At 29.7% G+C, this 57671-nt stretch carries 48 protein-coding genes (1 of these 48 running past the window's edge); 16 read left to right on the forward strand and 32 right to left on the reverse strand.

The annotated features are described in order from the left end of the window. Window positions 1-465: 465 nt before the first annotated feature. Together JEY78_RS11060 and JEY78_RS11065 are read right to left on the reverse strand one after the other, a co-directional pair. Window positions 466-4698: a PAS domain S-box protein gene (locus JEY78_RS11060; RefSeq protein ID WP_291851006.1), complete on the reverse strand. Its 4233-nt coding sequence runs from the start codon at window positions 4696-4698 to the stop codon at window positions 466-468. Between the two features lie 95 nt (window positions 4699-4793). Further along, window positions 4794-5270, reverse strand: coding sequence for a hypothetical protein (locus JEY78_RS11065; protein WP_291851008.1), 477 nt, complete (start codon window positions 5268-5270; stop codon window positions 4794-4796). Between the two features lie 131 nt (window positions 5271-5401). Here JEY78_RS11065 and JEY78_RS11070 point away from each other — a divergent pair, with 131 nt between their 5' ends. The 7 genes from JEY78_RS11070 (at window position 5402) to JEY78_RS11100 (ending at window position 15850) form a co-directional block, all read left to right on the forward strand. Next, window positions 5402-7138, forward strand: coding sequence for an ABC transporter ATP-binding protein (locus JEY78_RS11070; RefSeq protein WP_291851010.1), 1737 nt, complete (start codon window positions 5402-5404; stop codon window positions 7136-7138). Window positions 7139-7285: 147 nt separating this feature from the next. Further along, complete coding sequence (locus JEY78_RS11075; protein ID WP_291851012.1) at window positions 7286-8314, forward strand: hypothetical protein; 1029 nt, start codon at window positions 7286-7288, stop codon at window positions 8312-8314. Between the two features lie 160 nt (window positions 8315-8474). After that, window positions 8475-9764 carry a MopE-related protein gene (locus tag JEY78_RS11080; RefSeq protein ID WP_291851016.1) on the forward strand — a complete coding sequence of 430 codons (1290 nt, stop codon included), beginning with the start codon at window positions 8475-8477 and terminating at the stop codon, window positions 9762-9764. Between the two features lie 247 nt (window positions 9765-10011). Further along, window positions 10012-11388 (forward strand): thrombospondin type 3 repeat-containing protein, encoded by a 1377-nt coding sequence (locus JEY78_RS11085; RefSeq protein WP_291851019.1) that lies wholly within the window; start codon window positions 10012-10014, stop codon window positions 11386-11388. A 206-nt stretch (window positions 11389-11594) separates the two neighbouring features. Continuing rightward, the gene (locus tag JEY78_RS11090) at window positions 11595-12935 is read left to right on the forward strand and encodes a thrombospondin type 3 repeat-containing protein (protein WP_291851021.1); all 1341 of its coding nucleotides are present in this window, start codon (window positions 11595-11597) and stop codon (window positions 12933-12935) included. A gap of 230 nt (window positions 12936-13165) precedes the next feature. After that, window positions 13166-14386, forward strand: coding sequence for a hypothetical protein (locus JEY78_RS11095; protein WP_291851024.1), 1221 nt, complete (start codon window positions 13166-13168; stop codon window positions 14384-14386). Between the two features lie 186 nt (window positions 14387-14572). After that, the gene (locus JEY78_RS11100) at window positions 14573-15850 is read left to right on the forward strand and encodes a hypothetical protein (RefSeq protein WP_291851027.1); all 1278 of its coding nucleotides are present in this window, start codon (window positions 14573-14575) and stop codon (window positions 15848-15850) included. Between the two features lie 64 nt (window positions 15851-15914). Here JEY78_RS11100 and JEY78_RS11105 read toward each other — a convergent pair whose 3' ends face one another. Then, a complete protein-coding gene (locus tag JEY78_RS11105; protein WP_291851030.1) occupies window positions 15915-16658 on the reverse strand; it encodes a hypothetical protein in 744 nt (247 codons plus the stop codon). A 583-nt stretch (window positions 16659-17241) separates the two neighbouring features. Here JEY78_RS11105 and JEY78_RS11110 point away from each other — a divergent pair. Both JEY78_RS11110 and JEY78_RS11115 read left to right on the forward strand, forming a co-directional pair. Next, window positions 17242-17682: a hypothetical protein gene (locus tag JEY78_RS11110; protein ID WP_291851032.1), complete on the forward strand. Its 441-nt coding sequence runs from the start codon at window positions 17242-17244 to the stop codon at window positions 17680-17682. 4 nt (window positions 17683-17686) lie between these two features. After that, a complete protein-coding gene (locus tag JEY78_RS11115) occupies window positions 17687-18058 on the forward strand; it encodes a GerW family sporulation protein (protein ID WP_291851034.1) in 372 nt (123 codons plus the stop codon). 71 nt (window positions 18059-18129) lie between these two features. Here the strand turns inward: JEY78_RS11115 and JEY78_RS11120 are convergent, their stop codons facing one another. The 6 genes from JEY78_RS11120 to raiA all read right to left on the reverse strand — a co-directional run bounded on the left by JEY78_RS11120 (window position 18130) and on the right by raiA (window position 23283). Continuing rightward, window positions 18130-19272: an AGE family epimerase/isomerase gene (locus JEY78_RS11120; protein WP_291851038.1), complete on the reverse strand. Its 1143-nt coding sequence runs from the start codon at window positions 19270-19272 to the stop codon at window positions 18130-18132. Window positions 19273-19362: 90 nt separating this feature from the next. Next, complete coding sequence (locus tag JEY78_RS11125; RefSeq protein ID WP_291851041.1) at window positions 19363-20223, reverse strand: mechanosensitive ion channel domain-containing protein; 861 nt, start codon at window positions 20221-20223, stop codon at window positions 19363-19365. Window positions 20224-20274: 51 nt separating this feature from the next. Beyond that, window positions 20275-21237 carry a calcium/sodium antiporter gene (locus JEY78_RS11130; protein ID WP_291851044.1) on the reverse strand — a complete coding sequence of 321 codons (963 nt, stop codon included), beginning with the start codon at window positions 21235-21237 and terminating at the stop codon, window positions 20275-20277. Between the two features lie 25 nt (window positions 21238-21262). Next, window positions 21263-22576 carry a Na+/H+ antiporter NhaA gene (nhaA, locus tag JEY78_RS11135; RefSeq protein ID WP_291851047.1) on the reverse strand — a complete coding sequence of 438 codons (1314 nt, stop codon included), beginning with the start codon at window positions 22574-22576 and terminating at the stop codon, window positions 21263-21265. A 37-nt stretch (window positions 22577-22613) separates the two neighbouring features. Then, the gene (locus JEY78_RS11140; protein ID WP_291851050.1) at window positions 22614-22910 is read right to left on the reverse strand and encodes a hypothetical protein; all 297 of its coding nucleotides are present in this window, start codon (window positions 22908-22910) and stop codon (window positions 22614-22616) included. A 55-nt stretch (window positions 22911-22965) separates the two neighbouring features. Beyond that, window positions 22966-23283: a ribosome-associated translation inhibitor RaiA gene (gene raiA, locus JEY78_RS11145; RefSeq protein WP_291851053.1), complete on the reverse strand. Its 318-nt coding sequence runs from the start codon at window positions 23281-23283 to the stop codon at window positions 22966-22968. Between the two features lie 130 nt (window positions 23284-23413). Here raiA and JEY78_RS11150 point away from each other — a divergent pair, with 130 nt between their 5' ends. The 4 genes from JEY78_RS11150 to JEY78_RS11165 all read left to right on the forward strand — a co-directional run bounded on the left by JEY78_RS11150 (window position 23414) and on the right by JEY78_RS11165 (window position 25926). Next, entirely contained in the window at window positions 23414-24091 is a 678-nt protein-coding gene (locus JEY78_RS11150) for a TetR/AcrR family transcriptional regulator (RefSeq protein ID WP_291851055.1), read from the forward strand. A gap of 104 nt (window positions 24092-24195) precedes the next feature. Next, window positions 24196-24414 (forward strand): hypothetical protein, encoded by a 219-nt coding sequence (locus JEY78_RS11155; RefSeq protein ID WP_291851058.1) that lies wholly within the window; start codon window positions 24196-24198, stop codon window positions 24412-24414. Continuing rightward, entirely contained in the window at window positions 24414-24719 is a 306-nt protein-coding gene (locus JEY78_RS11160) for a type II toxin-antitoxin system RelE/ParE family toxin (RefSeq protein WP_291851060.1), read from the forward strand. The genes JEY78_RS11155 and JEY78_RS11160 overlap by 1 nt, the downstream gene beginning before the upstream one ends. Before the next feature lie 199 nt (window positions 24720-24918). Beyond that, the gene (locus tag JEY78_RS11165; protein WP_291851065.1) at window positions 24919-25926 is read left to right on the forward strand and encodes a hypothetical protein; all 1008 of its coding nucleotides are present in this window, start codon (window positions 24919-24921) and stop codon (window positions 25924-25926) included. Window positions 25927-26136: 210 nt separating this feature from the next. Here the strand turns inward: JEY78_RS11165 and JEY78_RS11170 are convergent, their stop codons facing one another. The 4 genes from JEY78_RS11170 to JEY78_RS11185 form a co-directional block, all read right to left on the reverse strand. Then, a complete protein-coding gene (locus JEY78_RS11170) occupies window positions 26137-28821 on the reverse strand; it encodes a response regulator (RefSeq protein ID WP_291851068.1) in 2685 nt (894 codons plus the stop codon). 20 nt (window positions 28822-28841) lie between these two features. After that, window positions 28842-29276 carry a response regulator gene (locus JEY78_RS11175; protein WP_291851070.1) on the reverse strand — a complete coding sequence of 145 codons (435 nt, stop codon included), beginning with the start codon at window positions 29274-29276 and terminating at the stop codon, window positions 28842-28844. After that, window positions 29273-34093, reverse strand: coding sequence for a PAS domain S-box protein (locus tag JEY78_RS11180; RefSeq protein WP_291851073.1), 4821 nt, complete (start codon window positions 34091-34093; stop codon window positions 29273-29275). The genes JEY78_RS11175 and JEY78_RS11180 overlap by 4 nt, the downstream gene beginning before the upstream one ends. A 691-nt stretch (window positions 34094-34784) precedes the next feature. Continuing rightward, a complete protein-coding gene (locus JEY78_RS11185; RefSeq protein ID WP_291851076.1) occupies window positions 34785-35024 on the reverse strand; it encodes a hypothetical protein in 240 nt (79 codons plus the stop codon). Between the two features lie 1030 nt (window positions 35025-36054). On the opposite strand from JEY78_RS11185, the gene JEY78_RS11190 reads away from it, so the two are divergent. Both JEY78_RS11190 and JEY78_RS11195 read left to right on the forward strand, forming a co-directional pair. Further along, on the forward strand, window positions 36055-36441 hold the full coding sequence (locus JEY78_RS11190; RefSeq protein WP_291851078.1) for a DUF6567 family protein: 387 nt from the start codon (window positions 36055-36057) through the stop codon (window positions 36439-36441). 63 nt (window positions 36442-36504) lie between these two features. Continuing rightward, window positions 36505-37101, forward strand: a complete 597-nt coding sequence (locus JEY78_RS11195) for a hypothetical protein (RefSeq protein ID WP_291851080.1) — start codon at window positions 36505-36507, stop codon at window positions 37099-37101. Between the two features lie 159 nt (window positions 37102-37260). Here the strand turns inward: JEY78_RS11195 and JEY78_RS11200 are convergent, their stop codons facing one another. From JEY78_RS11200 to JEY78_RS11250, 11 genes are all read right to left on the reverse strand, one after another. Continuing rightward, the gene (locus tag JEY78_RS11200; RefSeq protein WP_291851083.1) at window positions 37261-37932 is read right to left on the reverse strand and encodes a hypothetical protein; all 672 of its coding nucleotides are present in this window, start codon (window positions 37930-37932) and stop codon (window positions 37261-37263) included. 157 nt (window positions 37933-38089) lie between these two features. Continuing rightward, window positions 38090-38905, reverse strand: coding sequence for an energy transducer TonB (locus JEY78_RS11205; RefSeq protein WP_291851085.1), 816 nt, complete (start codon window positions 38903-38905; stop codon window positions 38090-38092). Between the two features lie 154 nt (window positions 38906-39059). Continuing rightward, window positions 39060-39695: a hypothetical protein gene (locus tag JEY78_RS11210; protein WP_291851088.1), complete on the reverse strand. Its 636-nt coding sequence runs from the start codon at window positions 39693-39695 to the stop codon at window positions 39060-39062. After that, a complete protein-coding gene (locus JEY78_RS11215) occupies window positions 39692-40126 on the reverse strand; it encodes a TIR domain-containing protein (protein WP_291851091.1) in 435 nt (144 codons plus the stop codon). Before JEY78_RS11215 ends, JEY78_RS11210 begins: the two co-directional genes overlap by 4 nt. 436 nt (window positions 40127-40562) lie before the next feature. Further along, window positions 40563-41408: an ADP-ribosylglycohydrolase family protein gene (locus JEY78_RS11220; RefSeq protein ID WP_291851094.1), complete on the reverse strand. Its 846-nt coding sequence runs from the start codon at window positions 41406-41408 to the stop codon at window positions 40563-40565. 58 nt (window positions 41409-41466) lie between these two features. Then, entirely contained in the window at window positions 41467-42159 is a 693-nt protein-coding gene (locus tag JEY78_RS11225; RefSeq protein WP_291851100.1) for an endonuclease/exonuclease/phosphatase family protein, read from the reverse strand. Window positions 42160-42317: 158 nt separating this feature from the next. Continuing rightward, window positions 42318-43208, reverse strand: coding sequence for a hypothetical protein (locus JEY78_RS11230; protein WP_291851103.1), 891 nt, complete (start codon window positions 43206-43208; stop codon window positions 42318-42320). A gap of 89 nt (window positions 43209-43297) precedes the next feature. Beyond that, window positions 43298-43609, reverse strand: a complete 312-nt coding sequence (locus JEY78_RS11235) for a hypothetical protein (RefSeq protein ID WP_291851106.1) — start codon at window positions 43607-43609, stop codon at window positions 43298-43300. Between the two features lie 54 nt (window positions 43610-43663). Continuing rightward, on the reverse strand, window positions 43664-44629 hold the full coding sequence (locus JEY78_RS11240) for a DnaB-like helicase C-terminal domain-containing protein (protein ID WP_291851109.1): 966 nt from the start codon (window positions 44627-44629) through the stop codon (window positions 43664-43666). A 53-nt stretch (window positions 44630-44682) separates the two neighbouring features. Continuing rightward, window positions 44683-45366: a hypothetical protein gene (locus tag JEY78_RS11245; protein WP_291851112.1), complete on the reverse strand. Its 684-nt coding sequence runs from the start codon at window positions 45364-45366 to the stop codon at window positions 44683-44685. 60 nt (window positions 45367-45426) lie between these two features. Beyond that, window positions 45427-46335, reverse strand: coding sequence for a WYL domain-containing protein (locus JEY78_RS11250; RefSeq protein WP_291851115.1), 909 nt, complete (start codon window positions 46333-46335; stop codon window positions 45427-45429). A 103-nt stretch (window positions 46336-46438) separates the two neighbouring features. Between JEY78_RS11250 and JEY78_RS11255 the strand changes: the two genes are divergently transcribed. Further along, the gene (locus JEY78_RS11255) at window positions 46439-47020 is read left to right on the forward strand and encodes a hypothetical protein (RefSeq protein WP_291851118.1); all 582 of its coding nucleotides are present in this window, start codon (window positions 46439-46441) and stop codon (window positions 47018-47020) included. Window positions 47021-47043: 23 nt separating this feature from the next. Here the strand turns inward: JEY78_RS11255 and JEY78_RS11260 are convergent, their stop codons facing one another. The 8 genes from JEY78_RS11260 to JEY78_RS11295 form a co-directional block, all read right to left on the reverse strand. Next, window positions 47044-48528, reverse strand: coding sequence for a DUF2779 domain-containing protein (locus JEY78_RS11260; RefSeq protein WP_291851120.1), 1485 nt, complete (start codon window positions 48526-48528; stop codon window positions 47044-47046). Between the two features lie 170 nt (window positions 48529-48698). Beyond that, window positions 48699-49175 (reverse strand): hypothetical protein, encoded by a 477-nt coding sequence (locus JEY78_RS11265; RefSeq protein ID WP_291851123.1) that lies wholly within the window; start codon window positions 49173-49175, stop codon window positions 48699-48701. A gap of 67 nt (window positions 49176-49242) precedes the next feature. Next, on the reverse strand, window positions 49243-49851 hold the full coding sequence (locus JEY78_RS11270) for a hypothetical protein (RefSeq protein ID WP_291851126.1): 609 nt from the start codon (window positions 49849-49851) through the stop codon (window positions 49243-49245). 12 nt (window positions 49852-49863) lie between these two features. After that, complete coding sequence (locus JEY78_RS11275) at window positions 49864-50232, reverse strand: YkvA family protein (protein ID WP_291851129.1); 369 nt, start codon at window positions 50230-50232, stop codon at window positions 49864-49866. A gap of 20 nt (window positions 50233-50252) precedes the next feature. Further along, window positions 50253-50933, reverse strand: a complete 681-nt coding sequence (locus JEY78_RS11280; protein ID WP_291851132.1) for a M48 family metallopeptidase — start codon at window positions 50931-50933, stop codon at window positions 50253-50255. Further along, window positions 50930-54280 (reverse strand): HsdR family type I site-specific deoxyribonuclease, encoded by a 3351-nt coding sequence (locus JEY78_RS11285; RefSeq protein WP_291851135.1) that lies wholly within the window; start codon window positions 54278-54280, stop codon window positions 50930-50932. Before JEY78_RS11285 ends, JEY78_RS11280 begins: the two co-directional genes overlap by 4 nt. Window positions 54281-54286: 6 nt before the next feature. Then, window positions 54287-56458 (reverse strand): DUF262 domain-containing protein, encoded by a 2172-nt coding sequence (locus JEY78_RS11290; RefSeq protein WP_291851137.1) that lies wholly within the window; start codon window positions 56456-56458, stop codon window positions 54287-54289. A 3-nt stretch (window positions 56459-56461) separates the two neighbouring features. After that, window positions 56462-57671, reverse strand: the 3' portion of a protein-coding gene (locus JEY78_RS11295; RefSeq protein WP_291851140.1) for a DUF262 domain-containing protein. The gene runs 521 nt beyond the window's last position; only the last 1210 of its 1731 coding nucleotides appear in the window; its start codon lies beyond the right edge, outside the window; the stop codon is at window positions 56462-56464.

Raw genomic sequence — 57671 nt, forward strand, 5'->3', positions numbered from 1 at the left:
TGGCAATAACGAAGTAATCTGTTACATTGTAGTTCCAACGTAGAGATTGCTTCATTTCACTGCGTTGCATTCGCAATGACGAAACAATACGTCATTACGAGGAGTGTTAATGAAAAAGTAATCTGTTACATTGTAGTTTCAACGTTGAGATTGCTTCATTTCAGTGTGTTGCATTCGCAATGACGAAACTATACGTCATTTCGTGGAATGGCAATAACGAAGTAATCTGTTACATTGTAGTTCCAACGTAGAGATTGCTTCATTTCACTGCGTTGCATTCGCAATAACGAAACAATACGTCATTACGAGGAATGGTAATGACGAAGTAATCTGTTACATTGTAGTTCCAACGTTGAGATTGCTTCATTTCACTGCGTTTCATTCGCAATGACGTTCCTTTGTAAATATGTGCCCTTTTCCTTTCAGAAACAATGACGAAATTATGTGTCAATTTATGATTGTTCTTTAGTTACTTTTAGAAAAAAAATGATCTATTTTTTCAAACAACTCAAATTTATCTATGGGTTTAGAAATATAATTGTTACAACCTGCAGTTAATGCTTTTTCTCTATCACCCGTTTGAACAAATGCGGTTTGAGCTATGATAATAACGTCCTTATTAAACTCACGTATCTGACGCGCAACTTCATAGCCGTTCATCACAGGCATTTGAATATCTAATAAAATAAGATTGATGGCTGGATTAGCTTTAAATACTTCAAGGGCTTCAAGTCCATTTTCTGCAACAAATAATTGATCTGCTTTTTTAAATAGTATTTCTTGTAAATAAATTTGCACTAAACTTTCATCATCAACAATTAAAATATTTAAAGGAGTTGTATGGCTTGTTGCAATAGTATCAGAAGTTTTAGATTCCTCAGTGATGTCCATACTATTTTCTAAAGTATTTGTATAAGGTAAGGAAAAGGTAAATGTTGAGCCTTGTGCTAAAATTGATTTTAAATGAATAGTTCCACCAAGCATTTCTGCATACGATTTAGAAATGGTTAACCCTAAACCAGAACCTTCATATACTTCTTTATCTTCAATATCTGCTTGTACAAATCTGTCAAAAACATAAGGTTGTCGGTTTAAAGGAATTCCAATACCGGTATCAGTTACATAAATATGAAGTATGTTTTTATCAACAAAATATCCCATATCAATACTGCCACTTACTGTAAATTTAATAGCGTTTTTCACCAAATTTTGTATGATAGCATAAATTTTATCGGGGTCAGATGTTATGATTAAATCATTACTTTTAGTATCATGTGTTTTAAAAAGTTCTAATCCTTTCTTAGCGGCTTCAGGAGCAAAAAATGAATAAATTTCATTAACTTGTTTGGTAATATTCACTTCTTTGCTATAAATAGTTACCAATTTTGATTCAATTTTAGAAATATCAATAATATCATTAATGGTAGTTAGCATTCTGCTGCCACTTTTTTCAATAACTTCAATATATTTTTTTTGTTTTTCTATAGAAAGGTTCGGGGTTTTTAACAATTCAGAAAAGCCTAATATACCATTCATAGGTGTTCTAATTTCATGACTCATATTGGCTAAGAAAGCTGACTTTAATCGGTCACTTTCTTCTGCTTTTTCTTTAGCTATGGTAAGTTCACTTAATATTTCTTTTTGTTGGGTAATATCTTCCTTTACGGCAATAAAATGAGTGATTTTATTATGCGCATCTAATACTGGTGAGATAGATGCTTTTTCCCAAAATAATTCGCCATTTTTCTTTTTATTATGAAATTCACCAAACCATTCTTTTCCAGAAAGTAATGTGTTCCATAATTCATTATATTCTTCGGGAGATTTTTCGCCAGATTTAAATATACTAGTTTTTTTTCCAAAAAGTTCGTTAAAACTGTACCCAGTGGTTTCTGATGTTTTTGGATTGGCGTACTCAATTTCACCTTTTAAATTGGTTATTACCACAGAAACAGGACTTTGATATATTGCTTTTGATAGCTTACTAAGTTCTAATTCATTATTTTTAATTTGTGTAATATCTAATAACATACCCACTATTTTATTTTCAAATAGTTTGGCATTCATTAAACAGTGTTTTATTTGCTTGGTTTTGGTATAAAACGCGACTTCAAAATTAGTAACCACCCCATTTTTTTGCAAGGAGGTCAACATTTCAGTTCGTTTTTCAGGATGCACATATAAATCTAAAATATTGATGGTTTCCATTTCACCATCTAGAATATACCCACTTTGGTCTTTAATATATTGGTTGGTAAATAAAATATGGCCATTTAAATCTGTTTGATACACGCCTATTAAAGCATTTTCTAATATGTTTTTATAATTTTCTTCAGATTCTCTTAATTGTTGTTGGTGTAAAACTTCGGCAGTTTTATTAGCCATAGAGCCTATTACTTTTGTTAATTGGCCATTTTTGTTTTTTAATTTAAAAGCGCGATCATGTACATAGGCATAGCCGTTATCTTTTGTTAATAATCGGTAACTGTCCTCCCAAAACTCTTCATCAGATTCAAAAAAATGAAAGATTTTAGTATTTACGCGCTCAAAATCTTCTGGGTGTACTCTTTTTTGTACGTCTTCTCTACTATATCCAAAATCATCATGATTCCAGCCAAAAAACGTGGTAAAGGTTTCACTACGCCAAAATGTTTTTTTAATTAAATCATGTTCCCAAATAACTTCATTGGTTGCTTTGGCAGCAACTCTAAAACGTTCTTCGCTTTGTTTTAAGTCTAGCTCGGCATTTTTAAGTTTGGTAATATTTACTAAATAACCTCTGGTTTTTAGCAGTTTATTGTTGGGACTAAAAACACCCACTAAATTTACTAAACAGTTTATTTTTTCGCCCTTATTGTTAATAAAATCAACTTCTTCGTTTAATACTTTTTTATTGAGTAAAATGGATCTTACTAATGCCATTCTTTTTTTAGGTTCAAAATATAAATCTGTAATTGGTTTATTTTGCAGTTCTTTTATGCTTGTAAAACCAAAGAGTTTGAGAAATGTTCTGTTACAATTTAGAATTTCACCTTTAACTGAAGTGGTGAAATTTGCAGAAATATCATTTTTAAAAATATCTTCCAATTCATTTTTAGCCTCTGTAATTTCTAATTCTCTAAGTTTACTTTCTGTAATATCTTGCACCATTCCAGATAATCCAACAGGTTTATCTTGTTTATTGTACACATGATTTCCAGATATTTTTACCCAACGCGTTACACCATCGGTTCTAACAATACGACAATCAAAAATAAAAGGAGCCCCATGTTCAAAAGCATTTGTATAACATTCTTGTACATAAGCAACATCATCTGTATGAACATGACTCATATAGGTTTCATATGTCCAGTCAGACACTAAGGCGGTGTAACCAAATAATTTATCATGAATCAAGTTTCTAAAAGAAGTTTGGTCTTCAAAATTATAAGTCCAAATACCAATTTCATTAATGTTTAATACAGTATTAAGGCGCTCTTCACTAGTTTTTAAGTTATTTAGAGCCACTTTAAATTCGGAGATATTTTCCACCACTCCATCATATCTAATAATGGCTCCTTCACTGTTTTTTATGGCTTTTGCGCCTTCTTCAACGGTTAAAATGTTGCCGTTTTTGGTAAACCATTGTGCTTCAAAATTTGTAATTTCTCCTTGAGCTTCAATTAAAGCTTTAAACTCCTCCCGTTTTTTTGGATCAACATAGCCATACTTGCTAATATCTCTTTGCATTAAATCTTCAAGGGAATCATATTCCAACATTTTTATTAGGGCAGGATTCGCAGAAATTATTTTTCCTTGGGGGGTTGTTTGGTACAATCCTACGGTACTGTTTTCAAATAAGCTTATATATAAAGATTTGGCATCATTCAATTCCTTTTCTACATTTTTAGAAATGATATGATAACTTATAATGATTAGTATTATTAACAAAAACAATAAAATAGAGTTGGTAAAATTTTCGTTATGGTCAGGTACTAAATGAGATTCAATGGCATTCCCTACAATCACAAAAAAAAGAATCATGGGTAAAAATGAACGAACTAATTTACTTTGAATTGAATTGTTTTCAATATGATTAAATGGCCAAATTTGTAACTTTAGCATATAAAGTTGTAATAAACTTATAACAAATAAGGCGATAGCGGTTGGAAATGCTAAAGAATAAATTTCATTTAAATATAAGGATGAAATATTTTCAATATATACTAATAAAAAAGCACTGCTTATAGTAAATTGAATATAAAAGAACCCTTTTATAAAAAACAGTTGATATTTTTTTATTGGTTTTATTTGATAAATCAAAAAAGAAGCGCTTGATAACAAAAAAAGGATGGTTGCAATGGGTGATATAAGTATATTGTTTTGAACATTTTTAAGACTATTAATCCAGTTAAAAAAAGAATTTTCGAAACTCCAATGCGGTATCCATAAAAAATCAATGCCATTTAAAAGAGCAATTACAAAACTTAATCCGGCTAAACTGTTTGCTACAGTATTTAAAAATTTACTTTTTTTGGTAGAAAAATAAATGCTGTAATAAGTTCCTGAAAGCATTAATAATACACTTGTTAAAACGGCTATTGGGATATAATTAGATGAAATTTGTGTTAAAAATGGAATGGTAAAATACCAGCCAATTAAACTTAAAAATCCGATACCTATAATCAGTAAAGATAATTTTAAGGGTAAATTTTTCATGAAGTGAGGTATATTTTTATTGGGTCAACTAAAATAATCAGTTAATTTATGCTTTTTTAAGTGAAATAAGATGATAAATGTCATTAGTTATAAATTTAAAATGGAAGTGCTGCCAATTGTAGGTTATAATCATATTGCAAATCTTCATGCAACACTAAGAGCTTTTTTTGTATGGCAGTTTTTTCTCTTAGATAGATGTTTTTTAAAACAGTACTATTTTTAATAGAAGGCCTTATTTCAGTTAATTTTAGGCAAAAATAGAGGAGGAGTTCAATTTCCGTTTCCTTCTTTTTAGAATACCGAATATTGGTTTTAAGCATTCTTAATATTTTGCGAACACTTTTTTTAATGTAAAAATAAGAGTTGGTATTAATGGTCTCAAACAAAATATCAGCCTCACTTTTAACAGTTTCAATAAAACCTTCTTCATTAGCAGCTTCAAATAAAACATACGTTAACAGTTCTTTGTTTTCTTTTTTAAATTTTGATAGTTGTAAGCATACATCTATTAACTCACTGTTTGTAAGGTGTTTTAACTCTTGTTTTAATTCTTTTACAGTCACTGCTTTCATTTTTCTAAATTAATTAAAACATGTTGGGAACCATAAAAAAAGTAAGCTCTTTTTTTAAATTTAAGAATTTATGACTGCTGTCTATTTGTCATTTGTATATATTTGGCTTAATTTTCGACTACTAACTAATTATGAGCAAAAATAAAGTATCATTATCCTGGGCTATTAAAGAATTTATTTGGCCAAGAAGAACCATTGTTTTAATAGGCATTGCATTAATAATTGTAAAAAGTTTATCGGGTTTGGTATTGCCATACGCCAGTAAAAATTTGATAGATGAGGTAATTCCTTCCAAAGATATCAGTACATTAACCACGTTATTGCTAATTGTTTGTGCGGCTATTTTGTTACAAGCCGTGACTTCTTTTTTATTAACACGGTTGTTAAGTGTAGAAGCACAGCATTTAATTTCGGTTTTAAGAGCCAATGTGCAAAAAAAGCTATTAACATTGCCTATCAGTTATTTTGATAATACAAAATCTGGCGCACTGGTTTCTAGAGTAATGACAGATGTTGAAGGGGTGCGAAATATTGTAGGAACCGGTTTGGTACAATTAATAGGAGGAAGTTTAACCGCAATAATATCCTTAGTGATTTTAATTAAAATTAATGCAACTATGACCTTTTTTGTGTTGGTTCCGGTAGCCATTTTCGCTATTGTGGCGCTGAAAGCATTTGGGTACATTCGTCCAATTTTTAGAGAACGCGGAAAAATTAATGCAGAAGTAACCGGTAGATTAACAGAAACGCTCAATGGCGTACGCGTTATTAAAGGTTTTAATGCCGAAGCTCAGGAAAATAAAACGTTTGAAGAAGGCGTAGAGCGTTTGTTTTTAAATGTAAAAAAGAGTTTAACGGCAACCGCTTTAATTACCAGTTCATCCACATTTTTATTAGGATTAGCATCTGCTGGAATTATGGGAATTGGTGGTTATTTTATTATGAAAAATACCATGACCTATGGTGAATTTGTATCTTTTACCTTGTTTTTAGGATTTATGATTGCGCCCATTGTGCAAATGAGTAATATTGGAAGTCAGCTTACAGAAGCCATGGCAGGATTAGACAGAACTCAGGAAATTATGAATATGGCTGAAGAAGATAATCCTGAACAACGAACAGTTATTTTAAATGAAATTAAAGGCAATATTGTTTTTAATGATGTTTCTTTTAGTTATCAGGAAAATAAGGAAGTGCTACACAATATTTCTTTTGAAGCACCGGCAGGTAGTGTTACCGCGTTGGTGGGTTCATCAGGTTCAGGAAAATCTACCATTGCAGGTTTGGCAGCTACTTTTTTAAATCCGGTTACTGGGAATGTAACTTTAGATGGTATAGATTTATCAACAGTAAATTTAAGTAGTTTTAGAAGTAGGCTAGGCGTAGTGTTGCAAGACGATTTTTTATATGAAGGAACTATTCGAGAAAATATTTTGTTTCCGCGTCCAAACGCCACCGAAGCACAATTGCAACAAGCTGTAAAAGGCGCATATGTAAATGAATTTACCGATCGATTTGAAGAAGGTTTAGATACTGTAATTGGAGAGCGTGGTGTAAAATTATCAGGCGGACAGCGTCAAAGAATTTCTATTGCACGCGCATTATTGGCAGATCCAAAAATTATTATTTTAGATGAAGCCACCTCTAATTTAGATACTGAAAGTGAATCGTATATTCAAAAAAGTTTAGGATTGTTAATGAAAGACAGAACCACCTTTGTAATTGCACACAGGTTAAGTACCATTCAACAAGCCGATAGAATTTTAGTGATTGAAGATGGAAATATTGTAGAACGCGGTAAACACGATGAATTGATTGCTAAAAAAGGACGTTATTTTGATTTATATACCTATCAGAGTAGGATTTAAAAACATTCTTTTAATAATTAAAGCCCATTTATACCCATAAATGGGCTTTTTGTTGTTTAAAATTTATTTAGCCAACGATTAAAATTATTTATTGTATTCTTGAAATGTATAAAAATTATTAATAACTAACTCAAAAATCAAACTTTTATGAAATCACTAAAAATTATTTTTAGCATTCTAATTATTGCTGTAATTGCATTCAGTTGCGATAAAGAAATAATGGGTGTATCGGAAGCATCAACTTTAAAAAGCGAAGACTTAGCTCGAACGTTAACTCAAGAAGATGCCGATGGAGATGGATGTTCAGATGATCAAGATTCGCACCCAAATTCAAACACCAATCCTACCATTAATTTAGATGGTTGTGATATTAATATTCAAAATTCATTAGTGGACTGCGGTACAACAATGATGGATCAAATTGCAGACGCAATTGAAATGATTGCTTTAGAAAATATGGGGAGTGATGCAAATGTACTTCGTAAAAAATTCACAAGAGAATTATCTAAATTAAGTTATTACTGGTATAAGGCTAGGCTAATAACAAGTAGAGAAAGGTCTGCGTTATCTAATTGCGGTTGGAGTGCAGATTTTGAAAATCTAATGCTTCAAAATATAAGTGTAGATGTATTACGTCATTTAGATTTTTCATTGCAAGAGATATTAAATACTGGTAGACCAATGATTGATTTTATATCTAAAGGAGTGATGGCTGAAGATTTATATGGTAAACAATATCAAGGCGGATTAATTTTTTATGTGAATGAGAGAGAGGCTTCAGGATTATTGGCAGCGCCATATAATCAACAAGGTGCAAAATGGGGATGTATAGGAGTTGATTTACCAGGAGCCTTAGGAACTGAAATTGGGACAGGTGCTCAAAACACCATAGATATTTTAGCTAGTTGTAATGAAACTGGTACAGCCGCATATATTTGCGCCAATTTATCAATTGATGGATATAATGATTGGTTTTTACCGAGTATTGATGAAGTAACTGAAATGCGTAACAATTTACATTTAAATGGTTATGGTAATTTTTCATATGGTTGGTACAGAAGTTCTTCGGAATTTGATAGTGTAAGTGCTTGGTATCAATATATGGATAGTCCTAGTAGATATCATCAAAATTCAAAAAATAGTAATGGAAGTTTAAGAGCTGTGAGAGCATTTTAAATAATTATAACTATATTCTTATAATTATAAAAGCCCATTTAGACACATAAATGGGCTTTTTGTAGTGTTAAATTGATACAATATTGTGTTAAAATAATTTTTTGTATCATTGGTTTCTTGTAAAACTACAAGAACTACTAATAAAAAAAATAACGATTAAATGAAACAATTTAAAAGAATAATGTACCTGCTTTTTTTGGCTGTTGCAACTACTAATTGCCATCAGGAAATAATAGCAACCACTGAAACAGGCATTGTAGAAATTGAAAAAAATGACATAGCAAATAGAAGTGCTGTTTTAGTAAACGATATGGATGGTGATGGCTGTTTAGATGAAAATGATACGCATATAAATTCAAATAGAAGTGCTACTATAAGTATAGATGGTTGCGATATTGGGATACCAAATTCCTTGGTAGATTGTGGAACAACTATGATGGATCAAATAGTGGATGCTATTGAAACTATTGCTATTGAAAATGTAGGAAGTGATGAAAATGTACTTCGTAAAAAATTTACAAGAGAATTATCTAAATTAAGTTATTATTGGGTAAAGAAAAGGTTGATTTCTACTAAGGAGCGATCTAATTTATCAGGATGTGGCTACCGTGCAAATTTTCAACAATTACTGGTGTTATTAGATAGAGATGGAGATGGATTTGTACCAGAAACAAATTTAGGGATTCCAGGTGGTGACTGTGATGATAGCAATCCTCTAATCAATCCAAGTGCTGTAGAAATTTGCAATGGAAAAGATGATGATTGTGATGGGCAAATTGATGAAGGTGTACAAACTACGTATTTTAGAGATGCCGATGGTGATGGTTTTGGAACAGATGAATTTGTAATTGCGTGTGCTATGCCAGTAGGTTTTGCGCAATATAGCGGTGATTGTGATGATACAAAAGAAACAATAAATCCAGATGCTGTAGAAATTTGTAATGGAGAAGATGATGATTGTGATGGGCAAATTGATGAAGGTGTACAAACCACGTATTTTAGAGATGCCGATGGTGATGGTTTTGGAACCGATGAATTTGTACTTGCGTGTGAGATGCCAGCAGGTTATGCAAAATATAGTGGTGATTGTGATGATTCAAATGAGACAATTAATCCAGATGCTGTAGAAATTTGCAATGGAATAGATGATAATTGTGATGGGATTTTAGATGATGAAATTTATTGCGCAGCAGTTTCCTTGAAAAATCAACTGGAACAAGTATCAATTACTATAGAAACATTGGCAGGCCCAGATGGTAAGTTATTTGGTTCTGTAACACCATTAATGGTTAGCAATGCATTATATGAAAGGGGATTTGATATTGATAGGAAACAAATTACTTTTCCTAATGTTATTAAAGAAACGGGTTCCTATTTAGTTTATGTGGATGTATATAGAAATGTGAGAGCTAATGTTAGTATTAATGTAGTTCCAAAAGAGAAATATTAATTAATTTTATAGCACTATTTTTTAAAAGCCCATTTATTGGAATAAATGGGCTTTTTGCTAATTTTATGTTATTTTTCAGAACCATTTTATGTATGAAACAATGTATTTTATGTAACAAAAGTGGCAATTAGTTAAAAAGTAACCATTTTTTTAGTTAAAATACTGTTAAAGCAATAAGTTTACCATAAATAAAATCACAAAGTACTTCACTGGTATTTTGGGTCCCTAACTAAAAAAATATTTAAAAATGAAACATTTAAAAATTATTACATTAGCACTGTTATGTGGTGCTTTTTTTACAAGTTGTGAAAAAGAGACAACAACACAGGATAAATTTGAATTAAAAAATGAATCTATAAATTTAAATTATAACACTTTTATAAGTGAAGTTAAAGTACCAACAAATTTAAATTTTAAAAAATCAAACAACTTAAATGCAAAAGCAGAAGTTGTTCAAAAAAATATTGGAATTATTCAGAATTATTTTGGGTCAAGTTGGGATGATTTTTTTAGTACCAATGGATATAATGTTGTTACAGTTAATCAGTCATATTTCGATGAATTTGGATTGGAAAATTTGGATGTATTATTATATTTCAGAGGGGGAGACAGTTTTGCAAACGCAAACGAAGCTAGTATAGTTGAGTTTGTAAGTAATGGAGGTATATTAATAACAGAATTTTCAACGACAACTAATGTAATGCAGAATTTTAATATTAGTGAACCTGCTACTTTATATGATAGTTTTTATTATTTTGGTTCATCAACTATAAATGTTAATGAAAGCCATCCAATGGCTAATGGACTTGCTAGTTCATTTTATTCTGGTGGACAAATACAATATTTTCAACTTTTTAATGATTTAGATTCTAATTTTCAAATTGTAGCTTCTTTAAATAGTGACTTGACAGGAGACAATATAAATGACCCAGTTGTTGGATCATATTGTTATGGTTCTGGGGTTTGGGTTGCTTTTTTCTCGGATTTTGGAGATTTATATGATTCAAGTTCTTCAGAAGAATTGTTGCTAGCTATAAACATGATTGAATTCCCATTAGATTCTTGCAGTTCTGATAGAGACGAAGACGGCATTTTAAATGCAGATGACAATTGCCCAAGCACAGCCAATGCAGACCAAGCAGATAATGATAATGATGGTTTAGGTGATGTGTGTGATGATGATGATGACAATGATGGTATTATAGATACAGAAGACAATTGTCCGTTTACAGCCAATGCAGACCAAGCAGATTATGATGAAGATGGACAAGGAGACGCTTGTGATGACGATGATGATAATGATGGGGTTGTAGATAGTAGAGACAAACATCCATTCTCAAACTTTACAGCAGATTTTCATATTTATGAAACGTATTTTGGAATAGACAATCAATTAGGGAGAAATGGTTCTACCATGATGGATCAGTTAAATAGCTTAATTGAATCTATTAATGCCGAATACAATGGAGAAAACTACAACGCCTTACATAGAAAATTTACAACAGAATTAGCAAAATTAAGTTATTACTGGTACAAAGACCGTTTAATAACTTCAAGAGAGCGTTCTGCAATTTCAAGCGCAGCGTATAGAGCAGATGTTCCTATGACGTATGGAGATTATTAATTAGCATTCACCAAAATTTAAAAAGAAACCTAGCAAATAGCTAGGTTTTTTTGTTAAGAATACCAACGTATGATTGAGAAAAAGCACTTTTTTAATATGAAAGTAATTATTATTTAAAAAAAGTGAGCCGTGTACGTAGTACTACGTACGTTTTCTAAAAATAATAGCTATACATTGCCCCCACAAAAATTTAACCAAACCAAAACATGAAACATTTAAAAATTACAATGTACATAGCAGTGCTAGCTATGGTATTTACAAGTTGTGAAAAAGACGCACTCATTCAAGAAAATGCATCATTGAATGACCAAGACACAAAAATGATTGACAATAATTCCTATAAATCATTACATGACATGATGATGGCAGGTGTTGATATGGAAAGTTATTATAAAACTTTACCTAAACTAAGTGGTAAAATGACCAAGCCAACCACATCTCATACTTATGAGAATACAGGTGTTGAATACTTTTTTGAAGATGAAGGAGGTTTTAATTTTCCTTGTGATAACTTACCCACTGAAGATTTTAGTAATTTTGAGTTACCCGATGGTTATTTTGGTGATTATGATTATTATTATCATAATTATTGGTTTGATGTAGGACCCCAGTTAGATATGAATACTGATAATGAAGTTTTTTCACCAGGAGATATAGTGCCTGGAATATCTTTTACAAGCTCTTATAATTTAAATATATTGAATGAGGATTATTGGAATGCAGATAAAGCATTATATTCATTCGATGGTATAATTATCAACTTTTCCAATTCCGATGTTACAAACGTTCGTATGAAAATTGCTCAACTTTCTTCATCAAGTTATAGTAATGTGTTTATTGACATATATGGTTTATCTGATAATTTATTAGGAACGTCTATTGTTTATATTCGGCCATATGGTGCAAATTGGGGAATTGAATCTGTAGAGCCTATTAAAAAAATTGTTTTAAGAGCAAATTATCCAATGGTAGACAATGTTTCTTTCGGTTCTTGCAATCCAGACACAGACGAAGATGGTATTTTAAATGCAGATGATAACTGCCCAAGCACAGCCAATGCAGACCAAGCAGATAATGATAATGATGGTTTAGGAGATGTGTGTGATGACGATGATGACAATGATGGTATTAGAGATACAGAAGACAATTGTCCGTTTACAGCCAATGCAGACCAAGCAGATTATGATGAAGATGGACAAGGAGACGCTTGTGATGACGATGATGATAATGATGGGGTTGTAGATAGTAGAGACAAACATCCATTCTCAAACTTTACAGCAGATTTTCATATTTATGAAACGTATTTTGGAATAGACAATCAATTAGGGAGAAATGGTTCTACCATGATGGATCAGTTAAATAGCTTAATTGAATCTATTAATGCCGAATACAATGGAGAAAACTACAACGCCTTACATAGAAAGTTTACAACAGAATTAGCAAAATTAAGTTATTACTGGTATAAAGACCGTTTAATAACTTCAAGAGAGCGTTCTGCAATTTCAAGCGCAGCGTATAGAGCAGATGGTCCTATGAGTTATAGATAAAAAAGGAATAGATTCTATTAAAAATCAAAAGAAACCTAGCAATTTGCTAGGTTTTTTTTGTTAAGAATACCAACGTATGATTGAGAAAAATCACTTTTTTAATATGAAAGTAATTATTATTTAAAAAAGTGAGCCGTGTACGTAGTACTACGTACGTTTTCTAAAAATAATAGCTATACATTGCCCCCATACAATCATTAACCAAATTATTAAGAAAAACCAACATCATTATGAAACATTTAAGAATTATTACATTAGCACTGTTATGCGGTGCTTTTTTTACAAGTTGTGAAAAAGACGTGATAGCACCAGACAATACAGCAGCTATCAGTAAAGAAACTAAAGAAATGGGTTCTAAAATACCATTTCCTTTACAAGAGTTCATGCGCACAGGAAACCTGATGGGAGCTTCTTTTGAAAAAATGCAATTGCATTCTAAAATGGTAGAACAAAATTATTCAAATCGTGCCTATAGCTCAGATATTACTTTTTTTGACTCTAAGGAAGCATTTAATAATAATACCTTGCCTATAGAAGATTTTGAAGATGTTATTACAGATGGTTATTATAGTTGGACTAATCCAGGTTATTTTACAGATGTTAATTACACCAACTCATTTCCAAGTATATTAAATGAAAATAATTTGCATGGTAAATTTAATGAGGGCGATTTTACTCCTGGTATTTCTTTTGAATTAGAGTTAAACCAAGAGCTTCTTTCAAATTCTTATTGGAGAGAAGAATATTCAGATGAAGAATTAGAGGAAATGATGCAGAATTATGGATGGTATATTCAAGATTATAATGTTACAGATTATAATAATCCGGAAAATAATTTTACCTATACAAAACAATTGTTTACAAATTATGATTATACCAGTATAGTCTTAAAATTTAGTGAAAATTCTGTAAATTCTGTTAGTTTTGATGCACCTTATGCATGGAATACTATTTATAAAATATATGATATTGCAGGTAATTTAATTGCAACAGATAACACACAAAATTATTTTTCAGTATATTGGGGAATTACCTCTAAAGTTTCAATAGGTAAAATAATAATAAGTTATTTTGATGTGAGCTATTTTAGATTAGACAATGTTTCTTTTGGAAATAATCCAGATTTTGACAATGATGGCGTAGCAAATGAAGATGATATGTATCCTAATTCTAATCTATCACCTAGTTTTATGCTTTTTCATACTTCTTTTGGTATTGAAAATCAATTAGGGCGTAATGGAGGAACTATGATGGATCAACTAGAGAGTTTATTGGCTGCAATAAACGCACAATACAACGGTAGCAATTACAATACATTGCATAGAAAATTTACAACAGAATTAGCGAAGTTAAGTTATTACTGGTACAAAGACAGATTAATAACATCTAAACAACGTTCAGCAATTTCTGCAGCTGCTTATAGTGCAGATGTTCCTATGTTTGTAGACTAATATTGATATTATTTTTTGTTTTATAAGAGTTTATGGAAAAATTTATAAATATCAATCCTTATAAAAGAATACAATTTCTATAGCAAAAAAATGTGCATCATGTACGTAGTACTACGTACATGATTTAAAAAAAATAGTTTTATATTGCAATTTGAAATTAACTAACTAATTAAAATCAAATAAACTATGAAACAATTTAAGAGTTTTGCATATGTATTATTGGCAACAGTTTTTTTAACAAGCTGTGAACCAGAAACAATTACACCTGAAACTACCGATGCTAGCACTCAGGAAACCAAACAAATTATAGGTCAAAAACCATTAACATTATTTGAAATAACGCAATTGGGGAGCTTAGATGCCTATTTTAGATCTTTTGAAAACACCCAGAATAAAATAGCTTCACAAACGGTTGCAGCGCGTTCTTACAATCCAAATATTCAATTTTTTAATTCGCCAGAAGGATTTAATAACAACGCACTTCCTATGGAAGATTTTGAAAATGCCATTATGGGATTTTCAAATAATAATTATTATGATAGTGGCGAATGGAGTCAATATGTTCAGAATTCTGGTAGTGATTTATTTCCAGGTATTTTAAATGAAGACAACTTGCATGGAATTTTTAATGAAGGAGATTTTGCTTCAGGAATTTCATTTGAATTGATTAAAAATGAGGATGATTTTCAAAATAATTCGTTCAGAGATTATTTAAGAAATCAATATGATTGGACTGAAAGTGAGATTGATGATCGTATGGAAGAGTTAATTTTTGAAAATGGATTTTATATCTATTCAGAAGCAATTCAATATGTTTATTATCCACAATATAATTTTAGTCATAGCAAACCACTTACTAGTAATTATGATTTTACAGATTTAGAGATTAAGTTTAGTGAAAATAATATAAATGCAGTGAGCTTAAATATTCTAAGAGGAGGTTCTTTTACATTTAATATTTATGATCGTTCTGGAAATATAATTGCAACGGATTATACTTATTTAGCCTCCAATAGCAATAGTATGTCTTATTGGGCTGTTAAGTCAGGCGTGGCTATTGGTAAAATAGTAATTATTAGTGATTATTTATATACTCGTGAAAATGTTGACAATGTTGCTTTTGGAAATGAACCAGATTTAGATGGTGATGGTGTAATTAATAGTGAAGATAAGTATCCATTTTCTAATTTTACACCAGAGTTTCGTATTTATCACACAAACTTAGGTATAGCCAATAAATTAGCACGTAACGGCGCAACTATGATGGATGAGTTAGAGAGCTTAATTACCTCTATTAACGCAGAGTATAACGGAGACAATTATAGAGCATTACATAGTAAATTCACCAAAGAATTAGCGAAGTTAAGTTATTACTGGTATAAAGATCGTTTAATAACTTCAAGAGAGCGTTCAGCAATTTCAAGAGCAGCCTACAGCGCAGATGTTCCAATGTTTGTAGACTAATATTGATATTATTTTTTCAATTAAAAAAGCCTTCGCAATTAGCGAAGGCTTTTTTGTTACTTAATTAAAGACCAATTCTCCACACATGGGAAACAATGGATTCTGTAATTTCTGTCCATTCATCCATCGCATCTTGCCAACTTCCTTCTCCATATATTTCTTCATAGGTTTTTTTAATTCCTCCATTATCAATATCTAGTTCAGCCCACGTATTAAAAGGCCATACAATGGCAATTTCTCTTCCATCGTTTGCATTAAACTGATTTTCATAAATTAAAATACTGTCCTCGGCTTTTTTCTCATGCGCTTCTCTAATTTTAAGCATCAGAGCTTTAAATCTATAATAATCTCCACGTTTTAAATCTATCATCCAAATGGTTTCATATTTAGCACTTGCTTTTAGGTTGTTATAGGAAAGTTTTTCATTGTATTTCCAAAATTCACTTCTTCCATATTCAGCAATAGTAGGAGCAACACTTTTAGTCCAATGATCTGCGTGTGCACCATCACCTGGACTGCCATCTAACTCAGAAAATGTATTCGGTCCCATTAACCAAACATACCATCCAGTTTCAGGTCCCGTTAATATATTATCAACACTTGCTTTATAAGGTCCGTCTTTATGATATAAATTATTGTGTTCTTTTACCGCTTTTTCAAAAGCTTTTTCCATCCCAATTTTTGGCATAATGTATTGCAAATTAACCATTGCATACGATTCCTTTTCCTTTTCTTGGGTGTAACCCATAAAACTTGCGATAAAAACTCCTGCAAGTAGTGAATTCAATAAAAGTTTGTTGATTTTCATAATTAAAAAATTTAAGTTAGTAAATAGTAATTTTTAAATAGTTTTTGAAGGTTGATTGTATTTATTTTTTTCTATAAAAATGTAATATTGATGGCTGTGGCTCAAAATTATTTAAGCATTTTATTAAGTTTTATTTGAAAGCATATTAGTTTTTGATTTGATAACAATTGTAATGCTATTAATCAAACTAAATTGAGGTTGAAAATTGAGGTTATTAAATGTTAAAGTAGCATTATTGTTTTTTTGAGTTGTAGGTGAAATTCAAAAAAAACAACAATATGATATTTATCATATTTTGATTAAATGTACTAAAAATAAGTGAGTTACCAAGAAAAAAAAGATTTATTTTTTGTAGCTCTGATTGTAAATATGAAATTAGGATGATTAGACTATTCATTTACTAGTTATTTTGCGGGAACGAGCTATAAAAGTTATACCTAATAAAGATCAGGAGTTCTTTTGATTGAAATCATTGTCAAATTTTTTAAAATATGCGAATTTTAGGTTTCAAAAACTAGCGATGATGATGATTTTGGTTGGTGTACTTATTTTTCTTTTTTTGTTCATTATTTTACTTTTAATAATGCCCATAATTATATGGATTGATACACATAAGAACGAGTATTTCATTCAATTAAAAGGACTTTTAAAAGTAAGTTTAGAACCTGTGAAAAATGAGGTTTTACGAGTAAAAATATCTATTTTATTTTTTAATTTTTATTATTATCCAATACCAAAGAGAATACTTAAAAAGGCCTCACGCCCACATACAACTAAAAAAAAGCAGCGCACTATAATTAAATGGGTATATAGTGTTTTTAGAACTTTTAAAGTGAAAAAGTTGTTTCTTAACATTGATACTTCAGATTGGACATTAAATGCAAAATTATTTCCAATATTTTACTTTTTAAATTTAAGTAAAGGTAATTTTTGGATTAATTATCAAGGTAAAAATCAATTGGTCCTTCATCTTCAAAATAGGCCAATTGATATTCTAAAATCATATATTAATTTTAAAACATAACATGATGGATTTACATTTCGAAGAATTATTAAAACAAGTAACAGACTTCATTAAAAATGAGGCAAAAACAGAAACCGTAGTTGGTGAAATGTTTGAACTAGGAGCATTTAAATGTGTTCCTGTAATTAAAGTTGGCATTGGATTTGGGTCAGGTGGCGGCGAAGGATTTGAAAAGAAAGAAATTAAAGGTGAAGGAATGGGTGCAGGAGTAGGTGTTGGAGTAGAGCCTATTGGATTTTTAGTCACTAAAGGAGAGGAAATTTCATTTATTGAAGCTGGAAAAACACACGGTTTATCTGCTATGTTTGAGCAAGTTCCAGGACTAATTGAAAACATTGCAAAAGCCAGAATGAAAAAAGAAGCTGAACCAGTTTAAGTACTTTAATGGGTGTTTAATGTTAAATGAAGCGCTGGAAATGAAACTTTATTTTCAGTGCTTCTATTTTTTTAATGAGAAAATTTTTCAACCATAAAATAATACCGAACAGTGTGGTACATAGATTTCCAAAAATGCACTATAGGAATTTCAGTTGTTGGCTGTCCTGAGTTTTTAATTTCGGTATACCACTCACCGTTTGGAGCAATAAATTGCGTACTGATATAGGTGCTAAATTCAAGGGCTAAATCTTTATATAAACTATCATGGGTAATATTATAACAGTTTAACAATGCTAACACCATTTCAGCTTGAGGCCACCAAATTTTAACCGTTTCGGTGGGTGTTCCATTTTCTAACACATTAAACAAACCACCATTTTTAGTATCTATTGCTTTTTGAATGACTTGCGACATCATTTTTAGGGCAGTTGCATTACATTGGGAGATCAATGCTTCATTTTTTGTGGTGTTGGCAGCATCACATAAAATCCAGCTGCATTCTGCATTATGTCCAGCCCACACTTCATTTTTTAATGGTTTCCACTGAATGGTAAGCCTATGAATACAATCAAACGTGTCTTTTGTAATAAAATGAGTTAAAATAAGGGTAATAAGTTCTTCAATAATTGGAAGAATACTGCTGTCTTGTTGATATTCATACAATGCAACAAAAGCTTCTAGCGTATGTAAATGAGTGCCAAGTGATTTAGTAGGGGAGTTGCCTAAGTTCCAATGTTCATCAAAACCATCAATAAATCCACTATTTTTTGCATCCCATAAGGTGTTTTTAATAAAATTAGCTTGCTTTTCAATGAGTTTATCTAATGTCTTTGATGGATTTATTTTAGCATAGGCAACAAAGCCATACAAAATAAAAGCCTGTGCCATATTAACATCGTCAGGTGCATTGATAAACTTATGAGCGCTAATTTTAGACCAATAATAACCGCCTTTTGGATTTTTAAATGTCTCTAATTCCTGAAAACTGATGGTAGCTAATTTTAAATAGTCTGTTGTTTTTAAAAGTTCACTGGCGGTGCTTGCTCCATAAAGAATCCTACTCAAATACATGGCGCCAAGCGGTTCCGTTGTTAACGGAACTCCTTGAATGGAAACACCAGAATAAAGGGTGTTGCTTTCAGAATGAATGCAGTTATTCATCCAAAACAACACATTTTTAGTTAGCTCTTGGGTACGTTTTTTTTGAGACATTTTTATGAAAAATTAGGCTGTAAATATACTATATAAAACGCGTAAATGGTATCAAAAAAAGTCTTGATTTAGAGTGTTTATAATTTGATATTATTCTGCTGTTGGCGTACGATTTACACTTGAAATAAAATTAAAGACTTCGCGAATGGTTCTTTTTCTAATTTTTTGTTGCAAATCCATATCAATCTTTTTAAGTGTATATTGAAATTTCAGATCTAAATAATCCATTTTCATTTCAACCACTTTTAATTTATACGATTTAGGATCAATAAATTCTTTGAAGCTTTGCAGTGATATAATGATTTCTTTTTCAAGTTGTTCAATGTTATTGATATTTTTCAATGCAATTTGAAAATCTATAGTCATTAATCGTATATCTTTTTTGGTATAGTTGATGATTTCTCCATAATGAACTTTTGAATTTGGAATAATTACAATGTCATCATCATCATTCAATAGATGTACTTTTAACATGCTTATTTCTACAATTTTACCTTTTTGATTATTAATTTTAACAAAGTCATTTATTTCAAACGTATTTGAAAAACTTAAATAAATTCCACTTAAAAAATCAACAATATATTCCTTAGTTAATAATGCAATGGCTGCAGCAACAATTGTTAATGAGGTTATTAACTCTGTAGGGTTTATTCCAAAAATACTTAAGAGCATAAGCAATATACCTATGCTAATTGTAAAATTGGCAATATTTTCTATTCCAAAATGTACATTATTCTTTTTGTTTTTAGGAATTTTATTTTTTTTAGAATAAAAATATTTAGCGGTATTTGATAAAAAATGAATGGTGATATAAAAAATAATAAATGCCAATACCGATTGTAATTGATTTACTTCAGCAATTAATTTTGAAGTAACCGAATTGAAAAACTTTAAATAAATGACACCCACTAATAAGAGGAGGTTTAAAATAAGAATCCAATTTTTTTTCATTGTTTTAATGTAAGTATATAAAGTGAAATTAATAAGTTAATAATAAATACCTTAGCCGTTTGTTATTAAGTACATAAGGTATGCAACATATACCAAAACGAGTACTATTCCTTGCCATTTTTCAATAATATGTTTTTTCCCAATAAATAGTATTAAAAATAGGAGCGCACTTGAAAAAATGGTCATGGCTACATCTATATCATTTTTTGCACTAAAAGGTAATGGTCTTATCAAAGCACTAAAGCCCAACACCCAAAATATGTTAAAAATATTAGAACCTACAACGTTACCAATGGCAATATCTGTTTGTTTTTTATAGGCGGCCATTGCCGATGTAGCCAACTCAGGCAAAGATGTTCCTATAGCAACTACTGTTAAACCAATTAATGACTGGCTTACATGAAATAATTCCGCTATTTTAACAGCACCATCAACAATCCATTTACCACCAATCATAAGACCTAACAACCCACCAATTATAAAAATGGATGATTTTAAATAGCTTAACTCCTTTATCTCTTCACCCTCTGTAGCTTGGTCTCCAGTAGCTTTTGAGATACCGAATGTATAATATAAAAATACTATAAAAAACGCTAACAGCACTAAACCGTCAATTCTGGTTAATCCAGAAAATATATTATTGTCAATGCGCATATCATTTACTAAAATACCTAGCATCACAGATGCAAGTAACATGAATGGAATTTCTTTCCACACTGTATTATTTTTTGTTGCCAATGGATAAATTATGGCTGAAACCCCCAATATTAATAGAATATTGGCAATATTACTTCCCAGAATATTCCCAATGGCGATTTCAGTATTGCCATTGGCGCTGGCAAAAATATTGATGATAAATTCCGGAGTAGATGTGCCAAAAGCCACAATGGTTAACCCAATCACAATATTTGATATTTTTAACCTTTTGGCAATGGAAGAGGAACCATCAACCAAGAGTCCGGCTCCTTTAATAAGAATAAAGAAACCTATGATAAAAAGCACGTATGTTAGCATTTTCTTTAGAAAGTTTTAATGAATGTTAGTTACTATTATTCAATGTTTTTGCAGGCGTTAACCTTAAAATAGTATAGCCAATTATAGCAGAAATTAAAGAGCCGATTAGAATTCCAATTTTAGCAGCATCTATAAAGGCCGGATTACCATCAAAAGCCAAAGTAGCAATAAAAATAGCCATTGTAAACCCAATTCCAGCTAAAAAGGAAACGCCTATAATTTGTTTGTTACTAATATCTTTAGGAACCTCAATAAGTTTAATTTTTTTAGCCAATAGTACAATTGTTGAAATTCCAATACTATTTCCAAGAACTAAAGCGATCGCTATATTTTTCATTAAAACAGTGTCTAAATTAAGAGAGCTATTTAAAAATACCCCAGCATTTGCCAGTGCAAAAACAGGAATTATAAAATAAGCTACCCAATCGTGTAATTTATGTTCTAAATGTTGAAGCGGAGACTGGTATTTTTGCGTCCAATCTTCTAAATTATCAATTTGTTCTATTTGCTCTTTAGATAAAATAGGCTTTTTTAGTAGTAGGCCTTGTTTTATGTTAGTTGTAATAGCCATTAAATTATCAATAAATTCAGGAGTATCTATTTTTTGTCTGATAGGAACCGAAAAAGCCAATAAAATTCCTGCAAGTGTTGGATGAATTCCTGATTTTAAAAATAATATCCAAATAATAATACTAAAAGCGATGAGTAAAAATTTAGAATAATATCCTTTAAAGGACAGTATATATAATACTCCTAATAAGAGGAGGGCAGAAATTAGCATGGTTACATTTATACTTGCGCTGTAAAATAATGCAATTACAATTACAGCACCTATATCATCAACAATAGCAAAAGCTGTTAAAAATATTTTAAGGCTTAAAGGGACTCTATTTCCTAAAATTTTTAAAACTGCCAACGCAAAAGCAATATCTGTAGCCATTGGAATTCCCCAACCTTTAATTGTTTCTGGGTTTTGATTCAGCATATAAAATAACAAAACAGGAGCTAACATTCCACCCAATGCGCCAAAAAGCGGAAATGCTAGTTTTTTTAAAGAATTTAATTCACCAATTAAAAATTCTCTTTTAATTTCCAATCCAATCAAAAAAAAGAAAATAGCCATTAAACCATCATTCACCCATAAAATTAAAGGTTTATTTAATTCAAAACTTCCTGAAGTAAATCCAATTTTATATTGCCAAAGTGCTCGATAACTTTCACCCCACGGCGAATTTGCCCATAATAGGGCAATTATAGTTGCAGCAAGTAGTAAAATACCGCTAAAACTTTCAATTTTAATGAATTTTTGAACAGGAGTAAGTACTATTTTTTTAATCATTTGATGTTTGGTTTAAATTGATTTGATTTAATGAAAATTAATTAGTTATAAGATTTTTTAGTGTTTTTATTTTAGTATTGGCTATAGAATATATTTTTGAAGTAGATTTATCAACTAAAGAATCTAGTTTTTTAATTTTTTCACCTTCTAAATTAATGATAGAATCTAGCTGCATAACCTTATCAACTTCTTTAGTTATAATGGAATCTAAATACGTAGCTTTAGTGTTTAATTCTTGTAGTTTTTGATCCACTCTGTCATTCATTTGGTTACAAGAAGCTAATAATCCTACACTTAAAATTAAGAAGAAACTTTTATTAAATACATGTTTCATAAGGTTTCATTTTTTATTGGTTTATAAAAATCTAAACAATTCTGTGTGTACGAGGTTATGAACTAAAGCGGAGTGACGCTCTCTTTAATTTTGTTTTTCTTTTTTCTATTTGTCTTTCAAGAGCTTCAGACGTTTTTGAAACTGCTTCTTCAAAGGTGTTACTTTTGTTGGAAGCAATAAAATCATAACCTGGCACCACCAATCGCATTTCGCACACATTATTTTCATTTGTAGAATCGTTTTCTACCCTAAAAGTTATTTCACTGGCAATGATTTCATTGTATAAGCGCGTTAACTTTTTAATTCTTTGATGCACAAGCTTACTAATAGTTGGAGCTAGTACAAGTCCGTTTGATTGAATTTTTATGTTCATATGTCATTATTTTTACACAAAGATAGTATTAATGTTTGAAATAATAGTATTACTATTATAAATAATTGTTAAATATTTTTTAGTACTTTTATAAAAAATTAAAACAGCATATCATTTATAGAACTTCAGAATGAAATTACAGCTACAAATAAAAATGAATGAAGAGCTTTATCTTCGCAATCCAGAGAGCTCAGCGTTAGGTAAGAAAATTATTCAATATAGTGTTGAATTAATTTATAGGAAAGGTTTTGAGGCTTTTACATTTAAGAAATTAGCAGAAGAAATAAATTCTACAGAAGCAAGTATTTATCGTTATTTCGAAAATAAACACCGTTTATTAAGCTATATTGTTGCTTGGTATTGGAGTTGGTTAGAATATCAAATAAGTTTTCAAACCAATAATATAACCGATCCAACTATTAAATTACAGCGCATTATAAAATTATTGGCAGTAGCTGTTGAAGATGATCAAAAAACAAATTATGTAGATGAAAGTTTATTACATCAAATTATAATTTCAGAAGGCTCAAAAGTATATTTAACAAAACACGTAGGCGAAGACAATAAGCATCATTTTTTTAAACCTTATAAAGAGCTTTGTGCGGTAATTGGTGCTATTATTTTAGAATGCAGCCCAACGTATAAATACCCAAAATCATTAGCAACTACTATTATTGAAATGGCGCATTTTCAAAATTATTTTATGGTGCATCTTCCTTTATTAACTGATTTTGGTGAGAATAAAGATGAAAGTGAGATTATTATATTTTTAGAAGATTTAGTTTTTTCTAGTTTGGCTAAAAAGTAGTTTTAGCGTGGTTATTACATGTTGGGCTTCATACAACCGAAAAAAATTTAGTTTCAAAATATAAACCGATTTTTTTGTAACTTTGAATTTAGAAATAACATATTATGAATATTCAAACTTCTAAAATAGAACTAGTAAAAATGATTCTCAACATTGAGAATGACAAATTCATTGAAAAAATCACGGAATTTATTCAAAAAGAAAAAATCGATTTTTGGAATGAATTGAGTTTATCTGAGCAAAAAGAAATTCAAAAAGGAATTAAAGAATTGAATAAAGGAAAAAGAGTTGAATACTCTGACTTTTTGAAAAAGATTTCTTAATGAAAGTATTTTTATCAGAATTAGCTGAAAATAAGCTTTTAAAATTGAGCGATTTTCTACTGGAGAATTGGAATTTAAAAGTTCGCAATGATTTTATTAAAAAACTAACTTCTAAAATTGACCAGATTTCAGAACAACCTGAAAGTTGTCCACAATCTTCAGAGTTTAAAGGACTTTTTAAATGTGTCGTAACAAAACAAACAACTTTCTACTATAGAATAAACTTTGCCAGAAATGAAATTGAGATTATTACAGTTTTTGACACAAGAAAAAATCCAGACAAATTAGAAAAAGACATAAAATAAGTACGAAAGCCCAACAACGCACATAAAAAATTGCTAAATTCAATTCAATAGAATGTTTCTAATACAAAAAAATATTAAATTTAAACATCGAAAAATTGCGTTTTAAAACCCGCAACTTGCCATATTTTAGGACTAGACATGCGGATTAAACCTTTTGCTTAAATCAAAGTCTAATTCTTAAATATTTAAAACAACAGTCATGAGTAAATTTGTTTTATTTTTTCTAATATTAATATCCTTACTTTCTTGTAATTCAGATGATAACAATGTAATCCTTGAAAACACAGACAATAACTCAAATATTAAAAAACCAAAAGGCCTATACTCTAGTTCTTTTGGAAATGAAACTGCTTTGAATAATAATCAAGTTAATGGTTCTTTAATAAGAGTAAAATGGAGTGATATTGAAACAAGTGAAGGGATTTATGACTTTTCAAAAATAGAACAATTTCGTACTGTAATTAAATCAAGAAATTTAAAATGGAGTTTAGGCATAATAGCAGGAAGTAGCAGTCCGGACTGGTTAACTGACTCTTTTGGTGCAGATTATTTTGAAATAATAGGCTTTGATAATGCTGTGAAAAGAATTCCTAAAATTTGGGATTCAAAAGTTAATGATAAACTATCTCTACTTGCTGAAGCACTTGCAAGCACTTATGGTGACGATGACGATTTAGTTTTAATATATGTACCACAAATGACCGCTAACGGAATAGAAGGCCATTTTAATGGTGTAACAACAGAAGAACTTACAAATGCTGGATTAACTCCAGATAATTGGGTTTATTCTGTAAAAGAAACAGCTAAAATATTTGCAAATGCCTTTTCAAAAAAGGCAATAGCAGTTGAAGTACACGATATCATGGGAGAAACATCAATTCCTAACCGAATTATGACAGACTTATGGAATGACCCTTCTTTAAACCATCGTGTTGGTGCAGCCATGTGGTGGATTTCTGGTAAAACTACTTATCAACCCAATTTAGTTAATGCCTTAATTGATTTCCCAGGAGATATATATGCACAAGCCATTGGACGGTCTGACCAAACTGAAAGATTTGAAAATAACGACTACACAACTGTTTTTGAACAAGCACGCGTATTAGGTATTAGATATATTGAACTTTGGGAATATGAATTTGTGAATAATACTTTCACTCAAGATTTTGAAAACTTTAATGATTATACAAATACCTTCTTTGAATAAAAGCGCTACACACGACACCGCTCATAAAAAATTGCTTAATTCCATGAAAAAGAAAGTATATAAAACAAAATATAATTAAATTTAACCAAAGGAAAATTGCGGTTTCAAAACCCGCAACTTTTCATGCTCAAACACGTTTGCCTTAAAATAGCGCTAGGTATTTTGTAATCATCATACAATTGGAAACCCGTTTCAATAGTTAAAAAATAACTAACTAAAATAGTTAAAAATCAACCTAAATAATTCCGATTGTTTAATTGGCTTTGAAAGATACTCATTGCATCCAGCGCTTAAAGCTTTTTCTCTATCTCCAGAAAGGGCATAAGCGGTTTGAGCAATTATAATAATCTCTTTATTAATTTGTCTTATTTCACTAGTCACTTTATAACCGTTCATATCAGGAATTTGAATATCCATAAGAATAAGGTCAATATCCAAGTTTTTATTAAAAAGTTCCAAACCTTCCAACCCATTATTGGCTAAAATTATTTTTTTAGATAATGGATTTAAGATCTCTTTTAAATATAATTGAGTGGCAAAATCATCTTCAACAATTAATATTGTGAGCGCTAATTTCTTGTTTTCAATATTTTCATCAATTAATTCAGTATGTGAGTTTTCTTTCTTAATTTCATGATAAGGTAAAGTGAAATTAAATTTAGAACCAACACCTTCTGTTGATATTAGCCAAATTTTACCGCCGAGCATTTCAACATAGGATTTTGAAATGGCAAGCCCTAAACCGGAACCGCCATACAACTCTTTATCTTCAATATCTGCTTGCACAAAACGATCAAATACAAAGCGCTGGCGCTCCACTGGGATTCCAATTCCAGTGTCACTCACATAAAATTCTAGCTGATTTTCTTTTAAAATACACCCAAATTCTACTTTTCCATTATGGGTGAATTTAATGGCATTTTTAATTAAATTTAAAAGGATAGCATATGTTTTTTCAGAATCAGATTTTATGGTGGCATGTTGCTCCGCTATAAAATTAGATATTGAAAGGCTTATTCCTTTTTTCTCAGCTTCAATTCTTAAAAAATTATATAATTCTTTTAATTGATTATTTATGTTGAATTCTTTGAGGGTTATTGATATTTGTCCCGATTCAATTTTTGAAATACTAATAATATCATTTATAGTATTCAACATTCTAATGCCACTTTTTTCAATAATACTGATATATTTTTGTTGTTTTTCACCGCTCAAATTTGGCGATTTTAACAAGTCAGAAAATCCTAAAATACCATTCATTGGCGTTCTAATTTCATGGCTCAAATTGGCTAAAAAAGCAGATTTAAGACGGTCACTTTCCTGAGCCTTTTCCAAGGCATTCATCAATTTAATTTCATTATTTTTTTTGTCTGTTATATCCTCTTTTATGGCTATAAAATTTGTGATATCTCCATTTTTATCTTTAATAGAAGAAATGGATGCTTGTTCCCAAAATAAACTTCCATCTTTCTTTTTATTTAAAAACTCTCCAAACCAAACTCCTCCATTTTTTATAGTTTTCCAAAGCTGTTGGTACACTTCTTTAGGTTGATTTCCAGAATTAAAAATTCTTGGATTTTTTCCTTTCACTTCATTTAAAGTATACCCAGAAATTTCAATAAAGGTTTTATTTACGTATTCAATATTTCCATCTATATCTGTAATTAATACGGTAGATGGGCTTTGCTCTACGGCTTTTGATATTTTTCGCAATTCTTCAACGGCTAATTTTCTTTCTGTGTCGTCAAAAATATATCCTTTAAGCGTTATTAGGTTGTCTTTTTCATCAAAACCTCCAACCATATTTCCTATTACTTGTACTTTATTTCCGTCTATTCTAATGAGTTCTGCTTCATAAGAAACTAAATTTCGTTCTTTTTTAAGAAGTTCAATAATTTGAGTTCTAGATGCTGGATTGGCATATAATTTACGAGTATCAAATTTTAAAGCTTCCTCTTTAGATGAAAAACCACATATTTTAAGGTAAGCCGGGTTGCAATTTAAAAGTTTCCCATCAATGGTAGAAATAAAATCTCCCGTTAAGTCATCTTCAAAAAAACTTTTGTATTCTTCTTTACTTTTTAATATTTCTTGTTGTTTAATTTTCAATTGTGTTTTTTGATAAACACTTAAAAGAATTGAAGGCAGTCTTACTAAATAATTTTCTCTTTTAACCAAATACTCATCTGCTCCTAATTTTAATGCTTGAACGGCAATTTCTTCATTTCCTTGACCAGTAACAATTACAATTGGAATAGTTAGTTTTCGTTCCTGCCTTATAATTTTAATAACCTCTATAGCATTGATACCTGATAATTGATAATCCAATAATAAAATGTCAAATTTTGCATTTGTTTTAGTTGTTTTAGGCAATAGTTTTAACGCGTCTTGAGCATTGGAAACGGAATTAAGCTTTATATAAGGAGCAAACTTTTTAAAATGTCTGGTTGTAAATTCAATATCAGCCTCGTGCCATTCGGCATATAACACATGGATTGTTTCTGATTCATTTTTATGATACCCATTAAAATTTTTAAGCGTATGATGGATGGCTTCTGGAAGTTTATTTAAATAACCTGCAGATTTAGATAAATAATCATCTGCACCAGTTTTTAAAGCTGTTATTGCAATTTCTTCATCATTACTTCCAGTTAAAATAATAATTGCGATGGATATATTTTTTTTGCGAATTTCGAAAAGTAAATCCATTCCATTGCCATCGGGCAGATGCAAATCCAATAATAGCAAATTATAATCATTCACTTTTTTAAGTGCTTTTTGGGCCTCCGCAATGGTTCTAGCGGTGTGCAAAATGCATGTTGGAAATGCTTTTTGAATAGTTCGCTGTGTTAAATCTACATCAATACTGTTATCTTCTACATACAATATTTTCATATATATACTATTTTTTGGGACTAGCTTAATTTTGAATTGTTTAATGCCATCCAATACAATTTTATTTGTGCTGCAACCTCCATAAACTTATCAAAATTTACAGGTTTTACAATATAAGAATTAACTCCTAACTCATAAGCATTTTCAATATCCTTATCATTTGAAGAAGATGTTAATACTACTACCGGAATTGTTTTATATTTTGGATGCGTTTTAAAAACGCGCAATACTTCAAGGCCATCAATTTTTGGTAATTTTAAATCAAGTAAAATAACAATTGGAATTTTACTTCCTTTGTCCCATTTTTTAATTTGCGCAACTGCCTGTGCACCGTCTCTAGCAACAATAATATTATTAGTAACATGTTGTTTATTAAATGCACGAAGTGTTAAATCCACATCCACAGGATTGTCCTCTATTAATAAAATGGGTGAATTTTCATAAGGTGTTTTCATGGTGTTTTTTGTTTTGGAATTTCAAGGTAAAAAGTGGCACCTTTTCTAGGGCTACTTTCTGCCCAAACTTTACCTCCCATTTTCTCTATAGATTTATAAACCATTGCTAAACCAATTCCAGTTCCTGGAAATTCTTCAGGTAAATTTAATTGTTGAAATATATCAAATATACGTTCTTTATATTGCATGTCAAACCCTATTCCGTTGTCTTTTACTGAAATAATTATGAATTTAGTTTTATTTACCAGTGAAATCTCCACAATTGGTTTTTTATTTTTTCGAGAAAATTTAATAGCATTATCTAAAAGATTTCTTAATGCAATGGTTAAGCCTTTGCTATCTGTAGTTATTTTAATATCTGGACAATGAATAATTACAGTAAATTTAGCTGCAGAAATTTGAGCTTCAAATTGTGTTTTTAACTTTTGTATGAAATCTTTAATATGAATGGTTTCTGTTCGAAGCGTTGCTCTTTCTAATCTACTATATTCTAATAAATCTTCAATCAAATTATTCATTTGCATCGTTCCGTTTCTAATCAATCGAATAAAATTTTTAGCTTCATCATTTAAATCCTTTGCATACAATTCCTGTAATAAATTACTGTAGCCATCAATACCTCTTAACGGTGCTTTTAAATCATGTGATACCGAATAAGTAAATGTTTGTAATTCTTTATTTGTGGCTTCTAATTTTTCGGTTCTATCTAGTACGCGTTGCTCTAATTCAATATTTAATTGTTTAATGGCTTCTTCTGCTTCTTTTCTGTCTGTAATATCCGTAATAAATCCTCTTATTTTTGTACCTACTCCATTTGCATTTCTTTCAATTACCACACCAATAACGTTTAACCAGTGAATCGATTGATCAGGATAATGAATTCTGAAGTCAAACTTATATTCATCCGGACCACCAGAAGCAATTGATTGATTGATAAAGAAATTACATTTTTCTCGGTCATCTACATGTGTTGCGTCCAAAAATGTATTTACCTGCCATGTACCAACATCCTTTAATCCATACAAATTATCATGGTTACTTGAACGCGTCATAGAATTGGCAACTAAATCCATTTCCCAGGCGGCCACATTTGCAAGTTCTGTAGATAAACGAAGTAGCTCTTCACTTTCTCTCAGTAGTTCTCCTTTTTTCTTTTCTTCTGTAATATCTGTAATAGCTGCAATAAATCCTACCACAGTACCCGTTTCATCAATATCTGGAACATAGTTTACATTGAGTATTTTTTCTTCATTTACTGAATTTGATAAAACGAATTCATAATGCGTAGGGGTTCCAGAAAGCACCGTATTCATATAAGGATTCGCAAATTCAAAGGCTTTTTCGCCCAATATTTCCTTTGGATGTTTTCCAATAATATCAGCAGGTTGTAGGCCAAACATTTCAGAATAAGGCTCATTTACAAACTTGTAGTATTTAGTAGCATCGCATTGTGCAATAAACACCGGTAAGCTGTTTGAGATATTTTCAAGTTGCTTTTTTGTTGAAATGATACTTTCTTCGGCTTGCTTTATATCTTCAATATCTGTACATGTTCCAAACCATTTCAAAATTTCACCATTTTCATTTAACATAGGGATTCCACGAATCAACCACCAGCGATATTCCCCATCAAAGCGTCTTAAGCGGACTTCAATAGAATAGGAGCCATTATTGTTCACAGCATTTTGCCAAGCATCCCAAGCTCGTTGTTGGTCCTTTGGATGAAAAGGAATGTTCCATCCGTGTCCATAACTTTCTTCCAGTGTAAGTCCTGTATAATCCATCCACTGTTGATTAAAGTAGGTGTTCCAACCATCTGCCCTTGTTGTCCAAACAATTTGAGGCATAGATTCAGCCAAATTCCTAAATTCTTCTTCACTCTTTTTCAAGGCTTCTTGAGCTTCTAGTCTCTCTGTTATATCACGTGCCTGAACTATAAATTGTCTTTTACCATCTATATCAAAACATCCAAAACTTGCCTCTACATGGAAGGTTGAGCCGTCCTTACGTCTCTGGTGCCCTACCAATGTAAAATGTTCATTTGTATTGAAATGGCTCCATGCTTCTTTTGCTCTGGCTAAATCAAAATCAATTTCAATATCAAACAAATTCAGGTTCATAAGTTCCTCTCTAGTGTAACCAAGGCTTTCACAGGCTTGTTGATTCACAGCAATAAAGTTGCCCTCACTGTCATGTACAAATAAAGGATCGGCTGCTTGTTCTACATATGCACGAAATTGCTCTTCGCTAGTTTGCAGTTTTTTTTCAGCCAATTTTCGGTCAGAAATATCAACCATGGTAGTTACATGACAGTCCACATCTTCAATTTTTATTGGATTTGATGAGAAGAGCAGATGAACAATTCTTCCAGATTTAGATTGGGTAACTAGTTCATTGTTGCGTAATCCACCTGTTTCAAGTTGCATCTTAATTATTTTTGCCCGAGCCTCAGGACTAAGCATATTTATCTCAATGGAAGTGTGCCCAATCACCTCTTCGCGCTCAAATTCAAATATTTTTAAAAAGGAATCATTAACATCAATAAAATTTCCGTCAGATATTCTTGTAATCGCTAATCCGACAGGACTCACATGGAATGAAGCTGAAAATTTTTCTTCGCTTTTTTTCAAGGCTTCTTCTGCTTGTATTCGACTGGTAATATCAATCATTGTGGTTAAATTGCAAGCATCATCTTTAATCTTGATTGGCTTTGATGAAACTAGTACATTGATATTTTTTCCAGATTTTGATTTTAATATGAGTTCAAAATTAATTAATTCGCCTGTTTCTTTAATCTGATGCATTATTTTAGAGCGCTCTTCAGGACCAATTAAATTAAGTTCTATGGAGGTATGCCCAACAAGTTCTTCTCGTTTAAATTCAAACATATTTAAAAAGGAAGAATTAGCGTCTAAAAATAAACCGTCGGATACTCTTGCTATTGACATGGCTGCCGGACTTGTATAGAACGCATTTGAAAATTTTTCTTCGCTTTGTTTCAGTTCTTCTTCTACTTGTTTTCTTTCTGTAATGTCAATCGTAGAAACTATCACGAGCTTTTCACCACTATCACTTTCTATAAGGAAGCCAGAATAAGCTAAAATTTTCTCCCAACCCTGGTCTATCCGGCTCAATCTTACTTCCCAATCGCGCAACAACTCGCCTCGCATTACACGACTCATTGGCCACTCATCAACTGTTAAAATACGATCATCATTAAGTGTCCGAACTTCAAACGTATCGGCAAATTGATTTAATTGGCGCTTACATTCATCCATACTCGCATAACCAAATGTTGCTAAGGCAGCAGGATTCCAATAAATAACATTACCTTGGTAATCGGCTAACATAAGACCCTCATTAATGTTTTTCATTATTGCAGCCAACCTATTATTGCTTTCTTTTAAACTAGCTTCTATCTTTTTGCGTTCCGTAATATCGTTCGCTATTACATGCCTCGCTTTACGACCATTAAAGGTAACGGCGTGAAAGGTAATTTCAACAATAATAACTTCACCATTCTTTTTTAAATGATTCCATTCTCCTGCAAAGTTTAAATTACCCGTTAAAAATTTGGTTTTTAAAAATAGATGAACATCCTCTTTTGGTCGAATATCTTTTACGGTCATAGAAAGAAATTCTTCCTTGGAATATCCATAATGTGCAATGGCAGCATTGTTTACTTCTAGAAAAGCAAGTGTTTCCAAATCAAAAATCCACATGGGTTGCGGATTGTTTTCAAACATATATTTATATTTTTCCTCACTTTCAAAAAGGGACTCTTCGGCACTAATTCTAATTTGTTGTTCTTTAGTTAGTTTTTCAGTTAAAATCTGTCTTCTTTTTTCTTTTAAAACAGGAAACAACAATATTATAAATAACATTAAAGAAAAAATAATACCAGCAAAAAGATAAACACCAAAACCTGCAACTTTTAAATAATCAGGCTTTATCATAAAATTAAGTTCCCAAGTTCTACCAGCTACAGAGATTATTCTTTTATCCACTCTTTCTTGTGTATTTCTTTGAGATTCAACGCCATAAATCAACTCCTTTTTATTATTTGTAATATCAAAAATAACCACCATAAAAATGGGGTCTTTTGTATTTAATAAGGCATCATTCACCAATCTGTCAATTTTAAAAACAGCAGAAATTAAACCTTTTACGTTTTCAACAGTTGTTTCTTTTTCAGGAACGTTATAAACGGGCATTATACCTAACAAACTATACCCAAGCGTATCTTGCACAATTTTAATTCTTGGTGTAATAACGAGCTCCCTTTTTTTAATTGCGCTATCAATAGTTTTTTGTCTTGAACTGTCTGAATAAATATTAAAACCCAATGCTTGTTTATTTTCTTCAAAAGGTTCTATAAAAGCAACAGGAAAATAAAACGACTCTTCTTTACCAACAATCACTTCATTTTTGCTATCTCTCTCATTTATAAAATTATATTGAAGAGGATTATGAAGCGACTTTTCAAAAATGGGTCTTTCGGTATTTAAAATTTTTGGTACCCAAGACAAGGCTTTTAAGCCAGAGTTTCTCTTGAATAAAGGTGTTGTATAGTTTTTAAATTCTTCTTTTGAAATAAAATTTTGTTCTTCAAAAATGGACTGAAGAATTTCAATGGAAGCAAAAGAGACACTTAGTTCTTTTTGAATGTTGTCAACATTGTTATCTATAACATTAGAAATTTGTTCTTCTTTTACTTCTAAGGCCCTTTTTTCAAAAATTGAATATATCCAGAAAGAAGTGAACAGCCCAATACTTAATATTAAAAATGCCGGTATTGTTTTAAAAAATTGTTTCATTCTTTTTAGTCATGAAATATAAATAGTTTAAAAAATGTGTAAGATAGTAAAGATACTTATTTTCAATTAATTATAACAAGTAAATTTTGAAGGTATTTATCTATAGAAAATAATTTTTAAAGAGGTTTTAAATCTAAAATTAAAAAAATAGCACGTAATAATTCATTGGATGGTAGTTGTTAATTAATTGGCTTTCTGCCGAACAAGTAGCAAGAGCATTAAAATAAATATGAAAACTACACCAATTATGATAGGACTGATGTTAGTTGTTAAAAATAACCATTATCATATTATTATTTTTATATACTTGACTGGCAATTCATACATAAAGAAAATTGTAAATCGTCAGCAAAAATTGTACTGATTTTAACAAATTGATTGAGAGTGTTTTCAACAATCTTTAAATTTAAGGAAAAATAATTATTTAAAGATGTTTTAACTATTATTGAAATTCGCTACCTCTATAAGGAACTCATTTAATAAAAAAGAATTAAGAAAAGTTTAATCTTAATTTAAAATGATTTTAAATATCATTATATATTGATTTGTTAAATGCTGTTTTTTAACGTATGATTTAAGCTAGAGTAATCATTTGCTGTGTTCTTTATAGTTTATAATTTTGGTGTTATAAAGTCTAAAGGTGAGTTTTATCTGAGTAGTTTTAAGCTTTTTCCATAATATTTTACTTCTTTTACCTGAAAATTAATTGAATAATTGGAATGATTATTAAAACTAATCCTAACATTCCAATTAGTCTGTTATTTAGTTGATGCCCCATTTCATCATAATAATCAGATTTTTTTGGGCCATTTAAGTACTCATTAAACGTGAATTTTGGTTTTCGAAAAAGGGTTCTCCAAATACTACCATATATCCAACGAAATGTTGCTCCTATATAGTTTAAAATTATACCACCTAATCTATAATGCATACTTTTATAAATTCATTTATATAATTAACTACTTTATTTCGATTGGCTATTTAAGATGACTTGTAAGACTGTTTTTCAACCTGTTAGCTGAACTTTTTTAATGTAAATTTAGGTTTAAAATTTGAAATTTTTCCGTTGTAACAAATTGTTTGTTGAATGTTTGCCTTTTGAACTAGATCAAATTTAAGCATAATTTATAAGAGGTGTTTAACTTTTTTATTTCAGTAATAATTTAATCAATTTTATTTACCGATACAACAATTAGGTTTCCTTTATTTATAGTAGCTAGAAAGATTTGAGGTACAAAAAGGCTCGGAAATTAGCACAAAAATTAGCATTTGTTAATAAATTTTATCTATTATCTTACTTCTCCCGCAATTTCGCCCAACAAAAATAGCTTTTTAACCCATATAAGCAAAGAGTTTTTTGTTTAAAACGTCAGATTTTCAATTTTTAATGTAAAAATATTTTAAAAATTTTAGGGTTAAAAAATGAGGTACAGTGCATTTCTCGGAAATTAGTTTTCCAGTATTTAAAAGGGCTTCGGCGATTTTGGCATTTTTTGACGAGGTACAATTTGGCTAAAATCAAGGTTTTTTATTGAAAAATAGGTTGTTTTTTAAGTGTGTAACAATCAGTTTATCAGTGTTTTATATTTTTTATATAGATGTTATCTATTGAAAATTTTGATTTTTGCAAGGTTTAGCTCAATTAACAATACATTCTATCTATTGATACAATTTATAAAAAATAATAATAATTGCAATTTTATAGTTTCACTACGGGTTTCCGTAAAATTAATTTAATAATTCAAAGTAGATTTGGTTTGTGATAGTAGCAATGTCTAAATAACTAAACAATTTTAGTTTAAAACCAATGAGAAAATAGATGCAATTATTTTATTTTTTTAGTAATTCAATAAGTGTGAATCTCTGATATATTTTTTGCGTTTCACGTTTTTTATAAAATATTGGAGTTAAGCTGAAAATCCAATTTAAAAATAGAGTAGGCTAATATTTAAATCTTTATTATGAAGAAAATTAGTGTTTTATTATTATTTGTGTTTATTTTATCTAGTTGTTCAATAACACAACAAACTTACGATTTTGTGCATCATGGAACAGAATCAATTAAAACAAATTCTAACTTTAAGTATGTTGCTAAAAATGTTATGGGAAAAGCAAAAACAACATATAAAGTATCTAGTTACAGAAATTATAAGCAACAAACAGCTCCAGATGGTTTATTATCTGAAGCAAAATCAAGACTTCCTGAATTAATGGCTAACCAAGCGTTTGCAAATCTCTCTATTGATGTTCTTAAAACATTAAATGGTAAAAGAGTTGGTGCAGCTATTGATATTAAAGAAATAACAATAGAGGTTGTTGTTAGTGCAGATATAATTGAGTATTACTAATATTTTACAATTAATTAAGTCCCACTTGTTTAAAGTCAAGTGGGACTCCTATTTTTTATAACTATGATAAAATATAAAATAATTTTCATCTTTCTTTTAAATTCAATATTTTGTTTTTCGCAAATAAAAGTTATTGAACAAAAAAGCACCAATGTAAGTTTAGTTGGAAAAATAAGTCATACACTTGCTGACCAAACCAGTGGACTTTCTAGAAAACTTCCAATTGTTGACCCTCTAACTTCTTTGGGTAATTTAGATCTAAATCAATATAAAGAGCTAAGGAAAGAAGCTAATGATATATTTAAAACTGTCGGCATCAGAAATATGTCGTTTCTGAAAGGTGAAGAGTTTTCCGCAACTTTATTATTTTTTGAGGATAAAGATAAATATCTTTTAACGTTTAGAAACAGTAATTATAATTATCAAAATGAAAGTATTTGGTTGTCAAAACAAACGAAAGAAGAATTGTACCAACTAATTGTAACCGAATTAGAAAAAAAGACAAAATATAAAAACATAGAAGTGGTATTGGATGACAATGTTGTGCTTTTAATATCAATAAATAGAAAAAAAGTGAGCTTTAATCTTTGGGATGGTTATAACTTTGTTCAAAGTTATTGGTATAGACTTTTTAAGATTAATAAATTGTTTGGAAATTAAACCTTTTGGATTAGATATTATAAGCCTAGCGAGATTTTATAAGATTTGTGTAACTGGGAAATCATAGTTTTTTCGGAAGAAGCAAATTGTTTGTTGAATGTTTGTCGTTTATATTAATCAAAATTTAAATATAAATAAATGAGGTATTGTAACACGTTTTTATGATATTGAAGTCTGTATTATTTCATCAATTATCCATTTATCATGTTCATCTTTTTTGATATAAATCACAAAACCACCTCCGTTTAGTGGTGCGTATGATATTCCCGCGGATAGAATTCCATAATTTCTATCTCTGTCAAATTGTATTCGTGTAAAAGAAACTACTCCTCCTAAATAAAATGGGTATTCAGTTCTCCAAATGTCTCTTCCAATTGGAAATTTCGTGTAGTATTTAAAAATAAATTTATCACTTTTTCTAACCTTAGATAAGTCAATTTTATATTCTATTTTTTTGGTTTTTGAATTAAACAAATAGTCAATGTTATTGTGTTTTATCAATTCTTCACCAGCACTAACTGACTGCGTTTCAATCGTATCATAAACAGCAATTACAATTCTACTAGTTTCATTCTTGATTTCAATTCTTTTTTTCTCATTCTTGTCTAAAGCTAATCTGTATCTATTTATTCTTTCATTTTTCAAACTATCAGAGATTCCTTTTTCTAAATGGAGTGAAGGAATTTTCATAGTTCTCATATCTATAAAAATTGAATCAACTAAATCAATAAAGATTTCATTCATCACTTTTTTCTCAAATTCTAATTCAGTTGCATTTTTTTCACAACTTGAAAGAAAGATTAATAGTATTATAGCAATTATTCTATTCATTAAATTCTTAGTTTTTAGGTGCCGAATGTTTTAGAGGATAAAAAGTTGTGGTTTGATATCCGTTTTTCTCCAATATTTAAATTTATGTTTATTTGGTTTTAGAAACAGTCTATTTTACTGATATCAGCAATTCTTTATATACATTGATGTTGCAAGTTTAACTAACTAATAATACAATAGGTAAACTATATTTAACATTAACAATTTTTCCGTTTACCATTCCAGGTGTCATTTTAGGTAAGCGGTTAATTACTTTAATAGCCTCTGCATTTAACTCTTTGTTATTCCCTTCAGTGGTAATGTTTACAATTTCTCCGTTAATACTTATTATAAAACTCACATCTATTTTATGTAATCCAGATTTTAATCCTAGCTTGTATGCTAGTCCAGCATTAAAAGTTTTATTTACATGAGATGTAATACTATTTTTAACACATTTTTTAAGGATTTCTTTTTCCGAATTTGGATTGCAATCAATGGTAATTGGTGTAATTTCAACAAGGTCAAATAGGTATATATCCTCGTCTTTAATAGTTAAATTTATTATATTATCTTTTTTATTAATCTCAGCATTTTTATGAACGATCTGTTTTTCTTTTTTTAACCTTTTCTTTTTGTCTTTATATGTCTCAATTTGAAAATTTATTGGAAGTGTGAATTTCATTTCTTTCATTCCATTTTTAAATTCTTTAGGGTCAAGTTTTGGAATTAAACTAACAATTCTTACAGCTTCTTCTTCAAATAATTTGTGAGGACCACGAGCTTTCACATCTTTTATTTCTCCATTTTCATTAACTGTAAAAACAGCAAATACCTTAATAATATCTCCACCTTTATAATTTAATTTTCTCGCAATACTATCAATTTTCTCAATATTTTGTTTTTTTACTGCATTAGAAATTAGTTCTGTATTTTGTCCAATTATTTTACTTTGCAATAATAAAAGCAAGCTTATAATTATTAATTTTTTCATAGTTTTTTAATGTTTTGGCTCTTTTTTTTATTACTCACGATGACGTGATTTTATAAGATTTGTGCGACTGGAAAATCGGAGATTTTTAGGACGTAGGAAATCGTTAGTTGGATGTTTGTCGGTTTGTTATTTAGTTTAAATGTAAGCATAAATTTTATGAGTTGTTACCAGCTGGGTTTTCGTCATTTTTTTTGAAATCATTAAAGTGTCTGTTTGAAAGATATAACAATGAAGTTAAAACAATCATAAATAGAAATAAAGTATTAAACCAAAAGTGTCCATTTTTAAAAGGTTCAGTTAATTGATTCTTATCGCTAATCCACTTTGTAATCGCGACTGAAATTAGAATAACTGGAAAAACAATTGAATAAATTCGATGAACAATTTCAGATAACCAAGGATAATGATTTAAATAAGTTTTTCCTTCTCTAGATATCTCAAAAGGAGTTAATTCATTTGTCAGTTTTCCTTCAATTTCGTGAATATATTTATAAATTTTCTCGATAAGAAAATTTATCTGATAATACATAATTACAATCCAGAGTAATGCAAATGTTAATATATTATTTATATAATTAAAATCAATTTTTATATCACCAATATTGTCTTTTATTAATTGATTTGATATTAGATTTGACTCTTCAGGGTTAGAAATTTGAAAAGAAAGAGCTGCAATTAAGCAAATACAAATTAAAGTGTAGTAGTTTCTTTTTTGTAAAGACACCTTTTGATTTTCAAAGGTGTCTTTATAATGATCATATAGAATTTCTATTTTACTTTCTGTTGTCATTTTTTTGAGGCAGTTTCTAATGCTTTAATTATAGAATCTTTTCCAAAACTCATTGCCCATTCAGCACCAGAACCTAATATTTCACTTGGAGATGTATAGAATTTGTCAAGTTTTACAGCAACAATTTTATTTCCATTTTGTTTACTTTTTGCAATTTCAAAATTTATCCAATTTCTATATCCGATTTCTAAATAATCTTTATGAATTTTATTAGCCTCTTTACCTACAATTACTAAAGTGTATGTAGCTTCATTTATTTTTCTAGTTAGTGATCCTTTTACAGTTGAAATATTCCAAGAGTTTATTTCTTGTGAGGATAAATCACTAAAATAAAAATCAAATTCTGGATTTGCATCCCACGCCTGTAATAAAAATTTGTAATGTTTGTCATTGTCGTAGTCAAAACTTACGAATACTTTTTTCTTTGCCATTTTTTTTTGTTTTATAATTATATTAATTAATTCAATTTTCTTCTACACCTTGCTGGTAACTTGTTATATCCAAATAAACACATTTGCTATCCTTTTAAAAAGCAGGATAAACAAAAGTTAAAATTTGTTTTATTTATAATTGAAATTCGCAATTTTTTCAATGTACTAATTTAGCAAAAAATAGTTTTAAAAAATATGTTCAATGTTAATTTAAAATGAATTTAAATATGATTTAGAATATTGCTATTTTGTTATTTGAATATAAAAATTTACATACTAAAATATGCAGGACTTTAGTATGTAGTAGAGTAGGGGTCAGTACTTTTTAAAGTTGTTATTTAACTATTATTTCTATTGAGTTCTGCTTTATAAATTTGGTAATTAATTCAGCAATTTTTTCTATTAATTTATATTAACAAATATTTTTAAAATATTGTTATGTTAGTTTTGCAACAATTTTTGCAATTTCGGGATAACTGATATACACTTCTTCATAAAACCTGTTTAAAACGACTAGAATATCACTAGGCAATCTATCAATAGTTTCTTTCACAATCCACTCAGGAATTTCTTGGTAATAGGCTTCGGCAATGGAACCTGTTATACAAGCTAGAGTATCACTATCTCCACCTATTGAAATTGCGTTGCGAATAGCATCCTCAAAGTCTGAACTTTCTAAAAAACAAATAATCGCTTCAGGTACCGTTTCTTGACAAGTTTCATTGTATAGATACGTTTCTCTCAACTCGTCAACTGTTCTGTTTAAGTTATAACCAAACTCTTTTTCTACGTATTTTTTTAGTTTTACTTTATCTTTTTCAGTTCTTGAAAGTAAAATCAATCCTGCCGTAGCCTGAGCACCTTTAATTCCTTCAGGATGGTTATGAGAAACTTCTGTAAAACCTTTAGCATTTAACATACAACTTTCCATACTGCTAATACTATCAGCAACAGGTGATATTCGCATAGCAGCACCATTGCCAAAGCTGTTGTATGGTTTGAAATCTACATAACGAATCGTATCAAATTGTTTTATCCATTGAATAAACTTTGAGCCATATGATTCGTTTGGATATTTCTTATACCAATTATGTAAATAAGAAATATATCTTGGTTGCCCAGGATTTCCGTGATCACACAATATAAAATCCGCTACAGCAATAGTCATAACTGTATCGTCCGTAAAAGTGCTTTCTTTACTGAATAAGTCAAATATTTTACTTTTATGATTGTTGAACTCATAGATTGAGCCAACTATATCACCAATTATTGCGCCTATCATATTTAAAATGTATTAATTTTTAAATGTAAACAATAGATGTTATTTAAAGTTTTGTTTTTTATTCTATTTCCAATTTCATCATTGAATGATCGCTAATTTTTTCTTCTCTATAAGTATGAATATATTCACACTGTTTCACTTTATTTTTTAAATATGAACTTATAAAAATGTGATCCAATCTAAAACCATTAACAGCATTATTATACCATGAAAATTCTTTTTTTTGACTATTGCTTAATCGCCAAGCGTCAATCATTTCTTTTTGCTCCAATTCTTCAAAATATTCAGAACAATAAAAAGTTTTATTTTTTTCATCAATAAAATGTTTACCAGTATTAAAATCTCCAATTATTATAAGGTTTTCTTTATTTTCATGTACTTCATCCATTAGGAATTCAAATAGTTCTTTTTTTAAGTTTTTAAGTGGGAAATAACATCCATATATAGCGTATTCATTATTGAATACTTTAATAACCCTATGTTTATGGCTATTTAAATTGCTAAATATTTTTGATTTAAATTTAATTTTGCTTGCAACTAATACTGAATTTTCATTAGGCTCACTCTTTGGATTATATTGATATACATAACCTAGTTCATTAAGTTTTAAACTTAGGTATTCTTTATTTGAGTTGTTTCTATACTCAGTAAATACGAAAATATCAGTATCGGTATTTTCTGATAAAACCCTAACAATTTCTTTTATGCGTTTACCACCACCATGTTTTAAATTCCAAGTTGTAATTATCATTTTAAAACCGCCTGATTTTTGTTATAATATTAAATAAAACGTAAAACATTTAATATTTAATTTTATTTTAAAATTAAAAAAATATTTATTCAAATTTTAAATAATTCTTTAATTTTTTAAAAATGATTTCGGAGGGCAAAGACAAAAAGTAAATGGATTTACAACCCATTTACCTTTTGATTATCATAGTGCATATTATAAATTTCTTCAAATTTAAATGAAGACCTATAGTTTGAACAATCTAAAATAATTGAAGCTTCTTTCTTATGCTTTACAAGGCTTCTTTTCTCCCATTCATTAGATTTTATTAAATCTTCACTAAATATTGATCTTACATCTTGATATTTAAGCAACCATTCTAAAATTTCATATTCATTTTCACTATCAATTTCTTCATAATCTTGTAAGGCTTGTTTTGAGATTTCACCATTTTCAATAATAAAATGTACAAACATGTTGTCTACTACAAGATTTGAAAAATCATAAAAAAATTTAAACTCCATATGATCAAAAAGATTGATGCTATCATATACTTCTTTAATTTGATTGTACCAACTATCAACATCTTCAATAGGTGTAATTGTATTTTTAAACTCTTCATATTGAGTATAAAAAACTTCAATTCTATTGGTTAAAGCTATATGTTCAAACGTTGGTATGTAATCTATCTTTTCATCATCCCATACACAGATATGTATTGGTTCGGTTTCTTCACAATTTTGATATGATCTAAATTGTGTGCATTCATATATTTCAACTACATCATTATTGTTTTCTTCAAATACTAATGTTAAAGCTTTTTTATCGCTTGTAATAAACATATATCCTTCTAAACCATTGGTTTCTCTATCTTCTATAGATTCGCCTGGAATAACCTTTGAAAACTCAGTTATATTGTTTTCTCTACATTCTATAAATATTTCTTGAAGTTTCCCTAAAAAATCTTCTATATATAAATTCATAAAAGAAGTATCATTCTCTAAAACCAGCGATAACATATTTATATCCATTTCTGAAATGGATTTTACAATAGCTTCTTTTTTTGTCATTTTTTGAATAAAGATTAATTATATGAATTAAAGTTCCCTTTTGATAAGTAACCTACTCTAATACACTTATATTACTCCAATATGTTGATTTAATCACCACCAAATATACTATCATAAGACATTGAATCTTCATCAAAATCTTCATTATGCCGTTCTGGAAACATCATATCTAATTCACCTTCAGCATCATAAAAATCATTTTCTTTTTTAATATTGTTTATTCTCCTTTGTAATCTTTCAAATAAATGAATATCTTCAACGAAACAAGATTGCATTTTAATTGTTAATTCGTCTTCTAATTCGTAGATATCACTCTCCAAATCAGTAGGATCGATATTGTCAATTTCCTCTTCAATCAAATCGATTTTTGCTTTTAAAGATTCGTATGCTTTATTTTTCATAATTAATTATTTTTAGTTTAAAAGTAATCCTTTTAGGTAATTTCATTTAGTGTTTTAACAGTCTAAATCTACAAATTTTGCTAAATGGGCTATAAATTTTATACGGATATTTTTAGTTTCAAAAGATTTCCCGTAACAGATTAATTCTGCTTGACCTTCACAGGAGGTATTGTCTTCCCATTTAGTTAAACCATAATATTCTCGTCTGTAAATTAAAGTAAGTGTTTCTAAATCATCGTGAAAAGCGATGTCTGAATATTTTTTTTTAAACCTAGTATAAGAAGGCTTATAATTTAAATCTAATCTCTCTATCCAGTTTGTAGGTAATTCATAAAAAGCGACTATTGGAATTTGAAGTTCTTCAGCTAAATTATTTAAGTCTTTTAGCACCAATTCTCGCTTGCCTGCTATTGCTTCTAAATTTTCTATTAATGCTATTTTTAGGTTGTTATTTTTTATTAACTGTTTTATTTTATTTTTCAGATGAATAACAGTTAAAGGAACGTTACCATCTATGAAAATTGGAGCATAAATTATTTGGTCTATTTTTTTATCTAATTGAACAATTTCGTGTTTTTCTAGTAGTTTTGAATGAATTTTACAGACTGAAATGGCTGTCTCAGATGCAATGATGTGATTGATGAAATTTTCAGGTAAACTGATCAATCCAAAAACGGCAACCTCTTGCTTATTCTTGATTGCTATATTATCTAATATACTTATTAAAAAGGCACGTAAACCATTTCCTTTATGAGCCGCCACAATATTTAATGTTCCCATTTTCCAGCCGCCTGTGTGGTTGTCAAAATCACTTAAACCAGTATTTATCGCCTTGAAGGAATCATTACTCATTTCATCTTCTACAAGTTGTTTCCTATAGTTCTTTAAATAATAATTCAAAGATTTTATTGGCTCGGGTTCAACTTCTAAAAGTATCTTCATTTCTGAAATTAGTCTTTCATCATCAATCGTTGCTACTATACTTTCAAATACTACGTTTTTATCTGCCTGTGTCATCATAGATTATTTTTTATTACAAATTTAGTTTCAGTTTACGCCAACTAGTGACGGTTTTAATTTTTTAATTTTTGTAAATCTTGGTTTTCGTTATAATACATTATTTCATCAATCATTTCAGCAGCGAATCCGAAATTCATATATTTTATGTGAGTTATTTTTAAAGGAAGGGTAGATGACTCCTTCATTTCTTTGCCAAAAATTATTCTAAGATTAAATTTTCGAGACATAAAAAATAATAAAGAAATGATGTATTCGTGTTTGCGTTCTTTCCAATCTTCATAATTAGAAAGATTACTACTATTTGTTTTCCATAATAGGTCTCTACCCATTAAACTGCAATCAACCTTATCGATATTATCAATAATTATGGTTTCAATATTGTAGTTGTTTTTTAATGGTATTAGCATTTTGTTGATGTGTTCAATATCTAAAATACCATCATCATTTCTGTATAGTGATTTGTCTGGAAGGTCTAAAAATAATAGTGAAGTTTTAGGTAAACAGATACTACTAAATTCTGGCTTTTCAATATCATTATAAACAAGTTGATCCTGATTTGATAATGCAATTTTATGAAATGTTTCCTGCTTTATTTCAGTTGAAATGAAAGCTACATTTTGAAAGCGATGATTGCCCGTTATTGACAAACTTTCACGCAATAATTGCTCTGATAGTTTTTTTGTATTCTGTGATGCAATGGCAATAAGTGTTCCCAGTGGGTAGGATTGTAGATTCATATGTGTCATCTCATTTTAAAGATGTAAAAATACGAATCGTGCTCGCCAAGTAGTGGCGAACTATTTATATTTATTTAAAGATTTAGTTAATATATTTTTAATTTCATCTCTTAATTCAGTTGGGTAAATTACTTCAACTTCACTACCAATTTTTAATATTTGTGTTATAAATTCATAATTAGGAATTAAGAAAAAATCTACAAAAAATTCTCCTTTTTCATTTTCAGTATGGATATTTTGAGAATGGTGTAGGGGTAAACTTCTCATATATTTAATATGAATACCATCTACAAGTAGTCTAATTTTGGTTGGTTTTCCTTGGTTGAAATCCAAACCAATAATATCATCAAAATTCTTTAGCTGAGATTTAAAATGACTTCTTTTTACATTAGACAATGTCCCTAACTTTAATTCCGAAATTCTATCAATTCCAAAAGTTCTAATTTCATTTAATTCTTTAGGAACACCAATAACGTACCATCTATTTTCATATTCTTTTAGAAATAATGGCGTAATTTCATAGTTTTTTAAGGTGTTTCTCCAAAAATTTTCATGCACAAAATGAAGCTTTCTTTTTTGATTGATTGCTACTAATATTTCTTTTAAATTATCAATTCCTTTGAGGTTTTTAGAATCGTCAAAAGAAACATATTCCAGCATTTTATTACTATCTTTTAAACTTTCACTTAAAATATCTGCAACAGTAACGATTTCTAAAAATTTAAAAAAAGACTCTACTTTAACACTTTTACTTTTATCAATAAAATAACCTTGATGGGCTTTGCTGTATACTATCTCCAATCCGAAATCTGTTCTAATTCGTTCAATATCTCGTTCTAAGGTCCTTGGAGAAACTATAAAATCTTTGTCCTTTAAAAAGTTTAATAAATCAACTTTTGAAGGGTAGTGGAAGTCATAAATATATTGGATGATACATTGGATTCTTCTAGAGATGATATGTGTTGCCATACTATTATTTAAATTGATTGTTAAAAGTAAGTAAAGTATCACAACAAATGATTTTTATACGACACTATTTGGCGAACTTATTTCATAATTTTGACTTTATTTTATGGAAAAAATAGTAAGAGTTAAATTATTTGGTGAGGCACTTAAACTACACAAGCTAAAAATAGATGTTGGTTTAATGCCAATCCTTATTCAGGTTGCCAATAAAATTAAATTGCCGTTGTTGGAAGCATTAACAGATATAGAATTTTTCAGGGTGTTAAATATGAAGGAGTTTCAATCTCTTAATGATTTAACCAGTTCTACTTTTAGCGGACTAATTAATAATTATAGAAACCAAGTAGAAATAACTTACGGTAGAAAACGAATCGCCAAATTTAATATTGATACACTATTATATCCAACAACTTTATTTCCATTATACAATACTCAGGTTAATTTTATTAATACTCGTAATTTAAGTACTGGAATTTATGTTGAAGAACGAGAAATTGGGCTTATAGGAACCTATGAAATAGCGGTTGGAAATTTTCAAATAGATGTATTACAATTTTATTTAACTAAAATAAATTATTCATCTGTTCCTTATGAATTATTGAATGCCATTACATATAACAATCAGAAATTAATTTGTTTAAAATCGGATACCCTACTGAATAGGCAGATAGCATTTTCTATAGGATAAAGAAACTTTGATATTGATCCCAGTTAAACAATTGTTTTCAATTTCTCTAAAATTTTCACCATTGCAAACGTATCCATTTTACAATATTCTAATAAATCTTTACGTGTTTTTTCAATATCACCTTGAAATGTACCAATAACCATTTGGGTAAACGTATTACTAGCTGTACCACCTTCTTTTATTTCTAAATCTTGATAAGATAGTTCTGGTACCAGTGCAGGTAATACATATTTGATAGAATAACTGCCAATCATTTTTGGTGAGTAATACCATTTCTTTTGAAAAGGTGTCATCAAATCTTTTAAACGAATTATTATGTTGTTAATTTCAAACGTATACTGAGGGTATAAAGCCATTAAATCATTCAACTTTCCTCTTTCAAAACCAATATTATATACTAAAACATCTCCATAAGTTCCACAATCCTCAATCAATTGTTTTACAAAAGCATCTCTTGGATCTAGATTAGGATTTGCTTCCGCTAAGTATTCTTTATGTGTTATTTCTCCATTTTGCTTTTCAATATGTAAAGAATATTGAAAAACCAATTGCTGATAAGGCCTGCTATTATTATAAATAGGAACAGCAGCAGTCATTGTTTCAAAATCTAAATGGTAAATAGGATATTCAAGGTTATTTACAAAATGTTGAATATTGGGTTTGTCAATGAATGTTTTTTGTTCCAATTCGCTAATAACCTGTACTTGCTGTTTTTCATTTAAAGGAGCTGTGGATAAATCTAATTGATCAAAATTGATTACTCCATTTTGGTATAATTCAAATTTTTTATCAGCTGTTAATCTTGAGATATTGAAAATTGAATAATCAGGAATATGATTCCAACATTGTCCTTTAAAATCGCAACTATATGGATTATTACAATGTGAACCGATATCCATTACTGGAACCTCTTTTTGTGCTATTACTGTTTTAAAACGCGCAATTTGATTCGGAATGGATGGTAAAACCTCCAAAACTTTATCATATACAGATTCCACCGAAAAAAGTTCATGAATATCAATATCTCCATCTTTCACATATTGATTGTTAATATGAACAATTGAAATATCTTTTAAATCTATTCCAGAATTTACAATGGTGTAATATTGAATTGCAGCATCCATAATATAGGTATCAGAAACACTGGTGGAACTTTTTACTTCATAAGCTCTCCAACCGTATTGATCTTTTACTAAAATATCTAGCGCAACAATAACACCGTTGTATTGAAATGTGGCTTCGTAAATTATTTGCTCACCATCTTTAATAAACTGTAATGTTTTCACTACCGATTTAGCCATTTCGTAATAATTCTCTGGAGAAGCGTCAACTCCTTCAGGAAATAATCCTTGTGCTAATAAACCAACATTGGTTCCTTGACTAAATATAGCCTGCAATTGAGGCGAAGCTACATCGCGCAAATTGTAATTGTGTTTATACAAATACAAAGATTTTTCGCATTGAAGACCGCGAATAAATGTTGATTTAGATAAGATTGCTTTTTCCATATATTGATTATTTACAGTGACGCCATTTTTTCTTATTTACACTTGTTTTTCATTTTTCACGAGACTTCATAAATCTTTGCGATAATGGAACATTTCCACTAGACCTAAGTTCTAAAAAACTAGATCTAGTGAAACATTTATTCCAAGAATGATTATGGTCAGTTTTGAATTTAGTTCTGACTAGGCATTTGAAAATCCTTTCCTTTCCATTCTTTTACAAAGTCATCATAATTATTTTTTGCCATACTAATTACTTCTGAGCTTTGAGTGAAATCTAATACACTACCTCCTTGTTTTGCAATTTCAATTGCAAGCATACCAAGAATATACGTTTGAAGTCCTGCAGTTGCAGCTCCGAACAAACATAAAGCAGGGGCGGCCCAAACACTTCCTGTTCCCCACGATAATAGTTTAGCTCCTTCTATAAATAGATTTCTTCCTACCATATTTACTGAACCCAACAATCCTATTGATTTCAATAATGTCCATTTAGTAATTTTGAGTCCATAAACATTGCCTATATGGTTAACCATAATAGCGTTTTGACCAACAATAGCAGCAGAAGATGCTGGAACTGGAAATGCTCCCGTTAACGATGCCATAATAGTATATTTCCCGACGATTTTAATTGAATTTGAATTTTTCATTTCATTTAGTTTTAAATTATACCTCAAAATTATTCTAAACAAAATGTTGCTTCAGTCCGAAATCGTACTATTCTCTTAATTTTCGTAAAATCCTATAATAAGTATCTTTAGATCGGATACCAAGATACTTTATAATATGATCTATTTTTATACTTAGCAACTCGGGGTTTTCCCGTTGAAACTTTTCTATTTTATGTTTAGTAGATAAAGATTGTAAATCTCTTAATCTGTTCGTTAATTCCATGAAACTTCTTTCTTCAAATTCAGAAAATATTTCTTTTAAGTCAGAATCAGATTCAATTACCTTGTCAAGAATAGATTTTTGAACTACTACAATAGTTGATCTTTCTATAGCTTCAATAACTTCAGTTGATGCTCTATTGAAGAAATAACTTTCGTGATTGATAACGAAGGGAATGTTTTTTTCCTGCGCTACATTAGCATAAAATATTTTAGATACAAATTCCTCTGAATCATATTTATTATCAAATTCATATTCATATTTTGATATTAATTTTCCATCAAATAACATTGCGAATTCCGCCTGTCTTTCTCCATAATTTAGGAATTTTTGATCTTTTTCAAGTGTTTTATAATCAACATATTTGGCGAAACTTTTATTTTTTTCGAAATATTTTTCCAATCTATCCTTAAAGACATCAAGTGTAAAATCCATATATTATTTGTGTTATTTAAGGTTTCCTTTTTCTTTGTATACTCTATATTCATTTAATACACTTTGGATTTTGGTCATTGCAAATGCAAGTATTGAAACATCGTCAATCCAACCTAAAACAGGAATCATATCTGGAATTGCATCTAAAGGAGAAATGACATAAACTATAGCTCCAATGATAATTGTAAAGCTTGCAGCATTAATTTTAAAATTACCATTCCAATGGTCTTTAACCATTTCAAGCAATAATTTAAAATTATTCATTTGATCACCTAATTTATCCGCTTTTATTTGGGCCTTTTCCATATCTTCAGGTGTTAAAGTTACATTTTGATACTGTTTGAATTTTTCTTTAGCATCTTTTTTTTGCTTCTCATTCATAAGTTTAAAATATTATTGGGTTACAAATCCATACCGGCGCCATTTATTTTTAACCAGCTAATTTGTTTATCGTAATTAGGTAAAATTTTATCAACCTCGTTCCAAAATTCTTTGGTGTGATTCAAATGAATTAAATGTGCTAATTCGTGAACTACAATATAATTCAACACATTAATGGGTGCCATTGCACATTTCCAATGAAAATTTACATTTCTTTTTGAAGTGCAAGAAGCCCATCTATTTTGTAATTCCATTACTTTAACTTCCTTCGGATTTACTGCTAATTGTTCTTGGTATTTTTTTACTAATAAAGGCAATTTTTCTTTTAATTTTCCTTTATAAAATTCAATGAATAGTTCTTTTGCTTTTGACACGTCATTTTTAGATAACAAAAAATATCCTTTTTTAAATATCACTTCACCTAAATTTTCATCAACTAATTTTAAGCGATAATTTCTGCCTAAATACAAAAAAGATTGCCCACTAACATACTCTCTATATACCTGACTAGTATTTGACTGAACCCAGTCTGCTAGATTTTTATGAATTTGATATTCTTTTGATTTAAGCACTTCTAAAATATCTTCATCAGTAAGAGTTTCTGGAACACGAGCAGACACACTTCCATTTCTTTCAATAAAGATGCTCAGTGTTTTTCTTTTACTTTTATGAATGGTAATATCTACTCCAGATACGATCATAATTCACTAGTTAATTCCTGATGTCTTTTTTTTGCTAAACTCATAATTTCTACACTTAATTTTTCGTGCAAATCTGATATTACTTCAATACCTGAAAAGTCTAGTAAGTCATCTAATTCTCCTTGTAGCTTTCTAATTTCAGCATCTCTATCACTCCAAAATTTAGGTTTATTTACGGCATCCTGCAATACCGCTACTATTTTAATAGTGAGTTCTTTAATTTTTTCTTTTTCAGTTTCTTCGATAAGTTCATCATTATATGCCGTGAACATTATAAAATCGAAAAAAGGAAGTTCTTGCTCTGCTAGACCAGGTTCTTCATTCTCTCCTTTTCTGCCTTTTGCTAAATCATCACGTACTTTGTCAAATTCCTCAACTATCTGATCCCAATTCCCTTTATAGCGTTCTAATATTTCTTCCATTCTTTGAAGAAAACGCTTATATAGCCCTGGGTCTTTATTGATATTTACTTTTATATGACGTCTAATGGCATGTTCCATTTCAGAGGCTTTTGATTTTGAGTTTTTACCCATCTTATCAACCTCTTTTTTAAATTTCTCCGATAATAAACTTACTGGTGGAATTTTGCTATTGATGCCTAATGTTTCCAAATGAGCATCAATCATTTTTCGGATTTTTGGTTTTGCCCATTTTAAATCCATTGTTGGATCTTTGTATCTATTTCTAATACGCACTAATAAATAACCAAATCTTTTTGCTGGAATGTAATATTTCTTTCCTGCATCGTTATTAAATAACAAGTCTAAACTATCAAAAAAAGCTTTTAAATAGGTGTCAAATTGTGCTCTAAAAGGAATTGCTGCTGCCATTTCAATACAATCTTCAGCTAATTGAAATTCAACATCTTTATCTGTCATTCGTTGCTCGGCAAACTTTTTAAATTCTTTGATTCCCTTATCCTCAAATAATTGAACCATCCGGTTGTAACGTGCTTCTAATACTGGAATTTCTTTATTGATATCTCTGAAATACGCTAATAATTCTTTGATGTCTTCTTCATCTTCAGCTCCCCAAATATTTAATGCTTCTTTTAAATTATTAGAAACGCCATAATAATCAACTAACAATCCGTGTGTTTTGTCTTTTTTGGTACGGTTTACTCTTGCAATTGCTTGTAATAAATCGTGCTCACGAATGCTTTTATCTAAATACATTACTTGTGCAATTGGTGCATCAAAACCAGTTAATAGTTTGTCGCAAACACATAAAAAAGCGACACCTGTTTCGGGTTTTTCATAATTCCCTTCTTCAGCTGTGGTGTAATCAAAATCTTTTTTAAAATTATCTACCGCTTTAAATTCTTTCGCTTTTTTTCTTGCCGCACTGATATAACCTAGTTCATTATTGTCTTGTTTTGTAACTACTGTACAGGCTTCTATAAAAGCAATTTTTTTGATTAAATCTTGATCTGGTTGTGCTTTGTTTTTTTCAATTTCAAGACGTTCTTTTAGCGCCTTTTCAATTAAACTCTGGTAACGAGCTGCTGCCATAATAGAACTAGCAACCACCATTGCTTTAAAACCATTGGGTAAAATATCATCCACATAATGGTTCACTATATTTTTAGCAATTTTCGTTAAACGAGGCATATTTTCTAAATAAGCTTGCATTGTACCGTAACGTTTTTGTATTTCTTCCTTTACCTCTTTTGTTTGCTCTTTAAAAACATCTTCAAATTCAGCATCAAAGGCTTCCTTAGATTTTATTTTATCCTTGCTAGTTTTTCCGATGTATACAATATCTAAAGTTGCTCGGTCATCTACAGCTTCCCTAATTTTATAGGTATCTATAAATTCTCCAGAGCCACCAAAACGTTCATGTGTTTTTTGTTTATGTCTATCCGTTAATAAAGGTGTACCTGTAAAAGCGATTTTTGCAGCATTGGGAAAGGCTGTAAATAAATTATCACCCATTTCACCTCCTTGGGTTCTATGTGCTTCATCAATAAGTATTACAATACGATCTGAATTATTTACAACTTCAAAAGGTTTGAATTCGGGTACTACATTTTCTTCTACAAATGCCTTCATTAAAGCTTTTGAATGCTTTAATTCTTCTTGTATAAATTTATGAATCATTACCATACTTAAATCAGAGGCATTTCCACTTAACTTTGGTTGTAATTCTTTACGTGACTTTACAATATTTTTTTCTTTAAATTCATTTGTTAAACGAGCGGTATTGGATAATTGATCTTCTAAATCTACACGGTCAATCATCATAATTACCTTGTAATCCTTTAAGTCGTTTTGTGACCTTAATTTGCGAACAAAAAACACCATTGTTAAGGATTTTCCAGAACCTTGCGTATGCCAAACCACTCCTGAACGGGCTATTGCAGATTGTTCATTTCGTAAACGTTCTAAAATTTTACCTACTGCACGGTATTGCTGGTAACGACAAACAACTTTAACCTCAACACCTTCTTTTATTTCCATAAACAAGGTAAAGTGTTGCAGTACATCTAATAAAATTTCTTTATTCAATAAACCGTGAATTACCACTTCCTGACGCACTTTTGGTTCTTTATGTAAACCATTGTTACGGTATCGTATTTCTTCCTCTTCTGCATAGGAATTGATGTCAAAGGTTTTATATACCTCAGGAAAAATATCTTTCCAATTTAAATAGTATTCAAAATCACCAGTAATAGATCCTAGACGTGCCTCTTCACCGTGAGTAGCAATGTTGAACAAGTTGTAATAAAATAAGCGTTCTTCACCTTCTTTTGTGCCGAAATCATCTTCACGGGTATTGGCATACCGCATAATTTGGTTGATGCTTTCTGAGATAGGATCTGATACATCTACATCTTTACATTCAATTACAGAAAACGGTAAACCGTTTACAAACAATACAATATCTGGAATAATTCCTTCACGAGGACCTCCAGGTGTAACTACTCTAAACTGGTTGATTGCTATAAAAGAATTGTTATCCCAATTTATAAAGTCTATGAGTTTTACTAGCGGATTTTGTTCACCCGTTACTTCATTTATAGCAACTATGGTTTTTGTTTTACCTATTAGTTTTTCAAAAACTGTTTTATTCGCTTCTAATAAGGAAAGATTTGCTTTTTCGGTCGCAATTACCTCTGCATACACATCCTCACATTGTTTGGTAGTTAACCACTCAATACCATCTGCTAAATTGATTTTTTTTAATGCTTTTATAAATTCTTGTTTTAGTGTTACTTCTTTAAAACTAATACGTAAACTTTTTGCAGGATCTTGTGGAATACCAAAACTTCCTTGATCAATTACTTGCCAACCTAATTGTTTTAACTTTTCTAAAAAAGGCTTTTCAACGTTCTTATATTCTGCCATAGCAATTTAAATTTCTGATTTGATACAGTTCTTTAGCAATTTAATTCTGTCTAATTTATCTGTACCTTCTTCTTGTGGGATTTCAATTTTTCTAGTTTCATTATGTTCAAAATCATAAAAATAGAAACCATCATTCTTACATTTTATATATTCATTTTTAAACACCAAAGGGGCTCCATATTCCTCTAAAGAAACAGTGTCTTTTATTTCTTCATCTATACTTAAAGCATATAAAAAAGGATCCCAATGCCTTCCGTTTAGAGACAATGCTGTATTCATCATAAATATTTCATATTGGTTTTCTTTTATTCTTTCTCCGTCTTGTCTCCACCAAAAAACTCCACTATCACCAGACCGCATTGCAGGATATTTTAAGAAATAATATTTCCAATCTTTTCCAACTTCTTCATTACTTAAAAAAGAGGTTACTACATTTTCTAAATAAGTGTTAAAGTTTCCTTCAATAGCATCCAATAATTCTAATACTACTTTTTGAGTTCGTTCAAAGAACCACTTTTTTTGAGATACTTTAAATAATTCTTCCCAAGAGGAGGCTTTTTTATTTCCAAACAAACATCTCCACGTAATATTTTGAGAATAATCTCCTAAAGCTAATAAGGCATTACTGATTTTTAAATATTCAATCTCATTATTAAATAAACCAATAAAATTTTGAACGCGGTTTTTAAATAAATGAACATCTTCCAAACCAACAATAGCAATATTTCCTTGTAATAAATTATGATCTTCTAATTGGTTTAAATCTTCTATTAATTCAATATTATTCTTTCTCCACTCAATTTTATTAATTTCTTCATTTTTTTGAACACCACTAAAACCTCCACTTTTTGTTTGAACTTCTCCACTTACTATAATATTAAATGTATCACTTAATAAAGCTTCCATTCTAGTTTCACGTATTTCATCAGGAGAGTTTAGTACTAAGTTTCTAACTATTCTAATTCTTTCAGTAAACTCACTTTCTGAAATTTGATCTTTATTCATTAAATATTGAAGTACTGCATAAAGGAGTAATGTATTATTTAATGTAAATGCTCTTCTTTTTCCGGTCGAAATTCCATAATTATTGCAGCATAGTAAAAATAGATCTGAAGTATCAGAGTAATTTCTTACTTTATTTTTTTCGTAATTGACACCTGAAAAAATAGCATCAAAAAAAGCTTCTATGTTTTGCATTTCTGCCCAACAATCAAATGATTTAAACAAGGTTTTTAAATTCGCTTTGGCATTTTTATTCTCTAATCCATATACAGCATTAGCTAAATCAAAATCATTTTCAACAATATCAATATTTTGTGTGTAGCATATTATTTCTGTTACAAAACGATAATACCTCATAAATTCATCATCAATTAAATTATCATCACCACGGTACTTCCATAACATATCCACCCAGCTAATATCAACTTTTTGCACAAATTCATTATACAGATGTGTATCTACCGATTTTATCACCTTTTCAAAATCAGCTTTAAAATGCTCAAAAGGAGTAAGTGGTTTCCCACGTGAGTTCATTTTTACATATAAACTATCGGATAAACCCATATCTTCCAAAGCCAAAAAATAAAAGCTAACTGGTGCATTTTCTTTAATGGTTAGTTTTTGCCAAAGATTTGATTCATTTTTAAATTTTGAGTGAATTTCATCTAACATTACTAACATCCCTGAAATTGTTGGGTCTTGTTGCCAAGAATACATAAACCAATTTTGATCTATAACCCAATCTGACAATCTTTCACAAGAAAAATTAGGTTCACAATTCACCAAGCTATCACAAAAGTGTTGCGAACTAAATCTTGTTTTATATGTGAAATTGTTTAAGAATTCTTGTTCTTCCGCTGCTATATTTTCATTTTTAGCGATGTACCAGTGTACTAAAAACAAGGTAGTTAACCTTTGTTGACCATCTAAAGGAATTAATTTTTCATCTTCTATATTTCCATATATAAAATCTAATTTTATTGCATCTTCTTCTGTACCTGTTAAAGCAGTATGAATTGCATTTATAAATCCGTTTCTAATTCTACTAACTGCTTTTGATGTTCTTCCTTGTGCATAATCTCGCTGAATAATAGGAACTTCAATTTTGCTTATTACTTTTTCTTCGTTTAATTCTTTATCAAAAATATTACTAAAAGTTGTTGGTATTGAGTTCATAGCTTATTCAATTATTGCGTTTGGTTTTAAATACTTTGTAATTACTCCTTCTTCACCTATCATTGCTTGTATATAAGCTTTTCGATCTTCTTCTCCCCAAAAATGAAGTTGATGATCTAAAGAATTGGTGTAATATTTAAGAAAAACTCTTCGTGTACAAATTGGAATGTACTCTCCCTTTTTGTCCATTTCTAAAATTCTGTTTCTTTTTACATCAAAGGTAGCATTGTTTAATGCTGCATTGTTAGCAACACTTAACAAGGCCATATTAGACATAGAATCTACATAACTTCTATCTGAATTATCAGAGAGCAATTCAAAAACTTCAACAAATAAACCATCAAAAATTTCTTTTGTAAGTGCGTTATAATTTTCATCTATTTTTAAAACTAACTCGTTAACTTTCTGTTGTATTTCTTCTGAAAATCGTATACTATTTAAAGACTTTTTATGCAAGGTTAACCATTCCTGCTGATCTTCTTTTTTATTTAAACCTTCAGATTGTTGTGCGTGAATATGCTCTAAACTCCAATTGTTACTTTTATAATTTTCAAATGAGTACATCTCCGTTGAATTTTGAAGTAAACGCACTGTTTCTACATTAAATAACAAAAGGATTTTATCTATTTTACTGTAATCATTTTTGTTTTCATAACTTAATTCAAAAACCTCATCTATAGTTAAATTTAATTCGTCTTTTATTTGAGTATTTAGACTTTCCTTAAATTCCATTTTTGTCAATTCTTTAGATTCCTGAATAATAGTCTGCAAGCTTTTTCCTATTGCCACTAAATAACCAACTTTATGATATAGTTCTCTTTTTTGATACCATTCTTTTAATACTAAATAATACTTTAAAATATCTTTCCAAACATCTAGAGCTGAATGTTCTTTAATTTCATTTGAGAAATGATAAAAAGTAAAAAACTTCTCACGTTCATCAGGCTGTTTTTCAGACATTAAATCGAATAACAACTCTATTCTAGTTGGATACTCATTAGCAGATTTATTGGTTAAAAATGCCCAAAAATCTTTGTTTCTTAGTTCATTTTCTATGGTATCCCAACTGGTTGCAATTTCTAATTGTTTTTCGTGGTTAATTCCATCATCAGATTTAGATAGAAACTGAGCCTTTACCAATTCTGCATTGGTTAATGGTATTTTACCAATATTTAAACGTGTAAATAAATTAGTTGCATCTTCGTTTGTATTT

The organism is Lutibacter sp. (genome assembly GCF_016342705.1).
GTDB lineage: Bacteria > Bacteroidota > Bacteroidia > Flavobacteriales > Flavobacteriaceae > Lutibacter.

Bases quoted from the DNA above. Each gene is read 5' to 3' on its own strand.
- JEY78_RS11060 (WP_291851006.1), bottom strand. From the start codon at position 4,698: ATGAAAAATTTACCCTTAAAATTATCTTTACTGATTATAGGTATCGGA.
- JEY78_RS11065 (WP_291851008.1), bottom strand. From the start codon at position 5,270: ATGAAAGCAGTGACTGTAAAAGAATTAAAACAAGAGTTAAAACACCTT.
- JEY78_RS11070 (WP_291851010.1), top strand. From the start codon at position 5,402: ATGAGCAAAAATAAAGTATCATTATCCTGGGCTATTAAAGAATTTATT.
- JEY78_RS11075 (WP_291851012.1), top strand. From the start codon at position 7,286: ATGAAATCACTAAAAATTATTTTTAGCATTCTAATTATTGCTGTAATT.
- JEY78_RS11080 (WP_291851016.1), top strand. From the start codon at position 8,475: ATGAAACAATTTAAAAGAATAATGTACCTGCTTTTTTTGGCTGTTGCA.
- JEY78_RS11085 (WP_291851019.1), top strand. From the start codon at position 10,012: ATGAAACATTTAAAAATTATTACATTAGCACTGTTATGTGGTGCTTTT.
- JEY78_RS11090 (WP_291851021.1), top strand. From the start codon at position 11,595: ATGAAACATTTAAAAATTACAATGTACATAGCAGTGCTAGCTATGGTA.
- JEY78_RS11095 (WP_291851024.1), top strand. From the start codon at position 13,166: ATGAAACATTTAAGAATTATTACATTAGCACTGTTATGCGGTGCTTTT.
- JEY78_RS11100 (WP_291851027.1), top strand. From the start codon at position 14,573: ATGAAACAATTTAAGAGTTTTGCATATGTATTATTGGCAACAGTTTTT.
- JEY78_RS11105 (WP_291851030.1), bottom strand. From the start codon at position 16,658: ATGAAAATCAACAAACTTTTATTGAATTCACTACTTGCAGGAGTTTTT.
- JEY78_RS11110 (WP_291851032.1), top strand. From the start codon at position 17,242: ATGCCCATAATTATATGGATTGATACACATAAGAACGAGTATTTCATT.
- JEY78_RS11115 (WP_291851034.1), top strand. From the start codon at position 17,687: ATGGATTTACATTTCGAAGAATTATTAAAACAAGTAACAGACTTCATT.
- JEY78_RS11120 (WP_291851038.1), bottom strand. From the start codon at position 19,272: ATGTCTCAAAAAAAACGTACCCAAGAGCTAACTAAAAATGTGTTGTTT.
- JEY78_RS11125 (WP_291851041.1), bottom strand. From the start codon at position 20,223: ATGAAAAAAAATTGGATTCTTATTTTAAACCTCCTCTTATTAGTGGGT.
- JEY78_RS11130 (WP_291851044.1), bottom strand. From the start codon at position 21,237: ATGCTAACATACGTGCTTTTTATCATAGGTTTCTTTATTCTTATTAAA.
- nhaA (WP_291851047.1), bottom strand. From the start codon at position 22,576: ATGATTAAAAAAATAGTACTTACTCCTGTTCAAAAATTCATTAAAATT.
- JEY78_RS11140 (WP_291851050.1), bottom strand. From the start codon at position 22,910: ATGAAACATGTATTTAATAAAAGTTTCTTCTTAATTTTAAGTGTAGGA.
- raiA (WP_291851053.1), bottom strand. From the start codon at position 23,283: ATGAACATAAAAATTCAATCAAACGGACTTGTACTAGCTCCAACTATT.
- JEY78_RS11150 (WP_291851055.1), top strand. From the start codon at position 23,414: ATGAAATTACAGCTACAAATAAAAATGAATGAAGAGCTTTATCTTCGC.
- JEY78_RS11155 (WP_291851058.1), top strand. From the start codon at position 24,196: ATGAATATTCAAACTTCTAAAATAGAACTAGTAAAAATGATTCTCAAC.
- JEY78_RS11160 (WP_291851060.1), top strand. From the start codon at position 24,414: ATGAAAGTATTTTTATCAGAATTAGCTGAAAATAAGCTTTTAAAATTG.
- JEY78_RS11165 (WP_291851065.1), top strand. From the start codon at position 24,919: ATGAGTAAATTTGTTTTATTTTTTCTAATATTAATATCCTTACTTTCT.
- JEY78_RS11170 (WP_291851068.1), bottom strand. From the start codon at position 28,821: ATGAAAATATTGTATGTAGAAGATAACAGTATTGATGTAGATTTAACA.
- JEY78_RS11175 (WP_291851070.1), bottom strand. From the start codon at position 29,276: ATGAAAACACCTTATGAAAATTCACCCATTTTATTAATAGAGGACAAT.
- JEY78_RS11180 (WP_291851073.1), bottom strand. From the start codon at position 34,093: ATGAAACAATTTTTTAAAACAATACCGGCATTTTTAATATTAAGTATT.
- JEY78_RS11185 (WP_291851076.1), bottom strand. From the start codon at position 35,024: ATGCATTATAGATTAGGTGGTATAATTTTAAACTATATAGGAGCAACA.
- JEY78_RS11190 (WP_291851078.1), top strand. From the start codon at position 36,055: ATGAAGAAAATTAGTGTTTTATTATTATTTGTGTTTATTTTATCTAGT.
- JEY78_RS11195 (WP_291851080.1), top strand. From the start codon at position 36,505: ATGATAAAATATAAAATAATTTTCATCTTTCTTTTAAATTCAATATTT.
- JEY78_RS11200 (WP_291851083.1), bottom strand. From the start codon at position 37,932: ATGAATAGAATAATTGCTATAATACTATTAATCTTTCTTTCAAGTTGT.
- JEY78_RS11205 (WP_291851085.1), bottom strand. From the start codon at position 38,905: ATGAAAAAATTAATAATTATAAGCTTGCTTTTATTATTGCAAAGTAAA.
- JEY78_RS11210 (WP_291851088.1), bottom strand. From the start codon at position 39,695: ATGACAACAGAAAGTAAAATAGAAATTCTATATGATCATTATAAAGAC.
- JEY78_RS11215 (WP_291851091.1), bottom strand. From the start codon at position 40,126: ATGGCAAAGAAAAAAGTATTCGTAAGTTTTGACTACGACAATGACAAA.
- JEY78_RS11220 (WP_291851094.1), bottom strand. From the start codon at position 41,408: ATGATAGGCGCAATAATTGGTGATATAGTTGGCTCAATCTATGAGTTC.
- JEY78_RS11225 (WP_291851100.1), bottom strand. From the start codon at position 42,159: ATGATAATTACAACTTGGAATTTAAAACATGGTGGTGGTAAACGCATA.
- JEY78_RS11230 (WP_291851103.1), bottom strand. From the start codon at position 43,208: ATGACAAAAAAAGAAGCTATTGTAAAATCCATTTCAGAAATGGATATA.
- JEY78_RS11235 (WP_291851106.1), bottom strand. From the start codon at position 43,609: ATGAAAAATAAAGCATACGAATCTTTAAAAGCAAAAATCGATTTGATT.
- JEY78_RS11240 (WP_291851109.1), bottom strand. From the start codon at position 44,629: ATGATGACACAGGCAGATAAAAACGTAGTATTTGAAAGTATAGTAGCA.
- JEY78_RS11245 (WP_291851112.1), bottom strand. From the start codon at position 45,366: ATGAATCTACAATCCTACCCACTGGGAACACTTATTGCCATTGCATCA.
- JEY78_RS11250 (WP_291851115.1), bottom strand. From the start codon at position 46,335: ATGGCAACACATATCATCTCTAGAAGAATCCAATGTATCATCCAATAT.
- JEY78_RS11255 (WP_291851118.1), top strand. From the start codon at position 46,439: ATGGAAAAAATAGTAAGAGTTAAATTATTTGGTGAGGCACTTAAACTA.
- JEY78_RS11260 (WP_291851120.1), bottom strand. From the start codon at position 48,528: ATGGAAAAAGCAATCTTATCTAAATCAACATTTATTCGCGGTCTTCAA.
- JEY78_RS11265 (WP_291851123.1), bottom strand. From the start codon at position 49,175: ATGAAAAATTCAAATTCAATTAAAATCGTCGGGAAATATACTATTATG.
- JEY78_RS11270 (WP_291851126.1), bottom strand. From the start codon at position 49,851: ATGGATTTTACACTTGATGTCTTTAAGGATAGATTGGAAAAATATTTC.
- JEY78_RS11275 (WP_291851129.1), bottom strand. From the start codon at position 50,232: ATGAATGAGAAGCAAAAAAAAGATGCTAAAGAAAAATTCAAACAGTAT.
- JEY78_RS11280 (WP_291851132.1), bottom strand. From the start codon at position 50,933: ATGATCGTATCTGGAGTAGATATTACCATTCATAAAAGTAAAAGAAAA.
- JEY78_RS11285 (WP_291851135.1), bottom strand. From the start codon at position 54,280: ATGGCAGAATATAAGAACGTTGAAAAGCCTTTTTTAGAAAAGTTAAAA.
- JEY78_RS11290 (WP_291851137.1), bottom strand. From the start codon at position 56,458: ATGAACTCAATACCAACAACTTTTAGTAATATTTTTGATAAAGAATTA.